This is a genomic window from Streptomyces sp. NPDC127097 (genome assembly GCF_042724075.1).
Taxonomy (GTDB): domain Bacteria; phylum Actinomycetota; class Actinomycetes; order Streptomycetales; family Streptomycetaceae; genus Streptomyces.
Genome location: NZ_JBHXFI010000022.1, coordinates 1 through 54,531, shown reverse-complemented (window position 1 = coordinate 54,531; position 54,531 = coordinate 1). Strand labels below are relative to the sequence as shown.

Annotated in this window: 55 protein-coding genes, 1 tRNA gene and 2 pseudogenes; 28 read left to right on the top strand and 30 right to left on the bottom strand. The window is 70.6% G+C overall.

The features are described 5' to 3' along the window. Window positions 1-223: 223 nt before the first annotated feature. Window positions 224-1,009: a hypothetical protein gene (locus ACFWJW_RS18750; protein WP_387242108.1), complete on the bottom strand. Its 786-nt coding sequence runs from the start codon at window positions 1,007-1,009 to the stop codon at window positions 224-226. A 557-nt stretch (window positions 1,010-1,566) separates the two neighbouring features. Here ACFWJW_RS18750 and ACFWJW_RS18745 point away from each other — a divergent pair. After that, window positions 1,567-1,995: a nuclear transport factor 2 family protein gene (locus tag ACFWJW_RS18745; RefSeq protein ID WP_387242105.1), complete on the top strand. Its 429-nt coding sequence runs from the start codon at window positions 1,567-1,569 to the stop codon at window positions 1,993-1,995. A gap of 117 nt (window positions 1,996-2,112) precedes the next feature. Here ACFWJW_RS18745 and ACFWJW_RS18740 read toward each other — a convergent pair whose 3' ends face one another. The 3 genes from ACFWJW_RS18740 to ACFWJW_RS18730 all read right to left on the bottom strand — a co-directional run bounded on the left by ACFWJW_RS18740 (window position 2,113) and on the right by ACFWJW_RS18730 (window position 3,692). Continuing rightward, the gene (locus ACFWJW_RS18740) at window positions 2,113-2,562 is read right to left on the bottom strand and encodes a DMT family transporter (protein ID WP_387242102.1); all 450 of its coding nucleotides are present in this window, start codon (window positions 2,560-2,562) and stop codon (window positions 2,113-2,115) included. A gap of 2 nt (window positions 2,563-2,564) precedes the next feature. Next, entirely contained in the window at window positions 2,565-2,885 is a 321-nt protein-coding gene (locus ACFWJW_RS18735) for a DMT family transporter (protein WP_387242099.1), read from the bottom strand. A 186-nt stretch (window positions 2,886-3,071) separates the two neighbouring features. Next, entirely contained in the window at window positions 3,072-3,692 is a 621-nt protein-coding gene (locus tag ACFWJW_RS18730; RefSeq protein ID WP_387242096.1) for a PadR family transcriptional regulator, read from the bottom strand. A 105-nt stretch (window positions 3,693-3,797) separates the two neighbouring features. Here ACFWJW_RS18730 and ACFWJW_RS18725 point away from each other — a divergent pair, with 105 nt between their 5' ends. Further along, on the top strand, window positions 3,798-5,048 hold the full coding sequence (locus ACFWJW_RS18725) for an FAD-dependent monooxygenase (RefSeq protein ID WP_387242093.1): 1,251 nt from the start codon (window positions 3,798-3,800) through the stop codon (window positions 5,046-5,048). A gap of 298 nt (window positions 5,049-5,346) precedes the next feature. Next, the gene (locus tag ACFWJW_RS18720; protein WP_387242090.1) at window positions 5,347-5,871 is read left to right on the top strand and encodes a hypothetical protein; all 525 of its coding nucleotides are present in this window, start codon (window positions 5,347-5,349) and stop codon (window positions 5,869-5,871) included. A gap of 59 nt (window positions 5,872-5,930) precedes the next feature. Here ACFWJW_RS18720 and ACFWJW_RS18715 read toward each other — a convergent pair whose 3' ends face one another. The 3 genes from ACFWJW_RS18715 to ACFWJW_RS18705 all read right to left on the bottom strand — a co-directional run bounded on the left by ACFWJW_RS18715 (window position 5,931) and on the right by ACFWJW_RS18705 (window position 7,999). Beyond that, window positions 5,931-6,647 (bottom strand): hypothetical protein, encoded by a 717-nt coding sequence (locus tag ACFWJW_RS18715; RefSeq protein ID WP_387242087.1) that lies wholly within the window; start codon window positions 6,645-6,647, stop codon window positions 5,931-5,933. Next, window positions 6,644-6,991 (bottom strand): PadR family transcriptional regulator, encoded by a 348-nt coding sequence (locus ACFWJW_RS18710; RefSeq protein ID WP_387242084.1) that lies wholly within the window; start codon window positions 6,989-6,991, stop codon window positions 6,644-6,646. Before ACFWJW_RS18710 ends, ACFWJW_RS18715 begins: the two co-directional genes overlap by 4 nt. A 597-nt stretch (window positions 6,992-7,588) precedes the next feature. Further along, window positions 7,589-7,999 (bottom strand): cupredoxin domain-containing protein, encoded by a 411-nt coding sequence (locus ACFWJW_RS18705; RefSeq protein WP_387242081.1) that lies wholly within the window; start codon window positions 7,997-7,999, stop codon window positions 7,589-7,591. A gap of 252 nt (window positions 8,000-8,251) precedes the next feature. Between ACFWJW_RS18705 and ACFWJW_RS18700 the strand changes: the two genes are divergently transcribed. The 3 genes from ACFWJW_RS18700 to ACFWJW_RS18690 all read left to right on the top strand — a co-directional run bounded on the left by ACFWJW_RS18700 (window position 8,252) and on the right by ACFWJW_RS18690 (window position 10,172). Next, window positions 8,252-8,860, top strand: a complete 609-nt coding sequence (locus ACFWJW_RS18700) for an iron transporter (protein ID WP_387242079.1) — start codon at window positions 8,252-8,254, stop codon at window positions 8,858-8,860. Between the two features lie 3 nt (window positions 8,861-8,863). Further along, window positions 8,864-9,484 carry a hypothetical protein gene (locus ACFWJW_RS18695; protein ID WP_387242077.1) on the top strand — a complete coding sequence of 207 codons (621 nt, stop codon included), beginning with the start codon at window positions 8,864-8,866 and terminating at the stop codon, window positions 9,482-9,484. 112 nt (window positions 9,485-9,596) lie between these two features. Continuing rightward, window positions 9,597-10,172 (top strand): TetR/AcrR family transcriptional regulator, encoded by a 576-nt coding sequence (locus tag ACFWJW_RS18690; protein WP_387242074.1) that lies wholly within the window; start codon window positions 9,597-9,599, stop codon window positions 10,170-10,172. Between the two features lie 29 nt (window positions 10,173-10,201). On the opposite strand, the gene ACFWJW_RS18685 is transcribed toward ACFWJW_RS18690, so the two are convergent. Next, a complete protein-coding gene (locus ACFWJW_RS18685) occupies window positions 10,202-10,585 on the bottom strand; it encodes a winged helix-turn-helix transcriptional regulator (protein WP_387242071.1) in 384 nt (127 codons plus the stop codon). Between the two features lie 87 nt (window positions 10,586-10,672). Here ACFWJW_RS18685 and ACFWJW_RS18680 point away from each other — a divergent pair, with 87 nt between their 5' ends. Beyond that, the gene (locus tag ACFWJW_RS18680; RefSeq protein WP_387242068.1) at window positions 10,673-11,260 is read left to right on the top strand and encodes a luciferase family protein; all 588 of its coding nucleotides are present in this window, start codon (window positions 10,673-10,675) and stop codon (window positions 11,258-11,260) included. Between the two features lie 111 nt (window positions 11,261-11,371). Next, window positions 11,372-11,878, top strand: coding sequence for a DUF6640 family protein (locus ACFWJW_RS18675; protein WP_387242065.1), 507 nt, complete (start codon window positions 11,372-11,374; stop codon window positions 11,876-11,878). Window positions 11,879-11,884: 6 nt separating this feature from the next. On the opposite strand, the gene ACFWJW_RS18670 is transcribed toward ACFWJW_RS18675, so the two are convergent. The 12 genes and pseudogenes from ACFWJW_RS18670 to ACFWJW_RS18615 form a co-directional block, all read right to left on the bottom strand. Next, window positions 11,885-14,497, bottom strand: coding sequence for an ABC transporter permease (locus ACFWJW_RS18670; RefSeq protein ID WP_387242062.1), 2,613 nt, complete (start codon window positions 14,495-14,497; stop codon window positions 11,885-11,887). 94 nt (window positions 14,498-14,591) lie between these two features. Continuing rightward, a complete protein-coding gene (locus ACFWJW_RS18665) occupies window positions 14,592-15,398 on the bottom strand; it encodes an ABC transporter ATP-binding protein (protein ID WP_387242059.1) in 807 nt (268 codons plus the stop codon). 656 nt (window positions 15,399-16,054) lie between these two features. Next, the gene (locus ACFWJW_RS18660) at window positions 16,055-16,366 is read right to left on the bottom strand and encodes an SCO5918 family protein (RefSeq protein ID WP_387242056.1); all 312 of its coding nucleotides are present in this window, start codon (window positions 16,364-16,366) and stop codon (window positions 16,055-16,057) included. A gap of 149 nt (window positions 16,367-16,515) precedes the next feature. Then, entirely contained in the window at window positions 16,516-16,827 is a 312-nt protein-coding gene (locus ACFWJW_RS18655; protein WP_387242053.1) for a hypothetical protein, read from the bottom strand. A gap of 46 nt (window positions 16,828-16,873) precedes the next feature. Next, window positions 16,874-18,376, bottom strand: coding sequence for a DEAD/DEAH box helicase (locus ACFWJW_RS18650; RefSeq protein WP_387242050.1), 1,503 nt, complete (start codon window positions 18,374-18,376; stop codon window positions 16,874-16,876). Window positions 18,377-18,630: 254 nt separating this feature from the next. Next, the gene (locus ACFWJW_RS18645; protein WP_387242047.1) at window positions 18,631-18,834 is read right to left on the bottom strand and encodes a cold-shock protein; all 204 of its coding nucleotides are present in this window, start codon (window positions 18,832-18,834) and stop codon (window positions 18,631-18,633) included. A gap of 592 nt (window positions 18,835-19,426) precedes the next feature. Further along, entirely contained in the window at window positions 19,427-19,771 is a 345-nt protein-coding gene (locus ACFWJW_RS18640) for a MerR family transcriptional regulator (protein WP_387242044.1), read from the bottom strand. A 666-nt stretch (window positions 19,772-20,437) separates the two neighbouring features. Beyond that, a pseudogene (locus tag ACFWJW_RS18635) lies at window positions 20,438-20,864 on the bottom strand (YjbQ family protein). A gap of 68 nt (window positions 20,865-20,932) precedes the next feature. Further along, the gene (locus tag ACFWJW_RS18630; protein ID WP_387242041.1) at window positions 20,933-21,205 is read right to left on the bottom strand and encodes a hypothetical protein; all 273 of its coding nucleotides are present in this window, start codon (window positions 21,203-21,205) and stop codon (window positions 20,933-20,935) included. A gap of 97 nt (window positions 21,206-21,302) precedes the next feature. Beyond that, a complete protein-coding gene (locus ACFWJW_RS18625) occupies window positions 21,303-21,563 on the bottom strand; it encodes a hypothetical protein (protein ID WP_387242038.1) in 261 nt (86 codons plus the stop codon). 96 nt (window positions 21,564-21,659) lie between these two features. Continuing rightward, on the bottom strand, window positions 21,660-21,860 hold the full coding sequence (locus ACFWJW_RS18620) for a hypothetical protein (RefSeq protein ID WP_387242035.1): 201 nt from the start codon (window positions 21,858-21,860) through the stop codon (window positions 21,660-21,662). Window positions 21,861-21,888: 28 nt separating this feature from the next. Then, complete coding sequence (locus ACFWJW_RS18615) at window positions 21,889-22,449, bottom strand: DUF5994 family protein (RefSeq protein WP_387242032.1); 561 nt, start codon at window positions 22,447-22,449, stop codon at window positions 21,889-21,891. A 281-nt stretch (window positions 22,450-22,730) separates the two neighbouring features. Between ACFWJW_RS18615 and ACFWJW_RS18610 the strand changes: the two genes are divergently transcribed. Together ACFWJW_RS18610 and ACFWJW_RS18605 are read left to right on the top strand one after the other, a co-directional pair. After that, on the top strand, window positions 22,731-23,255 hold the full coding sequence (locus ACFWJW_RS18610) for a DUF5994 family protein (protein ID WP_387242029.1): 525 nt from the start codon (window positions 22,731-22,733) through the stop codon (window positions 23,253-23,255). 295 nt (window positions 23,256-23,550) lie between these two features. Continuing rightward, window positions 23,551-23,860 (top strand): annotated as a pseudogene (locus tag ACFWJW_RS18605) (MepB family protein); the annotation flags it as partial. A 267-nt stretch (window positions 23,861-24,127) separates the two neighbouring features. Here the strand turns inward: ACFWJW_RS18605 and ACFWJW_RS18600 are convergent. Beyond that, window positions 24,128-24,201 (bottom strand) — tRNA-Gly (locus tag ACFWJW_RS18600). A gap of 427 nt (window positions 24,202-24,628) precedes the next feature. Between ACFWJW_RS18600 and ACFWJW_RS18595 the strand changes: the two genes are divergently transcribed. The 3 genes from ACFWJW_RS18595 to ACFWJW_RS18585 all read left to right on the top strand — a co-directional run bounded on the left by ACFWJW_RS18595 (window position 24,629) and on the right by ACFWJW_RS18585 (window position 26,036). Then, window positions 24,629-24,760 carry a hypothetical protein gene (locus ACFWJW_RS18595; protein WP_387242026.1) on the top strand — a complete coding sequence of 44 codons (132 nt, stop codon included), beginning with the start codon at window positions 24,629-24,631 and terminating at the stop codon, window positions 24,758-24,760. A 118-nt stretch (window positions 24,761-24,878) separates the two neighbouring features. After that, the gene (dcd, locus tag ACFWJW_RS18590) at window positions 24,879-25,454 is read left to right on the top strand and encodes a dCTP deaminase (RefSeq protein WP_387242023.1); all 576 of its coding nucleotides are present in this window, start codon (window positions 24,879-24,881) and stop codon (window positions 25,452-25,454) included. Window positions 25,455-25,538: 84 nt separating this feature from the next. Continuing rightward, the gene (locus ACFWJW_RS18585; protein WP_042151413.1) at window positions 25,539-26,036 is read left to right on the top strand and encodes a phosphoribosyltransferase; all 498 of its coding nucleotides are present in this window, start codon (window positions 25,539-25,541) and stop codon (window positions 26,034-26,036) included. 181 nt (window positions 26,037-26,217) lie between these two features. Here ACFWJW_RS18585 and ACFWJW_RS18580 read toward each other — a convergent pair whose 3' ends face one another. Beyond that, window positions 26,218-26,781 carry a hypothetical protein gene (locus ACFWJW_RS18580; protein ID WP_387242020.1) on the bottom strand — a complete coding sequence of 188 codons (564 nt, stop codon included), beginning with the start codon at window positions 26,779-26,781 and terminating at the stop codon, window positions 26,218-26,220. Window positions 26,782-27,208: 427 nt separating this feature from the next. Between ACFWJW_RS18580 and ACFWJW_RS18575 the strand changes: the two genes are divergently transcribed. Then, window positions 27,209-28,693 carry a ricin-type beta-trefoil lectin domain protein gene (locus tag ACFWJW_RS18575; RefSeq protein WP_387242280.1) on the top strand — a complete coding sequence of 495 codons (1,485 nt, stop codon included), beginning with the start codon at window positions 27,209-27,211 and terminating at the stop codon, window positions 28,691-28,693. 81 nt (window positions 28,694-28,774) lie between these two features. On the opposite strand, the gene ACFWJW_RS18570 is transcribed toward ACFWJW_RS18575, so the two are convergent. From ACFWJW_RS18570 to ACFWJW_RS18555, 4 genes are all read right to left on the bottom strand, one after another. After that, the gene (locus ACFWJW_RS18570) at window positions 28,775-29,719 is read right to left on the bottom strand and encodes a Yip1 family protein (RefSeq protein ID WP_387242017.1); all 945 of its coding nucleotides are present in this window, start codon (window positions 29,717-29,719) and stop codon (window positions 28,775-28,777) included. A gap of 99 nt (window positions 29,720-29,818) precedes the next feature. Continuing rightward, window positions 29,819-30,382: a GNAT family N-acetyltransferase gene (locus ACFWJW_RS18565; RefSeq protein WP_387242014.1), complete on the bottom strand. Its 564-nt coding sequence runs from the start codon at window positions 30,380-30,382 to the stop codon at window positions 29,819-29,821. A gap of 72 nt (window positions 30,383-30,454) precedes the next feature. Then, window positions 30,455-31,774 (bottom strand): FG-GAP repeat domain-containing protein, encoded by a 1,320-nt coding sequence (locus tag ACFWJW_RS18560; protein WP_387242011.1) that lies wholly within the window; start codon window positions 31,772-31,774, stop codon window positions 30,455-30,457. A gap of 171 nt (window positions 31,775-31,945) precedes the next feature. Then, window positions 31,946-34,213, bottom strand: coding sequence for a (Fe-S)-binding protein (locus tag ACFWJW_RS18555; protein ID WP_387242008.1), 2,268 nt, complete (start codon window positions 34,211-34,213; stop codon window positions 31,946-31,948). Between the two features lie 290 nt (window positions 34,214-34,503). On the opposite strand from ACFWJW_RS18555, the gene dnaK reads away from it, so the two are divergent. From dnaK to ACFWJW_RS18535, 4 genes are read left to right on the top strand one after another with little or no spacing between them, the layout of a single operon-like run. Continuing rightward, a complete protein-coding gene (dnaK, locus tag ACFWJW_RS18550; RefSeq protein WP_042151424.1) occupies window positions 34,504-36,360 on the top strand; it encodes a molecular chaperone DnaK in 1,857 nt (618 codons plus the stop codon). Beyond that, window positions 36,357-37,016: a nucleotide exchange factor GrpE gene (gene grpE, locus ACFWJW_RS18545; protein WP_387242003.1), complete on the top strand. Its 660-nt coding sequence runs from the start codon at window positions 36,357-36,359 to the stop codon at window positions 37,014-37,016. Before dnaK ends, grpE begins: the two co-directional genes overlap by 4 nt. A gap of 45 nt (window positions 37,017-37,061) precedes the next feature. Further along, complete coding sequence (gene dnaJ, locus ACFWJW_RS18540; protein WP_387242000.1) at window positions 37,062-38,231, top strand: molecular chaperone DnaJ; 1,170 nt, start codon at window positions 37,062-37,064, stop codon at window positions 38,229-38,231. Between the two features lies 1 nt (window position 38,232). Next, window positions 38,233-38,688, top strand: coding sequence for a heat shock protein transcriptional repressor HspR (locus ACFWJW_RS18535; RefSeq protein ID WP_387241997.1), 456 nt, complete (start codon window positions 38,233-38,235; stop codon window positions 38,686-38,688). Between the two features lie 106 nt (window positions 38,689-38,794). On the opposite strand, the gene ACFWJW_RS18530 is transcribed toward ACFWJW_RS18535, so the two are convergent. The 3 genes from ACFWJW_RS18530 to ACFWJW_RS18520 form a co-directional block, all read right to left on the bottom strand. Continuing rightward, window positions 38,795-39,199 carry a hypothetical protein gene (locus tag ACFWJW_RS18530; protein WP_387241994.1) on the bottom strand — a complete coding sequence of 135 codons (405 nt, stop codon included), beginning with the start codon at window positions 39,197-39,199 and terminating at the stop codon, window positions 38,795-38,797. A gap of 403 nt (window positions 39,200-39,602) precedes the next feature. Then, on the bottom strand, window positions 39,603-40,007 hold the full coding sequence (locus ACFWJW_RS18525; RefSeq protein WP_042151438.1) for a pyridoxamine 5'-phosphate oxidase family protein: 405 nt from the start codon (window positions 40,005-40,007) through the stop codon (window positions 39,603-39,605). Window positions 40,008-40,036: 29 nt separating this feature from the next. Further along, on the bottom strand, window positions 40,037-40,612 hold the full coding sequence (locus ACFWJW_RS18520) for a Uma2 family endonuclease (RefSeq protein WP_387241991.1): 576 nt from the start codon (window positions 40,610-40,612) through the stop codon (window positions 40,037-40,039). 235 nt (window positions 40,613-40,847) lie between these two features. Between ACFWJW_RS18520 and clpB the strand changes: the two genes are divergently transcribed. Continuing rightward, entirely contained in the window at window positions 40,848-43,478 is a 2,631-nt protein-coding gene (gene clpB / locus ACFWJW_RS18515) for an ATP-dependent chaperone ClpB (RefSeq protein WP_387241988.1), read from the top strand. 218 nt (window positions 43,479-43,696) lie between these two features. Beyond that, window positions 43,697-44,233 (top strand): YbjN domain-containing protein, encoded by a 537-nt coding sequence (locus tag ACFWJW_RS18510; protein WP_387241985.1) that lies wholly within the window; start codon window positions 43,697-43,699, stop codon window positions 44,231-44,233. 133 nt (window positions 44,234-44,366) lie between these two features. On the opposite strand, the gene ACFWJW_RS18505 is transcribed toward ACFWJW_RS18510, so the two are convergent. After that, a complete protein-coding gene (locus tag ACFWJW_RS18505; protein WP_387241982.1) occupies window positions 44,367-45,560 on the bottom strand; it encodes a pyridoxal phosphate-dependent aminotransferase in 1,194 nt (397 codons plus the stop codon). Between the two features lie 233 nt (window positions 45,561-45,793). Between ACFWJW_RS18505 and ACFWJW_RS18500 the strand changes: the two genes are divergently transcribed. The 8 genes from ACFWJW_RS18500 (at window position 45,794) to ACFWJW_RS18465 (ending at window position 54,445) form a co-directional block, all read left to right on the top strand. Then, entirely contained in the window at window positions 45,794-46,060 is a 267-nt protein-coding gene (locus ACFWJW_RS18500) for a hypothetical protein (RefSeq protein WP_387241979.1), read from the top strand. 327 nt (window positions 46,061-46,387) lie between these two features. Beyond that, a complete protein-coding gene (locus ACFWJW_RS18495) occupies window positions 46,388-46,909 on the top strand; it encodes a DUF2617 family protein (RefSeq protein ID WP_262039622.1) in 522 nt (173 codons plus the stop codon). Between the two features lie 246 nt (window positions 46,910-47,155). Next, on the top strand, window positions 47,156-48,877 hold the full coding sequence (locus ACFWJW_RS18490; RefSeq protein ID WP_387241975.1) for a polyamine aminopropyltransferase: 1,722 nt from the start codon (window positions 47,156-47,158) through the stop codon (window positions 48,875-48,877). Between the two features lie 153 nt (window positions 48,878-49,030). Further along, on the top strand, window positions 49,031-50,017 hold the full coding sequence (locus ACFWJW_RS18485) for an SRPBCC domain-containing protein (protein ID WP_387241972.1): 987 nt from the start codon (window positions 49,031-49,033) through the stop codon (window positions 50,015-50,017). 110 nt (window positions 50,018-50,127) lie between these two features. After that, window positions 50,128-50,991 carry an aldose 1-epimerase gene (locus tag ACFWJW_RS18480; protein WP_387241969.1) on the top strand — a complete coding sequence of 288 codons (864 nt, stop codon included), beginning with the start codon at window positions 50,128-50,130 and terminating at the stop codon, window positions 50,989-50,991. Window positions 50,992-51,001: 10 nt separating this feature from the next. Continuing rightward, window positions 51,002-51,544: an orotate phosphoribosyltransferase gene (pyrE, locus tag ACFWJW_RS18475; protein ID WP_387241966.1), complete on the top strand. Its 543-nt coding sequence runs from the start codon at window positions 51,002-51,004 to the stop codon at window positions 51,542-51,544. A gap of 218 nt (window positions 51,545-51,762) precedes the next feature. Beyond that, a complete protein-coding gene (gene fbaA, locus ACFWJW_RS18470) occupies window positions 51,763-52,785 on the top strand; it encodes a class II fructose-bisphosphate aldolase (RefSeq protein WP_387241963.1) in 1,023 nt (340 codons plus the stop codon). Between the two features lie 124 nt (window positions 52,786-52,909). Further along, a complete protein-coding gene (locus tag ACFWJW_RS18465; RefSeq protein WP_387241960.1) occupies window positions 52,910-54,445 on the top strand; it encodes an MFS transporter in 1,536 nt (511 codons plus the stop codon). The last annotated feature ends 86 nt before the right edge of the window (window positions 54,446-54,531 follow it).

Genomic DNA, 54,531 nt, shown 5'->3' with positions numbered 1-54,531 from the left:
CCTCCGCCTTGCGTTGCAGCCCGGCATCCGTACGGCAGTGACTCGGCATCCGTACGGCAATGAAGAGCCGAGGCGGAGTGAGCGCGGCGAACGCCCGCGGCGCCTCCGCCGAGGTGGCGTCGAGCCGTCGGGCCGGCGCCCCGTAGGGGTTCTCACGGGACAGCGGGGGGCGGCCCGTCCGGCTACCTGCGCCGATGCACCGGGCGATCCCTGAGCCGTCGGCTCAGCCGACGCACACCAATCCCAGCAGGCACACATCCGTCGGCGTGGACTGCTCCGCGCCCGGTGAGGACGGGCTGGTCGGCGCCGTGTCCGACGGCGAGGTGCCCCCGCCGGAGCTGCCGGACCCGCCGGACCCTCCGGAGCCACCCGAGGCGGCCGGGGCGCTCGTCGCGGGGGCCGCGGCGTCGGTGTGGGCGGGGTGTGCCGCCCGGTCCTGCGGGGCCTCGGTGGGCGCGGCCGGGCGCGGGGGCGTGGCGGTGTGCGACGGGGTGACGGACTGCGGCTGCCGGGCCGTCGTGGCGGGCGGCGGTGTGGTGGCGTCGCGGCGGGCATGCCGGCCGGACGGGAGGGAGGGGCGGGCGCCGGGGTGCCGGGACGCCTGGCTGTCCGACCGGTCGGTCGACGAGGCGGCGGGCTCCGTCCGGGGCGTGGACACGCTCTCCGGCTCCGGCATCGAGGACGCGTGGGTGCCGTTGGTGGCCGGCTTGTTCTGGAGCATGCTGACGGTCAGACCGCCGCCGACCAGCGCGAAGGCAGTGGCGGCCGCGGCCCGGCGCCGGTGCTTCTTCCACCGCGCCAGCTGCCGGCGCCGGGCCGCCCGGCCCTGACCGGTGGGCGCGGGGATCTCGGCGTCGCCGGGCGCATCCGCATCCGCACCGGCAGCGGCTTCCGCCGTATCCGCCGGTGCGGCTCCGGAGGCGCCACCGGCGAACGGCGCGGCAGCGGCGGACCGACCCGGCCGGGGCCCCGCGGCAGGGGCTTCCTCCGGCGGCCAGGACTCCCACATCGCGGCGGCGGCCGTCGCGCTCTGCCGACGGTGGGTGGGCGGGGCTATGTCCGGAGCGTAATCGCCACATCCCGGACATACGAGGGCCCCGTTGAGACTCCGGCGGCACGACGAGCAGTAGTCCATCAGCGATCTTTCTGTGCTGGCTGCGCCGCCAGGGACGCCGGCGACCTGATCGAGCTGATCCAGTTCGCACGCGGGATCGAGCGGGCAGTAACGCTAACGACACCCGTCGAGGGTGACGCGTAGACCGTGTGACGCTTCGGTGCAGATTCCCGGGCGACCCCTCCCGCACTCCGGACATGTCACGACGCGCCCCCGGGGCGAGGAGCGGAACCCCAGCCGGACGGACGGGGCCGAGAGGCACTAATCAAGTTTGACTAAAACCGTGACGGGGCATACCCTCCACAACTCGCGCACTAGTCAAACTTGACGACTGGTTTGCGGCCGGAGCGGGGCTCTCGACCCGCGCACCACACCCCGGCTGCCCAACCGAAGACCGCGCGATCCGAAGACCGTGATTCGAAGACGTGACCCGAAGACCGTGAGGAGCCCGTATGACCTTCCTGCCGGATGCCGGCTATGTCCCGACCGCCGAGGACCGCGCGAGCCTGGACGCCTGGTTCGCGGAGTACGACGCACGGAGCGCGAAGCGCGACGTCCCGCGCATGGCAGACCTGGCGGCGTTCCCCCTCAACCTGGTGAGTGACGACGCGGCCGGCAACGCCCGGTCGGCACAGTGGGACCGCGAGCAGTACCTCGCGACGATGACGCAGGTCATGGGCGACGGAAGCGAGGACATCAGTTTCGAGTCCACGCGGACGCCCGTCTTCCTCTCGCCCGCCCTGGCCGTGGTGTTCTCGGACTCGGCCATGACGACGGGCGGCGAGACCCGGCAGCTGCGCTACGCCGACATCCTGGTCAGGCGGGACGGCGAGTGGGCCTTCCAGACCATGGTCCAAGGAGGCTGGGGCGACCACCTGTAACGCCGGGGCCGCCACGGCACCACCTTCCGCGGCCGGGGAGGTGGTGCCCGAGTCCCTCAACTGCCGGCGCCCCTGGCTCCGTAGTGGGCGACGCCTGTGAGCGAGAGGTGCCCCGGGCTACGACGCCGACTTGGGTGCGACCGCCGACTCCGGCCCTTCGTCGCCGGCGGACCCGGTGGCGTCGGAGGTGTCGTCCTCCTTCGGCTTCTCGGAGGTCAGATGGAGCCCGACCACGCCGCCGATGATCGCGAGGAAACAGAGCACCTTGCCGAACGTGATCCGTTCGCCGTAGAGCAGCGCGGCGAACAGGACGGAGCCGACGGTGCCGATGCCCGTCCAGACGGTGTAGCCGATGCCGACATCGATGGTCTTCAAGGCGAGGCTGAGCAGATAGACCCCGCCGCCGCCCGCCACGACGGTGATGACGGACGGCACCGGTTTGGTGAAGCCGCCGTTCGCGGCCGAGCCGAGCGCGAAGATCACCTCGAAGACGGCGGCGACCAACAGCCAGGCCCAGGCGACCGCGAGACTCTGCTGCTGCTCTGCGCCGGTGTTCTCCCTGGTCATCGTCACGCCCCCGCGAGCGACTTGAGCCCGACGACCCCGCCGATGATGGCGACGAAGCAGACCACCTTGGCCGGCGTGATCTTCTCCTTGAAGAGCAGTGCGCCGAAAACCACCGTGCCGACTGCCCCGAGCCCGGTCCAGATCGGATAGCCGACCCCGACGTCCAGAGTCTTGAGGGCAAGGCTGATGAAGCAGATGCCGCCCACGACGCCGGCCACGGTGATCAGGGACACCTTCAGCTTGGTGAAGCCGTGCGAGGCGCTCGCGCCGAGCGCGAAGATGATCTCGAAGACGACCGCGAGGGCCAAGTAGATCCAGGCCATGGTGGAAGAACGTCCTCTCCATCCGATAGGCGTCGAAGGGGACGTCGTCATGCGCGCCGTGGTCCTTGAGGAATTCCATCCGGGTGGCGCCATGCGGCCGGCGGTCGCGCACCTCCGCCCGGGCCGGGAGCCGGGGCGCCCGCTTTCAGCGACCCCGACGAAGCCGGCCGCCCGTCCGCGCCCCCGTCAACTCGCGGCCGAACCCGGTGCGGACGCCTCCTGGAACGCCGCGAGCATCTCCGGGGACCAGGTCAGGCTGCCGTCCCGCAGATCGCGGAGCACGCCCTGAAGCCAGCGCTCCTCGGCGTCGAGGAGGGCTAGCCGGTACTCGTTCTCGATCAGCGTGATGCGGGGCAGCCCGGTGGGCGCCTCGGCGGACTGGCGCTCCATCTCGGCGCGTCCGTCGGCGAGTCGCGCGGCCCGCCGTTCCAGGATCGGTGCCACCTCGTCCGGGCTGAGCAGCAGCATGTTCGACAGCGCCGCCGGGAAAACGGGGAACTCCGCCCTGGGCACCGCCAGCATCTGCTCCAGCCACTCCCGGGTGACCGCCCGGCCCTCCTCGGTGACCTCGTAGACGGTCCGCTCGGGGTACTGCTGGTCGCGCTCGGTCTGCCGGACGGTGATCAGCCCGCCGGCCTGGAGCCGCTCGATGGTGCGGTACAGCCCGGCCCGCTGGCCGACGTTGACGACCTGCTCCTTGCCCCACTGCTTGAGCAGTTGCTGGATGCCGTAGGGGTGCAGCGGCCGGGAGTGCAGCAGCGTCAGCACGGCCAGTCCCAGCGGCGAGCTCTTCACGGAGGCGGTCATGCAGGCATCGTAGGCAATGGGTAACTAGTTGCATTGAGACTAGTTTCCTTGTCACTATGGATGCCGCGTTCACACGACGCATCCACATGACCCACGGGAGGGGTTATGAGCGACAACCGCGGCCACGGCTCCGGCGTACGGACGGCACTGGTCATCGGGGGAGGTGTGGCGGGCCCGGTCACGGCGCTCGCCCTGCGCAAGGCGGGCATCGCGGCGACGGTCCACGAGGCGTACCCCAGCGCGGCGGACGGCGTCGGGGCCTGGCTGGGGCTGGCGCCGAACGGTCAGGCGGCGCTGGCGACGGTCGGTGCCGACGCGGCGGTGCGGGCCCTCGGGCAGCCGGTGCCCGGCATGGTGATGGCGGACGGCGCCGGCCGTCAGCTCGCCGGCTTCGGCGGCTTCCCGGAGCTGCCCGCCACGCTGACGCTGCCGCGCGAGCGGCTGTTCCGTGCGCTGACCGACCACGCGGTCACCGCGGGGGTCCGGTTCGCGTACGGCAAGCGGCTGGTCGCCGCCGAGGAGACCCCCGAGGGCGTCACCGCCCATTTCGCCGACGGGACCTCCGCGACCGCCGACATCCTGATCGGTGCCGACGGCATCCGCTCCACCGTCCGCACCGTGATCGACCCGCAGGCACCCGGTCCCGAGTACGGCGGCGTGCTGAGCTTCGGCGGCTACGCGACGGTGGGCGGCGCGGCCGGGGCCGAACCGGGCACCATGTACTTCGCGTTCGGCCGCGCCTTCATGGGCTACTGGCAGGGCCCGGACGGGCGGATGATCTGGTTCGCGGGTCTGCCCACGGACACCCCGCCGAGCCCGGCCGACCTGGCGCGAGTGTCCCACGCCGAGTGGCTGAGCCGGCTGCGTGATCTGTACACCGGCCATGTCCCGGGCGAGCGGCTGTTGCGGCACACCGGCCCCGACGACCTGATGGTGGTCGGCCGGATGGAGCGCATGCCGTCCGTACCGCACTGGTACCGCGGCCGGATGGTGCTGGTCGGGGACTCGGCACACGCCCCGTCCTCCAGCTCCGGACAAGGCGCCTCACTCGCCATCGAGAGCGCGGTCGAACTGGCCCGCTGCCTGCGCGATCTGCCCTCGCCGGCCGAGGCGTTCGCCGCTTACGAAAGTCTGCGCCGCCCGCGGGTGGAGGCGATCGGCCGCAACGCCGCGGCCGTGAACAAGGTCAAGTCCGGCAAGAGCGACGCGCCCGCGCCGGCGTTCCCCAGCCCCGAGGAGTTTCTCCGCCCGCTCCACTTCCACCGCATTGCGTGGGAGGCGAAGGTGACGGCCGTTTCCTCGTCACCGTCGTCTCGCCCATCGGATGCCTCATCCGCGACGACTTCGTGCCATTAGCTGTGTGGCCGGGCAATTCCTCGTGAATTTCCTGCCGCGGGAGGCCACCGCCCGGGGCCGCTGCCGGGTGTGACACTTTCGGGCCGCCTGCCGCAGTGGGTGGTGCCGATCGTTTTCGGTCGCGCGGTGCCTTGATGATTCGGTCCCCCCGTTTCAAGGCGCCGCGCGTGGCACGGGCGGCCCCAGCCGGTCGCCTGTGCCATCGGCCTGCCGGCTGCGACGTGGCGGACCGAGGACAACGATGTGAATGAGCGGTGAAGGGAGTTTTGGAATCGCCCGACGGGAAATGTGCGGCACCGTGAGTTACCTCAATGACGGCACACCGCAAAATCGTCCCTACGGCTCCGGTGCGAACTCTCCCTACTACGGCGGATCACACTCGCCGAATGGCGGCGATACGGCTCCGCTACCGAATGTCGGAGCGCACCCTCCGGCTCCCGGCAATTCCTCCTCGCCGTACCCTCCCGGGCCGGCCGATCCGTACCACGCCGCTCCTCCGCCAACCCCCCACACCAGCAGGGGAAGTGGGCGAGGAAACCAAAAAGGTGCCGGCGCGGATCGACTCGCCCTGATCATTCACAGCCTCGCGGATATTGCCGCGGGATTTCTCGGGCTGTGGATCCTGCTGTATCTGCTCGAAGCGAATCACGCGAATGTCTTCGTCGACTTCGTGCACGGCATGGCCGACTGGCTCGCCGGCTGGTCGCAGGACATCTTCATGATGGAGACGGAAGGGCTGCGGGTCTTCTTCAACTACGGTCTCCCCGCGCTGATTTACCTCGCCGTCGGCCATGGCGCAGCCGCCTGGCTGCGACGCCTCTGACGGTGCTTCCGCCCGGCTCAGGGGACGCAGCCCGCCCCGTGTCCCCTGAGCGCCGGGGTTCAACTCCCGGCAGTCACGGGCGGGCAGGTGCGGCTGCGGACCCAGGCGGCGCCGGCTGCGACGGCGCCGATCATTCCGGCCAGTGCCATGGGGGCGGTGAAGAGGAGCTGGTAGTTCCCGATCACGAGGTCGGCGAAGTAGCCGAGCGCGACGGCCACTACGGCCGCTGCCCCGAGGATGACGGGCAGAGCCTTGGTCAGGGCCTGCACGGTCGCGTCGACCGCGGAGGCGTGATGGTACTGGAGCGTCCCGCGCACGGCGCGCCGGATCAAGAAGAAGGCGGCCAGCACGCACACGGGCAGGCCCACCCACATCAAGGGAACGCCGGGATCGGAGAACCGGCGCACCTCCCGCACCACCTGTCCGTCGAGCGTGGTGACGACGGATTCGCCGCTGGGGTCCAGCAGGTGGGACCAGTACACATACCAAAGGACGAGGGCGGCGAGGGCAGGCAGGGCGGCGCCCTGGGCCGCCGCGACGGCGGTCTCCTTCAGATGCCGGCGCACCGGCAGCAGACCGCGTTCGGCCGCCCATGAGGTGGCCAGCGCCTTGACGTCCCCACCGATGTAGTCGGCGACCGACCGGCCGTCCGAGGAGGCGGCGGTCAGGTCGGCGGCCAGCTCCTCGGCCATCTCCTCGGCCGTCGCCTGCTCGACGCCGAGGCGGTGCCAGGTCTCCGTGGCCGTGTGTATCGCGTCGTCGACCGTCAGTGTCATGATTCCTCCGGCGCCGGTGGGCCGATGATGGTGTGGATGCTGGCCGCGAATTCGCCCCAGTCGCGGCTCGATGAGCGGAGCATCCGCAGCCCCGCTTCGCTGGGCATGTAGTAGGTGCGGGCGGGGCCCCCGCCCCCGCTGCGGCGCTCGACCGTGACCAGCTCGCGTTTGCGCAGGCGCGCCAGCGCCGGGTAGATCGAGCCGTCCGCGACGTCGAGCCCGGCCTTGGCGAGCCGGACGGTCATCTCGTAGCCGTAGACCGGGCCCTCCGCCATCAGTGCCAGCAGGCACATATCCAGTACCCCTCGCAGCCACTGGGCGCGGGGGGCGGACGTCTCTTCCATGGCCAGTACCTTACACAGCAAGAGTCGTGCACTACAAGCTAGTGCACTACAAGCTAGTGCGGTGCAAGCTAGTGCGGTGCAAGGCGGCGCCGGCGTGGGTCGGGTGGTGACGCCGGTGAGGCCGCGCCTCACGCCTTGGCCGGGCCCAGCTGGACGCAGCACTCCCCGGGGGCGTGGGGCGAGCGTCGCTTCCACGCTGCTGACCTCCAGGCCCTCCAGGTAGCCGGTGACGAAGGCGTGGTTCATACCGCACACGAGGTCGGGGGCCTTGGCCGCCAGGGGGTGGAACGGGCAGTTGTGCAGCTGGAGTTGCACCTCTGGCCGCTCCCCTGCACGTTGCCGCACATGACCCCGCGCACCGGACGTATCGATCGGCCGGGTAACGCGACGGCGTCCTGCGACGCAGAACCGCATACGGGCGCGTGAGCGCCCTGCGACGCGATCACGGCCAGGGTGACTCCTGTGGGGGGTGGCCACCCTGGCCGTGACCGTTTTCCCCGCCGCTTTCCCCGCCTCCGAATTCCGGTGGTTCCCGGGCCTACCCGCCTCCGGACTCCGGCCGTTCCCGGTCCTACGTGTATTCCGTGGCAGGCGCGGTCAGCCGTGCCGCTTCTTCGCCGTCACGGTGAAGTCGCCCCGGATGCCGTCACCGACCATGCCGGGCTTGCAGGCCGTGGCGTAGGTGCCGGCCTTGTCGGTCTTCACGGTCATGGTGCGGGACGTGCCGGGGCCGATGCCCTCGACCTCGCCGGCCACCTTGCCCTCCGGGGTGAAGAGGTAGAACTCGGTGATCCGGCTGCCCTCGTTGACGACCTTGAACGAGACCGGCCCCGCCGGTGCGGACGTACGGGAGAGCTTGCAGGCGTCATCGGTGGCCCGGACCGTGATGGCTCCCGATTTCGCATCGCTGCCGTCGCCGCTGCTCTTCTCGGCGCAGGCGGCCAGCAGGGCGAGCGGGCTCACGGTGAGCAGGGTCATGGTGGCGGTCCGGGTCAGGCGAGAGGGCATGACGGCTCCTGGTGCGAGACGGGGGAACGAAGCGGGCGCAGTGTAGGTGGGCAGTGCGCCTGCCTGTCCAGATATTGACCATTGCACTGAACCTCAGCGCTGCTGACGGCATTTCAACTTCCCCTGGAACAGGAGCAACGCCTCCACGATGCCCGTTATGCGGCATGTGCCCGCATTGATGAACGGGCTTGACGCGCACACAGCAGCCACTTAGGTTCGCCTCACCTTACTTCCGATCGAAGGTTTTCAGCCATGCCCGGGTTCCGTATCCCGCTGCGTTCGCTCTCTCTGGCCGTCCCGCTCGCCCTCGCCCTCACCGCCTGTGGTGGCGCCGATTCCGGCAAAAGCCCCGCCAAGGGGCAGGCCAAGGAGACCGCCCCGGCCGGTGTGGCGCACCAGCACGCCGTGCTGAAGGCGGAGATCGCGGCCAACGGCGGTGAGGCCCGCGCCGGCGACTACCGCATCGGCTACATCGTCGAGGCGGCCGAGCCCTGGTTCCACTCCGAGCACGGTGGGCACGGGAAGCTGGTCAGCCGTGCCCCGGCCAAGGACGAGACCCACCACATCGAGATCATCCCGAGGGAGGCGAAGACCGGCCGCATCGTCCCTGACGTGCCGATCCGCCTCGAGGTCATCGACAGCAAGGGCAAGGTCGTCCAGGCGCAGGACCTGAACTTCTACTACGCGGAGTTCTTCCACTACGCCAACAACTTCTCCATCCCCAAGGCCGGCAAGTACACCCTGCGTGCCACGCTTCAGCCGCCGACGTTCCTGCGGCACGGCGCCAGCGGTGAGAAGCCCGCGCTCAGCGAGAAGACCACCGCCACGTTCCGCGACGTGGAACTCGAGGCGGCGAGCTGACCCATGGCCCCGATCTCCGACGGGCCGACGGCTGCCGCGGCTCCCCGGCCCGTCGGGGTGACGCGGTGGGCCGCGCCCGACGGCGGCGCCGCGGTCCGCGAGAAGCCGCCGACACCGCTGTGGGCGCTCGCCGCCCTGGCGATCCTCTGCACCGCCGCCCTGGCGGCCGCCTGCTGGGTGGCCGGCCACCTCCACGCCGATCCGCCCCTCCGGACGGCCGCCCGCTTCCTGCATCTCGTGGCGCTCGTCGTCGGGCTGGGTTCGGTGCTCGCCGTCGACTGGTTCGCCCTGCTGTGGATGCTCGGCCGGCGTCCCCTGCCCGACGTCCTGCGCACCGCCTGCACCCTCCAGACCCCCATCTGGCTCGGGCTGGCCGGCCTGGTGATCACCGGCCTGTTTCTCCGTCCGGACCTGTCCGCACCACTGACCCTCCTCAAACTCGGACTCGTCCTGACCATCACCCTCAACGGCCTCTACGCCCACTGGCTCGGACAGCACCTCACCCGCTGCGGAAACGCTCCGGTACCCCGCGCCCTGCGCATCCAGTCGGGCACGGCCGCCACCGTGAGCCAACTCGGCTGGTGGGGCGCCAGCCTGATCGGCTTCCTCAACAGCCAGTCCTGACCGGACCCCACAGCGGCCCGGCCGGCCGGCCATGAGAGGGCGATATGTGCTGGTCAGAGCGGTCCCGGCCCTTCCCCCGAGCCGGGAGGGCGGCGCTGGCACAATGACTGCCATGGCCAAGCCCGCCGGAACCCGGCAGAGCATCATCGACGCCGTCCTGCGCATCATCGCCGAGGACGGCATCGCCGGGGTCACCAACCGGCGGATCGCCAAGGAGGCCAAGGTCTCCCTCGGATCGGTCACCTACCACTTCGCGACCCAGCACGAGATGCTGCGGGAGAGCCTGCTGCACTTCGTCGCGGAGGAGACCCGGCGCCTCACCGAGCTCGCCGCCGAGTGCCAGACCGACGGAGCCGACGGAACGGACGCCGATCGGGCGGCCGCCGTGGTCGGCCAGGTCGCCGGGGGCGCGCCGTTCGGCAGCAGGCACATCGCCCCGTTCGAGCTCTACATCCAGGCCGGCCGCGACGAGCGGCTGCGCACCGCGGCCGACCAGTCCTTCGCGGCGTACGACCAGTTGGCCGCCCGGATCCTCACCGGCCTCGGCGTACCCGACGCCGAGCGGCTGGCGAGCAGCGCCGTCGCGCTGATCTTCGGACTGCAACTCCGCAGCCTGGCCACCGGCCGGCCCGCCGAGGAACTCGTCGACGCCCTCATGCTGCTGGCGCGCGGGGCGCAGCACGCCTGACCCCGGTACCGGCCCCGGGAGCGCCGGCCTCAGCCTCGGGTCCAGGCTTCCTCCTCCTCGCGCGCGGCGTCGTAGGCGCGCCGGGCGGCGGAGACGGCGGGGAGGTGCGCTCCGGACCAGTCCGTGATGGCGCCGAAGAGCGGTGTCAGGGTGCGGCCCAGGTCGCTGATCTCGTACTCGACGCGCGGGGGGATTTCGGCGTGGTAGGTGCGGAGGACCAGGCCGTCGCGTTCGAGCTGGCGCAGACGCTGGGTGAGGACCTTGGGGGTGATGGTCGGGAGGTGCCGCTGCAACTCGTTGAAGCGCAGCCGGCCGTGGTGTTCCAGGACCCACAGGATGGGCGTGGTCCAGCGGCTGAACACCAGGTCGATCACCGGGTTGATCGGGCACGCCTGCTCGACGGGATCGGCCACGGCTCCTCCTCTCCTCCCCGGCTCGTGATCACGGCCAGGGTACTTTCCTATGGGAAACCACTATATCGAGGAAACTAGCCTGGTGGTGTGCACAGCGGCCCCGGTCCCGCCGGAGTCGCCGCGGCCGGCCGCCGCCCTGTGGAGGCGAGCGGTCCCACGACCACCACCTACGACGAAGGCACCACCATGACGTTCCCGGTACTCCCCACCCGTGACGGCGACCGGCCCCGAACGGGCCCCGAAGTCCCGCACCTCCAGTTGACCCAGACCAGCCCCGCCCAGGTCCGAGACGAGCTGTTGCAGTGGATGGATGCCGCACTGCCCGGCACGACCTGGGGCCGCAGCAAGGTTTCCGCTCCCAGCTCCCGCGCCCTGTTCCTCGACGGCGCGGCCCCCGCCCCAGGTGCGGTGCTGCTGCCGCCGCACGGCGACGAGGAGTTCGCGCACGTACACGCCGACGGCAGTCTCCATCTGGCGCTGGACCCGGCCGGCCATGCCGTTTTCCTGTCCTCCGGCTGGGGCGAGAAGCATCCGCTCTACGACCACGGCATCAACGTCGTGATGCTCTACGCCCCGCGTGACCGGACCGAACTGGACGTGGCCAAGAAGGTCATCGGCGCCTCCTACGCGTACGCAACGGGCCGCGCGCCGGTGTCCGGTGCCGCGGCGGCCTGACGCCTGCCCGGCTCCGCGCCTGCCTCTCTCCCCAGCAAGCCCCGGTCGCAAGCCGGGCTCTCCCGGGCGGCCGTGCTCGGCCGGCCGGAACGAAGCGAAAGGCCATTTCTGATGCGTAACTCCTTCTCGCCCGCGTCGGCTTCCACCGGAGCGTCTGCCCGGTCCACCGGCCGGCCTCGCGCGCTGGCCGGCAAGGCGATGCTCTCGCTGGTCGCCGTCTTCACCGGTGCCTCGCCCTATGTCGCCGACTGGAACGACACGCACGTGCTCAATCCGCTCTGGCCCGCGCACGCCAAGTTCCACAACGGGCAGACGATGGCCATGGGCACCTTGCTCGCCCTGGCCACGCTGTACTTCGTGTGGCGCCGCCGGGGCGATGCCGGATCCAACCTGCGGGCCGCGGCCGTCTTCGCCGGCCTGTACTGGGTCAGCCAGGCGATGGCCATCCTCTACCCGGGAGCCGCCTACTTCGACCCGCAGTTCGACACCCCGGACATGTACCTCGCCGGTCTGCCGGTGCAGGCGGGCATAGAGATCGTCGCGCTGGCTCTGATCGCCGGTGCGGCCCTGCTCTTGCGTCCCGCGCCGGCTGCTGAGGCGCCGGCGAGCAGCGACTGACCGGTCTCACTGCGCCTGGATGGCCCGGAGCATGTTCAGCCGGGCGGCCCTGCGGGCCGGCCAGATGGCCGCGAGCACGCCGATCAGCAGCGCCAGGGCGAGAAAGAGCCCGAACTCGCCCCACGGCAGGGCCGTTTCGTACATCGGCATCGACGTCGTCATCAGGCTGCCCGCCGCCCAGGCGAGGAAGGTGCCCGTGCCGATGCCGAGGATCGCGCCGAAGAGGGAGATGACCACGGATTCGAGCCGGACCATCTGCCTGACGCCCGCGCGGTCGAGCCCGATGGCGCGCAGCATGCCGATCTCCCGGGTGCGCTCGAAGACGGACATGGCCAGGGTGTTGACGACGCCGAGGACCGCGATGACCACGGCCATGGCGAGCAGCCCGTACATCATGTTGAGGATGATGGTCAGGGATCCGCTGCCGTCCTGGATGATCTGCTCCTGGTTCCGCACCTTCAGCAGCGGGCTGTTGCCCAGGGCCTCGCGGATCTTTTGCTCCAGCCCTGCGCCCTTGCCGGGCTCGGCCTTGACCAGGACGTTGTCGAGCTTGCCGGTGCCGGAGGGCGGCAGGGTGTCGGACACGGTGCCCAGCGCGTCGTACACGGCACGGGACTTCGCGTAGACGCCGACCACCTTCAGCTTCTTCTTGTCCGGCTTGCTCGCTCCGCTCTCGCCGGAGTCCAGGTCGGCGTCGATCGTGTCACCGGCGTGCAGTCCGGCCTGCCGGGCGAACTCGTCGGAGACCGCGATCCGGCCGGGGCCGATGTCGCGCAGCGAGCCGGCCTGGAAGTCCAGCTCCACCGCCTTGCCGAACGCCTTCGGGTCCGTGCCCGTCATCGAGCCGAACGAGCCCTGGGTATCGAGGTTCGTGACGGCGACGGGGGCGGCCGCGGCGACGCCCGGCAGCTTGGCGATCTTGTCGGCCGTGCTCGTGTCGAGACCTCGGGCGGAGCTGTTGGAGACCTTGTAGTCGGCGGCCAGCCCCTGGGTCGCCTCCTCGTCGAGGGCCCGCCGGGCGGAGTGCCCCCCGACGGTGAGACCGGTGATCAGAGCGAGGCCGATCATCAGGGCCGACGCGGTGGCCGCGGTACGCCGCGGGTTGCGCAGGGCGTTCTCCTTGGCGAGCCTGCCGCGGACGCCGAAGAAGCGGGTGGTGACCTTGCCGGCCAGGGTGATCAGCGGCCGGGAGAGCAGCGGGGCCAGCACGATCATGCCGCCAAGGGTCAGGGCGGCGCCGAGCATCGCGACCATCAGGTTCGACTCGGCGCTGGTCGTCAGCGTGGAGACATAGAACATGACCAGCGCACCGAGCGCGGTCAGGAGCGCCCCGAGAGCGTTGCGGATCTTCAGGGAGCGGGCGGGCGGCGCCAGCCCGGCGCTGCTGAGCACCGCCACGGGCGCGATCCTGGCGGCCTTGCGGGAGGGCAGCCAGGCGGCCAGGACGGTCACGACCACGCCGACCGCCAGCGATGCCAGCGGCGCCGTGGGCGAGATGACCAGGGGGCCGTCGGGCAGCTCGGCGCCGCCGGTGCCGAGCAGCGGGCGCAGCACGGTGGCGATGCCGAGGCCGAGGACGAATCCGGCGGCGGAGGCGCCGAGTCCGACGAGCGCGGCCTCGATGAGGACGGAGCGTACGACCTGGCGGCGCGACGCACCCACCGCCCGCAGCAGGGCGATCTCCCGGCTGCGCTGGGCGACGAGCATGGTGAAGGTGTTGACGATGAGGAACACGCCGACGAACAGCGCGACACCCGCGAAGGCCAGCAGCGTCTTGGTCATGCGCGTGGTGCTGTCGGCGATGTCCCGGGACTGCTGGGCGGCCAGGTCGGGTCCGCTGAGGGCCTGGGCACCCCCGTCGGGCAGCAGGCCCTGTACCCGGGCGGTCAGCTCGCGGTCGTCGGTGCCGGGCCGCGCCCCGACCGTGATCTCGTGGAAGCGGCCGGGGGCGAGGAACAGCTTCTGCGCGGTGGCGGTGTCGAACAGCGTCAGGGTGCCGCCGGCGGTGATGCGCGGGTCGTCGGTGGAGACGGTGCCGACCAGCTTCTTGGTCAGGGCCGGTCCTTCGGTGGCGAAGCGGACGGAGTCGCCGATCCGGTAACCGGCCTTCCGCGCCGTCTGCGCATCCAGCGCCAGCTCGCCGGCACCGGAGGGGCCCCGGCCTTCCTTCAGCGGGTAGCGGCTGTCCTTGCCGTCCTTTCCGGGCAGGTAGTTGGTGGCCAGGTTCTCCCAGCTGCTGTCGGCGTTGACCGGGCGGCCGTCCTTGCCGGCCAGCGTGGCCCGGCCGTTGACGGTGGGACGCACCGAGCCGACGCCCGGCAGCGCGCGGATCTTGTCTGCCAGCGCGCTGTCGAGGGCGGCGGCGTGCCTGCCGTCCTCGCCGTCGGCCGTACCCGCGCCGGGCGGCGCCTCCGGACCGGAGCCGGGGGACGCATCCGCCCGGACGGAGACGGCGACGTCCTTGAGGCTCCGCGCGGAGGCGTTGCGGAAGGCGCTCGCGGTGGTGTCGCCGAAGACGAGGGTGCCGGAGACGAAGGCGACGCCGAGGAGGACGGCGAGCGCGGTCATGATCAATCGGGCTTTGTGCGCAAGGACGTTGCGCAGGGCGGTACGCAGCATGATGGCGGTCCTGGAGGTATGCGGCGGGAGCTACGCGGTGGAAGTGCGGAGCGGCGAGGTACGGGGGTGAGGTGCGCGGCGCGAGAGGCGGGCGTCAGCTCGTCCGGCCCTTGGCGTCGAAGTGCCGCATCCGGTTGAGGACGTCTTCGGCGGTGGGGGCGGCGATTTCGTCGGTGATGCGTCCGTCGGCGAGGAAGATCACGCGGTCCGCGTAGGAGGCGGCCACCGGATCGTGGGTGACCATCACGATGGTCTGCCCCAGCTCGCGTACGGAGTCCCGGAGGAAGCCCAGGACTTCGGCGCCGGAGCGGGAGTCGAGGTTGCCGGTCGGCTCGTCCGCGAAGACGATCTCCGGCCGGCTCGCCAGCGCGCGGGCCACGGCGACCCGCTGCTGCTGTCCGCCGGAGAGCTGTGACGGCCGGTGGTGGAGCCGTCCGGCCAGGCCGACGGTCCGTACGACCAGGTCCAGCCACTGCTGATCGGGCTTGCGGCCGGCGATGTCCATCGGCAGCGTGATGTTCTCCAGGGCGGTCAGCGTGGGCAGCAGATTGAATGCCTGGAAGACGAAGCCGATCTTGTCCCGGCGGAGCCTGGTGAGCTGCCGGTCATGGAGGCGGGAGAGCTCGGTGTCACCGATCCGGGCGGATCCCCCGGAGATGGTGTCGAGCCCCGCCATGCAGTGCATCAGCGTCGACTTGCCCGAGCCGGACGGCCCCATGATCGCGGTGAACCGGCCACGCCCGAACTCCACGCGGACCGAGTCGAGGGCGACGACACGGGTCTCGCCCTCGCCGTAGACCTTGCTCAGTCCGGTGGCGCATGCCGCGGCCTCAACAGGGCCTGAGGCGAGGCGAGTTGGGGGAGTGGCGGCGGCTGCGTACGGCAAGGACGGCTGCGGCATGGGGGCTCCTGGAAGGGGGTTCGACGTACCTCCATCGTGGTTGCGCGGAGGGCCGGATCCGTCGCCCTCAGGTCCTGGATCAGCGGCCTGCCGAAGGGCAGACCCGCCGGGCGGACGTATGCCGCGCGGAAGACGACGCCTCTACCCAAAGAAAGACCCCACGATCCGGGCACCCGGTGCTCAGCCCGTCAGGCCCGCCTCACCCGCCGCCCGCCACACGAACCCGCTGCCCGACACCTGAACCGGCCCCGACCTTGCTGCCGCCGACGTACTCCGCACCCCTCCCGAAGGAGTGACTTACCCTCCAGAGCCCTGCCGGTGAACCCGGCGTCCCGCAACGCGCGGATCTTGTTGACCTTGTCGATGGAGGCGACGGTGCGGCCTTCCACCTGTACCAGCTTCATGGGCACCTTGGCCCCCTTCATCGCGACGGAGCCGAACTTCCCGAACGGGACCACCCCGATCCCGTCGCCCACCAGGTCCATCACGCTCACGTTCGCCCCACCGAGCTTCGCCGCCCCACGGGTGGCGAGGGCGCCGAGGGAGGCACCTGCGCTGGCGAGGGCCAGGGCACCGGAGAGATCGGTCTCGCGTGAGGTGGAAGGCGCTTCGGGAGCAAGCCGGCTCCCGAACGGCTCCCCGCGTCTGCCTGTGAGTCAGACGGAGGCAGGGGTGCCGAGCATCGCGGAAGCCTGCTGGAACGGGCTGAGGGCACGCGTGGGCGCCGCGACGGGGAGAGCGCCGCGGCAGGTGAAGCCGAGTCGGCTCATGGCTCGGAGGACTTCGCCGGCGCTGAAGTCGCGGCGGTCCTGGCGCGTGATGACCTGCCCGACCTGCTTGATCGGATAGGTGCGGCGGCCGATGATCACGGACTCGCCGGTGACCTGTTCGGGCTTGACGCCCTTCATGGACTCCAGGACGCCGCTCTTGGTGAGGTCGAACGGGAAGCGGGCGATGATACAGCGCATGAAGCCTCACAGGGAGAAGAGGGGTGACGGTGTTGCCACGATGAGGTGGTTCAGCACGCACCAGCAGGGGCGAGGATGCCCCGAGCGCCGCCCCGGTTGTCGATGACCGGCGGGGCGCCGGGCTGGTGGCCGCGCGGTGCGTGCGGGGCTCAGGCGGCCGTGTTCACCGCTGTGGTGAAGGGGTTGTAGCTGTCGGGGATGTCGCGCAGTTGGAACCGGTCCGTGTACGTGGGGTTGTCACGGATGGCGGTGAGCTGGGCCTTCGTGACCAGTCCGGTGTACAGACTGTCGTTGTCGCAGACGAGAAGGTGCTCGGTGCAGGCGCCGGCCATGACTGCCAGGGCCACCTCGACGGTCATGTCGTCGCAGACCTGCGGACCTGCCGTGTCCGCGGCGGCGGCCACCGGTCGTGGGAGAGGGGCGGAGCTCACCGAGTGGAGTTGCATCTGAACCAGCGTCAAGACATGCCTCCTGCAGAGCTGGAGAAGCTTCGTGGTCATGAAGGTTCTAGGCTGCCGCGCCGAAGGAGGGCGGCCGCACGGCGGTGCGCCGGACCGCGGAGGCGGCGCTGCGTCGGCCGCGGGAGGACGTGCGGCGGCTGCGCTGACGTTGCTCGGCCACCGGTGCGGTGATCGTCACGGGGATACCGGAGGGGGCCTGGGCGCCGGTGATCCGGCGGAGTGTCTCTTCGCCGGAGCGGACCGGAGTGGTCCGGGGGACGATGCCGGCGGTGGCCATGAGGCGGGTCATGTCGCGGCGCTGGTTGGGGGTGACCAGGGTGACGACGCTGCCGGACTCGCCGGCCCGTGCGGTGCGGCCGCCGCGGTGGAGGTAGTCCTTGTGGTCGGTGGGCGGGTCGACGTTGACGACGAGGTCGAGGTTGTCGACGTGGATGCCCCGTGCCGCGACGTTCGTCGCGACGAGCACCGTGACGTGCCCGGTCCTGAACTGGGCCAGGGTCCGGGTGCGCTGAGGCTGCGACTTCCCGCCGTGCAGCGCGGCGGCCCGTACGCCGCTCCTGAGCAGGTCCTGCGTCAGCCGGTCGACGGCGTGCTTGGTGTCCAGGAACATGATCACCCGGCCGTCGCGGGCGGCGATCTCGGTCGTTGTCCGGTGCTTGTCGGCTCCCTGGACGTGCAGGACGTGGTGCTCCATCGTGCTGACCGCGCCTGCCGACGGGTCGACGGAGTGGACGACCGGGTCGGTGAGGTAGCGACGGACCAGAAGGTCGACGTTGCGGTCGAGGGTGGCGGAGAACAGCATCCGTTGGCCCTCGGGGCGTACCTGGTCCAGGAGCGCGGTGACCTGGGGCATGAAGCCCATGTCGGCCATCTGGTCGGCCTCGTCCAGGACGGTGACCGCTACCTGGTCCAGTCGGCAGTCGCCCCGGTCGATGAGGTCCTTGAGGCGGCCCGGCGTCGCGACGACGACTTCGGCGCCGGCGCGCAGTGCGCTGCACTGCCGGCGGATCGGCATTCCGCCGACGACGGTGGCCAAACGCAGCCTCACCGAGCGGGCGTACGGGGTAAGAGCGTCGGTCACCTGCTGGGCCAGCTCACGGGTCGGTACGAGGATGAGAGCCAGCGGCCGGCCGGGTTCGGCACGCTGTCCCGCGGTGCGCGCCAGCAGGGCCAGACCGAAGGCGAGGGTCTTGCCCGAGCCCGTGCGCCCACGACCGAGTACATCGCGGCCCGCGAGGGTGTTGGGCAGGGTCGCGCCCTGGATCGGGAACGGGACGCGCATGCCCTGCGCGGTGAGCGAGGCGAGCAGCTGCTCGGGGAGGCCGAGGTCGGTGAACGCCTCGACGGCGGGCAGCGCGGGAGTGATCGTCTTCGGCAGGGCGAACTCGCCCGAGGCCACCGCGGACCTTCGACGGCTCGGGCCGCCGGAACGGTTGGAGGCGGGCGAGCCGAAGCGGTTGCCGCGTTGTGCACCGGCGCCGGTGTCAAAAGCGGGGCCACCGGTTCGGCTGCGGCGGGGGGAGCGGCTGTTTGTACGTGCGGGGTTCATACAGAACCTTCCTTGAGGCGGCACGCATCAAGGAACTCTCGCAGCAGGGAAACAGTGCGGAGAGTCGCAAGTACGGGCCGAATGAGATGCGAAAGCGGGTGTGGCCTGCAATGTGGCAGATTTAAATGCAGGCGATTAAACCGGTCAGAATTCTTGGACGGTGATCCGTGAGTGAGAAATCCGCCGGGGAATGTTCGCAGCTGGGGCCCGCACCCCGAGGGATGCGGGCCCCAGCTACGAAGTGTGTGTCGGCGTCAGGCGGGAATGATGTTCTCGGCCGTCGGGCCCTTCTGGCCCTGCGCGATGTCGAAGGTGACCTTCTGACCTTCGGTCAGCTCACGGAAGCCTTGGGCGGCGATGTTCGAGAAATGGGCGAACACGTCGGCGCCGCCACCGTCCTGCTCGATGAAGCCGAAACCCTTGGCCGCGTTGAACCACTTCACAGTGCCGGATGCCATGTCATATCTCCTTGTGGGGCAGTACGCCGGTACCCGCAATCGACGGATATCGGGTCGCCGCGATGATGCCCCGCCCGGAGTATGACCGGAAATACAAAACGCTCTCCGCAGCTGAAAACTGCTGACGCGAGCGTTGAAGTTTCGGGAACCACAACTGCAACTATGAACGACAGTAGCATGTGGTGGCGGCCTGTGTGCGGTAAATATTTCCGATCTGTTTGCCGCGGTAAACACACTGTCCGCGCAGCGCGTTAAACTCTCATGTCGCGGTCATAGATATTGGGACACCGCGAAATGCGGTGTCCCAGAAGAGTGGTCGCTTATGTCTGGCTCGTCGGGCGCCATTATTGAGGGTGAGATCGCCCTGCGATGTCGCTCCCACCAGCCTGTACGCCGACCCCGACACGGAACGGCGGCCGCGCAGCGCTGCTACTGCGGCTCTGACACGGTCGCCCCAGGTCCCACCACCATCGCTTGAAGGCCGCCGCCCGTAGTCCACGCGAAGCAGCCGGACGGCAGGGCTGTCCGGGGAGCGCCGGGTCGTGCGCGCTCCGCGTACAGGCGGGAGGCGCAGGGGTGGTGCGCCCACGCCTCAGTCCGAGCTCGCGGTCGTCGGGTTCTCCGCTTCGGCGGCCTTGCGGTATTCGGCGTTGATGCGCTGAGCCTCTTCGAGCTGATCCTCGAGGATCACGATGCGGCAGGCGGCCTCGATGGGGGTGCCCTGATCGACGAGTTCCCGGGCGCGGGCGGCGATCCGCAACTGGTAGCGCGAGTAGCGGCGGTGCCCACCGGCGGAGCGCAGCGGGGTGATGAGGCGGGCTTCTCCGATGGCGCGGAGGAAGCCCTGCGTGGTTCCGAGCATCTCGGCGGCCCGCCCCATCGTGTAGGCGGGGTAGTCGTCGTCATCGAGACGGCTGAACGAGTCGTCTGCTGTCATTTGCACCTCTCTGTGGAACGCGTCGAGGGGCCCGAGTGCCAATTGGCACCCGGGCCCCGAAGGAACTTGCTACACCATCTGCCGGCCCTGATGTCGCACCGGCCTTCTGTTTCCGCCGACCCGACCTGGAAGGTGTCGGGGTTGCGGGGATCGCGGTTGCTTGACCGGAGACCACCTCACTATCGATGTCCTGCGGTACCCGGGCGCAACATTCCGCCCAGGCGATCCTGATGGCGCCTGGCTCCTCCGTTCCTCCCTCTGGATTCGATCACTTGTCTACCGCTGGTACTGCTCTGTGGCCTGTCACAGCGCCACCCTCCGGCAACCAGCCCCGTCGCCCGTCCTGCGTCTGCTCTGGCTTGGAACCCCACTGCCGGACATCCCGGTGCGCGCGCCCGCAGCCGACGCCTTCACCGAGGTGCTGCTTCCTCGACTGCACTGCTCATGGCAGCCCCTGATCACTGCGGGCCACCCGGTCCGGTCGTCAGTCCCGTCGCCGTCCTGCGAAAGCCTGGCTTCGAAACTCCACCACCGCACCGCCCTGCGAACTACAACTGCGAATACTGCTGCCCGCCAGTTCATCTCTGCCGGGCCCTGTTGTCTCTCTGGCTACGAGAGAAACCATAACCAGGTCAAAGCCCAATGTCTACTCTGGCCGAAGTAGATTTACGTGAGTCGTCCAGTGAGACAGTCATCCTCGGTCACTGAGTGGGCATGAGGCCCACCCCGGTCGGCCTCACCGGCTCCGACCGGCGCCGATGCGTCGGCCACGATCGGCGGGCCAGATCGTGTACCTGCGGTGAGTGCGCCTGCGACCTTCGGCATCGTGGTCGTTGTCGTCCCGGAGCTCGTCACCAACACCCCGCGCAACGGCGGCACCTGCAGCTCGCCACCGTTGACGTCGTCGCTGCCCGCGCCGGTCTCGATGATGGCCAGGCCGGACATCGCGTGGGGGGGTGAAGATGTTCAGCAGTCCGTTTCGCCCGTGAGCGGCCTCCCGGAGGAACGCGGAGCATGCGTTCGTGAGGTCGTGCAGGGTCTCCGTGGAGCCGGTGGTGATGTTGATCGTGCGGGTGGTGAAGGTGCCGGCCATGATTCACCGGTACCCGTCGCGGAGCCTGAGCCCCAACGGCCGGATGGGTGAACAACATTCGCTTCGCGTCAGCCCCGCTTCTCCTCTTCGGCTTCCATGAGCCGGATTCCCTGGTGCGTCAGCGTGACCATTACGGGTGTGTTTCCTTGTTCCCAGTCGACGGTGACGAGCCCTTCGCCCACCAGATATGCGCAGGCGGCGGCCAGATCCTGCTCGGGAATCTGAAGATCGTCGCGCAGCTTTGCCCCGGTGACGCCAAGGAAGCGATTGCCTTCCGTGGTCTCGTACAGGGCCTTCATGATCGCCTCGCGGTAGTGCTTCCGCTCTTGCAGTGTTGCCATGATCGCTGTCCACTCGTGTCGGCGCCGACTCGGAGCCTGTGGGACAGGCGACGCAGTACACCCCGCCCCGCCCCGCCGCCCGTTGCCGGCTCTGGCTTCAGATTTCGTCCGTCTGTGTGCGGGCGTCCCTGGAGGATCGACTCGTCACCAGCCAGGGCTGCGCCGGCTCTGGTGCGTGGGTGGTGTCGACGGTGAGGTGGAGGCGGGTTCCGCCTGAGTCGTCGACGGGGTAGCTGCGCTGTTCGGTGGCGGCGAAGTGATGACGGAGAACGTCTGCGACCTGACGGGCGGCTTCGGGTGACGCGGCGACGATGCGAACGTCGGCGCGTCCGGCCGAGGGGAGTTCTGGTGGCTTCATGGTGGCCTCGTTCCTTTGGGGACGGCAGGATGACGTGTCGATGGGTGTGATGCCGTCGCGTCACACCCACCGCCCCCGGTCAGGAAAAGGTCGGTGTCATCTGCGGCCCCCGGTGTGGTGCTCGTGGTGGGTGGTTACGGGCGGTTCAGTGGGCTCGGTCGGCTGTCGGTTCGGGCAGCTCCGCCGTCCGGATCCTCGCAGGGCGGCGCTACAGGGGCAGGCCGCGATCCGCTCGTCGTGCCGCGCGTTGAGCAGATGGATCAGGATCACGCCCGCGACGATCATGAGGATGATCACGGCTACGGTGATGATCGTCTCCGTGTCCTCACATCCCTCGGGCGGAGGTCAGGAGCTCGGCCGGTTTCTCTGCCGCCGAGGCGGCTCCGCCGTCGGTCTCCCACTCTTCTTCCTCCTGCAGCTCCTCCTGCGCGTGACGGGTGGTGTCCTCGCGCGTCATCAGCGCGCTGGCGGTGTGGAGGCCGCCGGGGGTGGCCGCGGCGGACATCAGCCGGGCGGCGGCGGCAGCGCCGGTCTCCGGCGGGATCACCAGCAGGTCCCAGCGGCCCGCGGTGTAGGAGAGGAGGATCAGCTTGTTCGGGTCCTGCTCTTCGGCGAACCAGCCCACGTGCACCGTGTGCCCCTTCACCGGCACCTTTCGCGGCACCACGGGCCAGTGGGTCGGGTTCACCGTGACACGGGTGATCCGGCCCCAGCGCGCATCCAGCACGTCGGTCAGAGCGGGAATTTCGCGGGAGAGATCGCGAGAGCGGGGCCACCAAGCGCCATCCAGGAGACCCAGAGGCGATCCTGCCGGAGTGAAGGAGAGGCGGGCCGGTGAAGAAGGTACGCGCTCGCCGGTGATCGTACGGTCGGTGGTCGCGGTCATGGCGCGCACCTGTCCCCGGGGCTTGTCGTCGACGTCCCGGTGTTGTTGCTCGCCGAGAACGACACCGGCGTGGCAGCCGGTGTGCGAAGTACTCCCGGTCTCTTCACTCTACTCCGGCCGGCAGTCCGTAAAGGCGCGCGTGACCAGGAACTTTCCTGGCGAACGCGGGTCCGGCTCCGCCGCCGGGCGGCGCGCCCGCGCCCCGGCACGCGGAGTACGGTGAAGTGACGAGGTCACCTCGCCGGGGCGGACGCACCGCCCCGGAAGACGGGTGAACACACATGGCCGACTCCGACACTCCCCGCGTCCCGCAGCCTCTGCCGGACGCGGTCCACCAGGCGGTCAGGCCCGGGACGGCTCTCTTGAGGCTGGTGACCACGCACACCCGCGAGCAAGTTCTCGACGGCGCGTGGTGGCCGCGTTCACGCGACATCGGCGCCGAGCTCCCCGGTCTGATCACGGCGCTGACGGAGCACCTTGGCCCCGTCCTGCGCGTCGGCCTGGACGCCGGTGCCTGGGAAGAACTGCCGACGCGTCTGGTCATCGACGACCGGGTCGTGCACATCGAATCCTTCCCGATCGGTGACGACACCGTCCTCATCACCCGAGGCGACCAGGACCACTTCTCCCTGCTGGTGGTTCCGCCGCACGCGACCCCTGAAGCAGCCCGCGCCGCGATGGCCAGGGCCGTCGAGGCCGGCAACGTCACCCAGGCCGAGCAGATCCTCATCGACACCGGCACCCGTCGCGCCCACCCGGTTCTGGCGGAAGAGACCCGGACGGGCCGCGAACGCGGCGAGCGGTGAGGAAGCCGTCGAGGCTTCGACGCTCCTTCGACGACAAGGGATGCAGGGGGTGGCGGTGCGAGCGTCTTCCGCTGGTCAGACTGCGACTGGAGCGCAGGAACCGAACCTGCGCCACGGCCGGCGGGGTGTGAGTCGGCAATCCAGGACCTGTCCGATGAGTCGGTCATCGTGGGCCGCGCCGAACAGCCTTCGGTTCTGTCGGGAGGATGGACCTCGGGTTCGCGGGTGGCAGTTGCGCGGATGGTGGCATGAGGGGCCGAAGCAGTGAGCACGGGCGCGATGGCAGGATGACGGCGTGGCGACGAATCAGCCGTGGACAGGGCTTCACGGTGACCTGCTGGCGGCGAAGGCGTTGGTGGACGACCCGAGCGGTTCCGCCTGCTCACTGCCGGTGCCCGAACCGGAGAGTGCCGAGTACGCGGCTTGCGCGTTCACGCTCGATGGGCGCTCGGTTCGGTTCCGCGTGGCCAAAACCACCCCGACGAAGGCGGGCCAGTTCGTCACCGTGTGGCAGCGGTCTGCGAAGGGGCCGATCCGGCCCCTTCGACGCCGACGACGGGGCGGACCTCTTCGTCATCAGCAGCCGCGACGACGACGGCTTCGGAGGAACTACTTCTTCAGGCTCGGCCAGACCGGGCATGCCGACCTGACGCGCGCCCGCGCCCTCGATCACCCATAGGTGCCTGCCCGCTGCGCCACGGCGTCCGGCTACTGGGCGAAAGGGGCGAGAGGAGGAGTCGCCGGGCAAGCCTGCGGATGCCGATGCCAACTCAGCGCGTTGGCCGGTCCCTTATGGCGCGTGAAATGGCACACGACCCAATAATGATCTAGACAACAAACAAGGCCCAGGTCACCGACCTGGGCCTCAACTATGGAGCGGGTGACGGGAATCGAACCCGCGCTCTGAGCTTGGGAAGCTCATGTTCTACCATTAAACTACACCCGCGTAATCCCGCCTCGGATCGAGAACGGAACATCGTCGCACACTCTACCCCATCGCCGCCCTGCGGTGCATTTGGCATGCCCGGCTGCTGTGGGAGGGGTGTTCGGTGGGGTCGCTGGGCGGGGGGTGAACCCGTGGTGTCGGGGGTGGGATGCGGGTGCGGGGTGCGGGAGTTGGGGCGTACGGTTGGGCGTCGGAGTGCCGCGTGTGAGGGCGCCCAGTTCATCCCCTAATGTGGCTTTTGTTGTCCACGCAGTTGGGAGAGGGACTTGATGGAGCGCACCGTCGTACGTTGTGCCGAGGGCCACGTGTTCAGCACCGCTTCGTTCCCGATGCAGACCACCGACCGGCTCGGTCCCGGACGGCTGTTGCGCTGCCCGCGCTGTGCTCGGCTGCGGCACTCGGTGCCCGTCGAGCACGCGAAGCGGTAGTGAGTAGCGAGCAGGGAAGAGCGATAGCGGTCGAAGCGATCACAGCGGTCGAAGCGATCACAGCGATTGAAGCGATTGAAGCGATCAAGGGGAGTGTCGTGGCCGTCATGAAGGCCGCGGTGCTTCGTTGAGAGCGGCGGTCCGCCTCGGGTGAGAGGCAGTGGCCGGAAGCAGACGAGGAGTGGGCGAGGCCCGGCTTCCCTGGTGGGGGGCCGGGCCCTCGTCGTGTGGGCGCGTATCCTCGTCTGCGTGCTTCTCTCAGACAAGGACATCCGGGCCGAGATCGATGCTGGTCGGGTGCGCATCGACCCCTACGAAGAGTCGATGGTGCAGCCGTCCAGTATCGACGTGCGGCTCGACCGCTATTTCCGGGTGTTCGAGAATCACCGTTACCCGCACATCGACCCCGCCATCGAGCAGACCGACCTGACGCGTGAGGTCGTGCCCGAGGGCGATGAGGCGTTCATCCTGCACCCGGGCGAGTTCGTGCTCGCCTCGACGTACGAGGTCATCACGCTGCCCGATGACCTCGCGTCCCGGCTCGAAGGAAAGAGCTCGCTGGGGCGGCTGGGGCTGCTGACGCATTCGACCGCCGGTTTCATCGACCCGGGGTTCAGCGGGCATGTGACGCTGGAGCTGAGCAATGTCGCCACGCTGCCGATCAAGCTGTGGCCGGGCATGAAGATCGGGCAGCTGTGCATGTTCCGGCTGACCTCGCCGACCGAGCACCCGTACGGCAGTGAGAAGTACGGCTCCCGCTACCAGGGGCAGCGCGGTCCGACGCCGTCCCGGTCGTTCAAGAACTTCCACCGCACGCAGGTATGACACAGCCGCGGCGGTGTGGGCGGCGCGCTCTACAGGGCGGGCGCGTGGCAGAGGGTGTGGACACAGAAGGTCTGAGAGAGATACGTGAGTGACGTGCGGGAGAACCTGACGTACGAGCGGTTCGGCGGGGCGATCCGTGAGCTGGCGCAGACGATCGCGGATGACGGGTACGAGCCCGATGTCGTGCTGTCGATCGCCCGTGGCGGGGTCTTCGTCGCCGGGGGGCTGGCGTACGCGCTGGACTGCAAGAACATCCACCTGGTGAATGTGGAGTTCTACACCGGGGTGGGGACCACCCTGGAGATGCCGGTCATGCTGGCGCCGGTGCCGAACGCGATCGACTTCTCGGAGAAGAAGGTGCTGATCGCGGACGATGTCGCGGACACCGGGAAGACGCTGAAGCTGGTGCATGACTTCTGCCAGGGGACGGTGGCGGAGGTCCGGAGCGCGGTGATCTATGAGAAGTCGCAGTCGCTGGTGAAGTGCGAGTACGTGTGGAAGCGCACGGATGAGTGGATCAACTTCCCGTGGAGTGTCGAGCCCCCGGTGGTGCGGCGCGCCGGGCAGGTGCTCGACGCCTGAGGTTGAGGTGGCTCGGCCGGCCGATCGCCGTTCTCCGTAAGGGAGTTGGCGGTCGGCCGGTTTCTTTTGTCGTGTGTCGTGTCGCTTTCGGCCGGTCGGGTTTGGTCGGGCGCGTTCCGGGTGTTCCTGTTCCGCCGCTGCTTCGTGGGGGGGGCGGCGTGACCTAGTTCCGTGCCGGGGGTCAGAGCAGCCAGGCCAGGTAGGCGGAGAGGGCTGTGCCGGCGAGGGACGTGAGCGCCAGGCGCTTGGCGAACCGGGCGAGGCGGGTGCCGCGTACCGCCGTGAAGAGGTCCTGATTCGACGTGCCCTTTCGCGGCAGGACGCCGCTCGCCGCGACGGGGAGCGCTGCCGAGCCGAGCAGCAGACCCAGGAAGGCGAAGGCGAGGTGGCTCCAGGCCGAGCCCATGCCGGTGACGACGTAGCCGGCGCCGCCCTTGCGGACCTGGAGCGTGTCGCCGGGTTCGGCCTCCAGGGTGTTCACCCGGGCCCGCGGGGCGCTCGACGGGTCCGCGCCGCCGTCGGCCCCGGCCGGGTGGAAGGTGCCGTAGCAGTGGCGCAGGCCCCCGCCGCCGCCACCGCCGTTGTGGCAGTCGCTGACGGTCAGCGTGCCGCCGGTGCCCAGGAGTCCGCCGGCGACGGCGGCCTGGGTCAGGGATACGCCGAAGATGCCGAGGGCTATCAGCAGGCCGATGATGCCGGCGGCGCGGCCCCCCGCGGTGGGCTGCGGGGCACTCATGGTTGGCATGGACAGACCCTATGGCAGTGCTCAGTGCTCGGTGCTCGGTGCTCGGTGCTCATTGCTCGGTGCTCGGTGCTCATTGCTCAGTGATCGGTGCGCGGCTGCCGCTGGTGCGGTGGGCGGGGTGGGTGCTCGGTGCCCGAGGTGGCCCGGCCGGCCGATCGCCATTCTCCGTAAGTGAGGGGCGGTGTAAGGGAGTTGGCGGTCGGCCGGCTTTTTGGTGCGTCGCTTTCGGCCAATCGCGTTGTGGGTGTTCCACCCCTGCCTACCTCCGAGTAGAACCCGCGTAACAGGCGACCGGAGGGGAGGCCCCATGGTGCGTAGGAGACGTGGGCGGTGGGCGTTACGTGGGCGGAGTACGGGATATGGGCCGCGTGCGGGGCGTGGGCGGCGGCTGAGGGGCGTCATCGTGACGTCGACGGCGGCCTTGAGCATGGTCTGCACCGTGGCGGTGGGTGGGGCGAGTGCTGCCCCCGGGGTCACGGGCGGCACAGCGGCCGCCGGTGCCGCGGCCGCCAAGCCGCTGTCGGCCGAGCTGGAGAAGATCCGGGCGCGGGAGGCGGACCGGCTCTACGGGGATCCGGCCGAGCGGCCGCTCGGGGAGCGCAAGACCTCGTTGATCTCGCTGGGGGACAGTGAGATCTCGGGCGAGGGCGTCGGGACGTACGAGCCGGGGACGGACGGGCCGGACAACTGGTGCCACCGGTCGCCGGACGCGGCGATCCACCGGACCGGGATCGGCGCGGACGTCACGTACAACGCCGCCTGCTCGGGTGCGGGCACCGGCAATATCGTGCTCGGCGGCAGCAAGCAGTACGCCGATGAGCTGGTGCAGAGCGACAGCCTCGCCATCGCGGCCCGGAACACCCGGCTGAAGATGGTGCTCCTGGTGGCCGGCGCCAACGACGATCTCCAATTCGGGCCGGTGATGACGGACTGCGTCACCCGCTGGTTCCTGTTCCAGGGGACCTGCGAGCCGAAGTACCAGCCGGGCTGGCAGGCGCGGGTCGACGGGCTGGTGCCGAAGGTCGAGCGGACGGTCGGCGATCTGCGGACCGTGATGCGGGACGCGGGGTACGCCGATGGCGACTACCGGCTCGTGGTGATGTCGTATCCGAGCCCGATCGGGCCGGACGTGGAGGACAACCCGCGGTATCCGGGGAAGCTGCCGGGCGGCTGCACGGGCTACACCTCCGACGCGGGCTGGGGGCGCAATGCCGCCGTCCCGGCGTTCGAGAAGGGGGTGCGGAAGGCCGCGCGGGACGGCGGCGCGACCTATCTGGACGCCTCGCGGCTGTTCCATGGGCACGAGGTCTGCATGGAGGAGACCTGGGCCCGCGGGCTGTATGTGAACCTCACCAACCCCTTCCCGCCGAACTCGAATTCGGTGCGGCAGTCCTTCCACCCGAACGCCCGCGGGCACGGCGCGTTCGCGTCCTGTCTGACCCAGCTGTACGCGTCCGGGCTGCGCGAGGCGGCCTGTGCCGATCCGGCGAGCACCGGGCAGCCGAAGCTGTACGCGGGGGCCTGGGACGACGCGTACCGGCCGCTGAAGAACGCCGGGACCGGGAGCTGTGTGGATGCGACCGGGGGCGCCAGCCGTAACGGCACGGTGGTCGGCGGCTGGGACTGCCACGGTCAGCGCAACCAGGGCTGGTGGTACGACCCGGAGCAGCGGTCGCTGCATGTGGAGCTGACCCAGGACCGGTGTCTGGACGTGCCGGGCGGGCGGTACGCGGCCGGGGCCGGGCTGGTGCTGTGGAACTGCTCCGGCGCCGAGAACCAGCGGTTCGTACGGGCCGACGGCGGCACCGTCCGGCCGGCCGCCGCGACCTCGCTGTGCCTGACGCTGGCCGGGGCGAAGGAGCCGCTGCGGTTGCAGGGGTGCGACGGGTCGGCCGGGCAGCGGTTCGCCTAGGGCCGGGGCCCCCGTACGGCAAGGGGCCCGCTCCGGAGCCGAGTGCTCCGGGGCGGGCCCCTTGCCGTGGCCGGTGTGGCCCTACAGCGTGCCGAGCTTCACCAGGGCGAGCAGCGCGACCAGCTGGATCGCGGCGGCACCGAGCGCCTTGGGCCACGGAAGATCGTGCGACTTGCTGACCATGGAGGTGAGCAGATAGCCGGTGGCGAGCCAGGTCAGCCAGCCCAGGACCTGGACCAGGGTGCTGTCGCCGCCGAGGAACATCGCGAACAGCAGCCGGGGCGCGTCCGAGATCGTCATGATCAGCATGGTCAGGCCGATGGTCGGCTGCCAGGCGCCGTCGCCGCCCAGCTGGCGGGCCATGGTGTGGGTGACCGTACCCAGGATCAGGCTGCCGATGATGAACATCACAGCGGTGATCAGCAGCCAGAGGATGCTGTTGGAGAGAGTGGAGTTGAGCACATCCTCGCGGGCCTTGTCGAAGCCGAAGACCGCGAGCAGGCCGTAGATGAAGGTGACGATCAGCGCCGGGGCCCAGACCTGGTGGTCCCGCATCTGCCAGAACGTGGCGTCGGGGCGCAGCACGATGCCGGGCAGCAGCTGCTTCCAGTGCAGCCGGGGGCCGGCCGGGGGCGCGCTGGTCTGGCCGGCGCGGTAGGTGCCGCCCGCCCCGTACTCGTCGGAGCCGCCGCCGTACTGGCCGTCGGGCGCCCCGTAGGCGTCCGGGGCGTCGCCGACGCTGAACTGCTGGGTGTGACCAGGGTTGTTGTCGTTCGAATACGGTGCGTAGGACTGCCGGGGTGGGTAGTCGCCGTCACCGAAGTACTCGGGCTCGCCGTACTGCCCGTGCGGCTGCGGCTGCCCCTGCGGTCCGCCGCCGAACTGCTGCGGTGCCTGCTGCTGCCATTGCCCAGGCGGCGACGGGGGCCGCTGCCCGTACGGCCCTTGCTGCCCGTACGGAGCCTGCTGCCCCTGCTGTCCCTGCTGTCCGTTCTGCGCGGGGCGGGCATCCCGTCCGCGACCCATCCTGAATCCAGCCACGTACTCGAAAGTACCTGGTCTGCGTGGATCGGGTGGCGGAGCCGGGGGATCGGGGCCCGGTTTGCATCTGACCTGTGACATCCCCTAGGGGGTTCCCCGAGGGGGTATGCGGCCGGGGGCCGGGGTCCAGCGGAGGGTGAGGTCCGGCAGGTTCTCCATGTTGGCGCTGCCGTCGTTGGCGGCCACGACCCGGAAACCGTGGTGGGCGTAGAACGCCCTTGCCCCGGTGTTGAGTTGAAAGACATGCAGGTACAGGCCGTCGGGGGAGTGCCGGCGCGCCTCGGCGAGGAGCAGCGAGCCGATGCCGGCGCGCCGGACATCGGGACGGAGATAGAGCTGTTCGAGCAGCTCGCCCTGGAGGGACGCATAGCCGACGAGCTCCGTGCCACGGACGGCGACCAGGGTGTGACTCTGCGGCAGCACGATCTCCCGGATCCAGCGGGTGACCTCTTCGTGGGTACGGCGCTGGGGCGGCAGGTAGGGCATGGTGGCCTGCCGTGACGCCTGGTGGACGGCGGCGATCGCGGGGGCGTCGGTGGGGAGGGCGAGCCGGACCCTGACCGGCGGGGCGGGCGGCGTCTCGCGCGGGGCGGGGCGGACCGGCGCGCCCGGATCGTCGGCCGTGGCCCGGCCCGTGTCTGTGTTCATGGCGTCATGCTCGGATGCGTCCTCCGCCGGGACAAGTGTATTAGCCACCGGCCACAAACAGCTGGCGGACCGTCAGGGAGCCCTGAAATCCGCCGTGGTGAAGGAGAGTGCGGGCCGCGCGGCGAGACCTGACGGACCGCCGGGCAGGACCGTCACGGTGTCGTGGGTGCGGTCGCGCCGGGTGAGGAGGACGAGGTCGGCGCGGTGGTCGCCGTCGAAGTCGGTGAGGGCGAGAACCGTTGCGTGCGGGCGCCCGGAACCGGGCAGGCGGGGCACGGGCAGCCGGCGGGCGGTCGTGGAGAGCCCGTTCGCGGTGCCGCGCAGCAGGGCGGGGCGGCGGCCGGCCACGACGAGATCCGGGTTTCCGTCGTGGTCCACGTCACCGGCGGCGAGGGTGGGGATCCCGTCCGTGCCGGTACGGATCCGGCCGGGGCGGCCGCCGACGGAGAGCAGCCCGTCGGTGTCGGCGGTGACGGAGGTCACCGCACGGGCGCTCCCGTTGAAGCGGCCGAAGACCGTGACGTAACCGGGCGGGTAGGCGGCCTGGCCCGCGCGGACCGGGCCCCGGGGGCCGCCGGGGGCGAGCCGGCCGCGGGCCCGGCGGCCGGGGTCGGCGGCCCGTACGAGGAGGTCGTCGGCGCCGTTGCCGTCGAGGTCGGCCGACGACAGGGGCGCGGTGGGCGCGAGGGCGGTCCCCGGGATGTCGACGGGTGCGCCGGCCGCCTCGGGGGCGCCGGTGCGGGTGAACGGGCCCCGCAGATAGCTGATCCGGGGGCCGGTGGCGGTGACGGCCAGGTCGGGTGCGCCGTCGCCGTCGAAGTCGCCGCAGACCGGCTGGTCGGGCCATTCGTTGCCGAATCTCGCCCGGTCCGGGATACGGAGTTTCACGGCGCGGGCGGGGCCGAGGCCGTGCGGTGAGCCGAAGAGGAGCTGGACGGGGACGGGCGGGCGGCCGACGCCGTCGTAGGGCGGGTCGGTGGTGACGACCAGATCGCTGAAGCCGTCCCGGTCGAGGTCGCAGACGGTCTCGGCGTCGAACGAGGCGGGCACGGTCCCCTTGGTGGGGGCGGCGTGGCGGGCCGGGGTGAGCAACTCCCGGGTGGCCGGGTCGAGTCCGCGCGCGGAGCCGTAGACGATGCCGATGCCCGGGTCGTCGTCATGGCCGCCGGACGGCGCGAGCAGGCTGTCGAGGACGAGATCGGGGTGGCCGTCGCCGTTGAAGTCCTGGGCGGTCCGGCTGCCGTGGCCGGCGGGCACGGGGCGCGCCCGCGGCAGTGTGGAGGCGCGGTGGGGCGCGGCGGGACGCGCGTCGTCCGAGGGGGAGAGCAGTCCGCAGGAGCTGAGCAGGAGGGCGAGCCCGAGCCCCGCCGTCGCGGCGATCCGTCTTCCCATGCCGTATCCACCCCACCCGTAAGCCTGTTGTCGTGTCGTCCTCCGCGGCTCCCGATGCTTCCCGGTGGGCCGCCGCCCCGCAACGGCCCCCCGCACCGGCCGTCCGGAAAGACCGGCGGCCGGCCCCCTCCGAGAGGGGCCGGCCGCCGGCCGATGTTCCTGTCCGTGCCGCTACTTCACCGGCTCGGGCTCCGAGCTGTCCTCCGGCTCCGGGTCGCCCGCCGGGTCCACCGGCGTCTTCACGGAGTCCAGCAGCAGCTGGGCCACGTCGACGACCTGGATGGATTCCTTCGCCTTGCCGTCGTTCTTCTTGCCGTTGACCGAGTCGGTCAGCATCACGAGGCAGAAGGGGCAGGCCGTCGAGACGATGTCGGGGTTGAGCGACAGGGCCTCGTCGACGCGCTCGTTGTTGATGCGCTTGCCGATCCGCTCTTCCATCCACATCCGGGCACCGCCGGCGCCACAGCAGAAGCCGCGCTCCTTGTGGCGGTGCATCTCCTCGTTCCGCAGGCCCGGCACCTTGGCGATGATCTCGCGCGGGGGCGTGTAGACCTTGTTGTGGCGGCCCAGGTAGCAGGGGTCGTGGTAGGTGATCAGACCCTCGACCGGGGTGACGGGGGTGAGCTTGCCCTCGTCCACCAGGTGCTGGAGCAGCTGGGTGTGGTGGATGACCTCGTACTCGCCGCCCAGCTGCGGGTACTCGTTCGCGATGGTGTTGAAGCAGTGCGGGCAGGTCGCGACGATCTTCTTCGACGCCTTCGGCTTCTTGGTCGACTCATCCTCGTCGTCCTCACCGAAGGCCGCGTTCAGCGTCGCGACGTTCTCCGCGCCGAGCTGCTGGAAGAGGAACTCGTTGCCCAGCCGGCGCGGCGAGTCACCGGTGCACTTCTCGTCGCCGCCCATGATCGCGAACTTCACGCCCGCGATGTGCAGCAGCTCCGCGAACGCCTTGGTGGTCTTCTTGGCGCGGTCCTCCAGGGCACCGGCGCAGCCGACCCAGTAGAGGTACTCGACCTCGGTGAGGTCCTCGACGTCCTGGCCGACGACCGGAACCTCGAAGTCGACCTCCTTGGTCCAGGCCAGCCGCTGCTTCTTGGCCAGGCCCCAGGGGTTGCCCTTCTTCTCCAGGTTCTTGAGCATCGTGCCCGCCTCGGACGGGAACGAGGACTCGATCATGACCTGGTAGCGGCGCATGTCGACGATGTGGTCGATGTGCTCGATGTCGACCGGGCACTGCTCGACACAGGCGCCGCAGGTGGTGCAGGACCACAGGACGTCCGGGTCGATGACACCGTTCTCTTCGAGGGTGCCGATCAGCGGGCGCTCGGCCTCCGCGAGGGCGGCCGCGGGAACGTCCTTGAGCTGCTCGGCGGTCGCCTGCTCGTTGCCCTCCATGTCCTTGCCGCCGCCGGCCAGCAGATACGGCGCCTTGGCGTGCGCGTGGTCGCGCAGCGACATGATCAGGAGCTTCGGGGAGAGCGGCTTGCCGGTGTTCCAGGCGGGGCACTGCGACTGGCAGCGGCCGCACTCGGTGCAGGTGGAGAAGTCGAGCAGGCCCTTCCAGGAGAAGTGCTCGACCTGGGAGACACCGAACTGGTCGTCCTCGCCCGGGTCCTCGAAGTCGATCGGCTTGCCCTCGCTGGTCATCGGCTGAAGCGCGCCCAGCGCCACCCCGCCGTCCGCCTCACGCTTGAACCAGATGTTGGGGAAGGCGAGGAAGCGGTGCCAGGCCACACCCATGTCGGTCTTGAGCGAGACCGTGATCATCCAGATGAAGGACGTCGCGATCTTGAGGGCGGCGAAGAAGTAGGTGAGGTTCTGGACGGTGCCCAGGCTCATCCCCTTGAAGGCCACGACCAGGGGGTACGAGATGAAGTACGCCGGCTCGTAGTGGTCGACGCCGTGCTGGGCGCCCTCCAGGGCGTGCAGCGTCACGATGCAGAAGCCGACGATGAGGATGACGGTCTCGACGAAGTACGCCTGGCCGGTGTTGGAGCCCGCGAAGCGGGACTTGCGGCCCGCGCCGCCGGGGCGGTTCAGCTGCCGGATGACGATCAGGGCGATGATGCCCACGGTCGTCAGCGTGCCCATCGCCTCGACGTACATCTCCCACGGCAGCCAGTCGCCGATGAACGGGATCAGCCAGTCGGCCTGGAAGAGCTGGCCGATGGCGTTGACGATCGTCAGCAGCAGGGTGAGGAAGCCCACCGCCACGAACCAGTGCGCCACGCCGACGACGCCCCAGCGGTTCATGCGAGTGTGGCCGAGGAACTCCTTGGCCACCGTGACGGTCCGCTGGGCGGGCGCGTCGGTGCGGGTGCCCGCGGGCACCGGCTGGCCGAGTCGCATGTGGCGGTAGATCTGGAGCAGGGCGCGGCCGAACAGCGCCACGGCGACCGCGATGAGCACCAGCGACACGATGATCGCGGCGAGTTGCATGGGAGGCTCCTCGTACCTGCGAGAGCGGGAAACGGTGGGGGACTACTAAGCAGTAACTTTTTTGGTCTGCCGCTGAGGTTACCCATTCTCCTCCGCCCCATGAAGCCGCCCGGCCGGTGATCTGCGTCGCGAAGGCAACCCTCTGTGTGACCCCGGCGTCCTGCGGTACAGCCGTGGTGACGATAAGAGCGATATAAAACTTGAGCGCGCCCGACTCAGGTCTGTTGACAGGATTTCTTTGGTCCTGCACTCTTGAGCCTGTTCCACTCAAGTCAGCTGGAGGAATTGAAATGGCACGTGCGGTCGGCATCGACCTGGGCACGACGAACTCCGTCGTCAGTGTTCTCGAAGGCGGTGAGCCCACCGTCATCACCAACGCCGAGGGCGCCAGGACCACGCCGTCCGTTGTCGCCTTCGCCAAGAACGGCGAGGTGCTGGTCGGCGAGGTCGCCAAGCGTCAGGCGGTCACCAACGTCGACAGGACCATCCGGTCGGTCAAGCGCCACATGGGCACCGACTGGAAGATCGACATCGACGGCAAGGGCTTCAACCCGCAGCAGATGAGCGCCTTCATCCTGCAGAAGCTCAAGCGCGACGCCGAGGCGTACCTCGGCGAGAAGGTCGTCGACGCGGTCATCACCGTTCCGGCCTACTTCAACGACTCCGAGCGCCAGGCCACCAAGGAGGCCGGTGAGATCGCGGGCCTCAACGTCCTGCGCATCGTCAACGAGCCCACCGCGGCCGCCCTGGCCTACGGCCTGGAGAAGGACGACCAGACCATTCTGGTCTTCGACCTCGGTGGCGGCACCTTCGACGTCTCGCTCCTGGAGATCGGCGACGGCGTCGTCGAGGTGAAGGCCACCAACGGTGACAACCACCTCGGTGGTGACGACTGGGACCAGCGCGTCGTCGACTACCTGGTCAAGCAGTTCCAGAACGGCCACGGCGTCGACCTGGCCAAGGACAAGATGGCGCTCCAGCGCCTGCGCGAGGCCGCCGAGAAGGCGAAGATCGAGCTGTCGTCCTCCACCGAGACGACGATCAACCTTCCCTACATCACCGCCTCCGCCGAGGGCCCGCTGCACCTGGACGAGAAGCTCACGCGCTCGCAGTTCCAGCAGCTCACCTCGGACCTCCTGGACCGCTGCAAGACGCCGTTCCACAACGTGATCAAGGACGCGGGTATCAACCTGTCCGAGATCGACCACGTGGTCCTGGTCGGCGGCTCCACCCGTATGCCCGCCGTCGCCGAGCTCGTCAAGGAGCTGACCGGCGGCAAGGACGCCAACAAGGGCGTCAACCCGGACGAGGTCGTCGCCATCGGCGCCACCCTCCAGGCCGGTGTGCTCAAGGGTGAGGTCAAGGACGTCCTCCTGCTGGACGTCACCCCGCTGTCCCTCGGTATCGAGACCAAGGGCGGCATCATGACCAAGCTGATCGAGCGCAACACCACGATCCCGACCAAGCGCTCCGAGATCTTCACGACGGCCGAGGACAACCAGCCGTCCGTGCAGATCCAGGTCTACCAGGGCGAGCGCGAGATCGCGGCGTACAACAAGAAGCTCGGGATGTTCGAGCTGACCGGTCTGCCGCCGGCCCCGCGCGGGGTCCCGCAGATCGAGGTCTCCTTCGACATCGACGCCAACGGCATCATGCACGTGACCGCGAAGGACCTGGGCACGGGCAAGGAGCAGAAGATGACCGTCACCGGCGGCTCCTCGCTGCCGAAGGACGAGGTCGACCGGATGCGCCAGGAGGCCGAGCAGTACGCGGACGAGGACACCAAGCGCCGCGAGGCCGCCGAGACCCGCAACCAGGCCGAGCAGCTCGTCTACCAGACCGAGAAGTTCCTCAAGGACAACGAGGAGAAGGTCCCGGGCGAGGTCAAGACCGAGGTCGAGGAAGCCCTCACCGAGCTGAAGGAAAAGCTCAAGGGCGAGGACACCGCGGAGATCCGCACCGCCACCGAGAAGGTCGCGGCCGTCTCCCAGAAGCTGGGCCAGGCCATGTACGCCGACGCCCAGGGTGCCGCCGGCGCCGAGGGCGCTGCCGGTGCCGAGGGCGCCGAGCAGGCCAAGGCCGATGACGACGTCGTGGACGCCGAGATCGTCGACGACGAGAAGCCGAAGAAGGATGGTGCCGCGTGACGGAGGAGACCCCGGGCTTCGACGAGAAGCCCGACGTCCCCTCTGACGCCGCTTCCGAAGACGCGGCGCAGGCCGAGTCCGCCGACAAGGCGGGCTCGGCCCCGGCCGGGGACGTACCGGACGTAGCGCTCCAGGCGCAGCTGGACCAGGTACGTACGGCGCTCAACGAGCGCACGACGGACCTCCAGCGGCTCCAGGCGGAGTACCAGAACTACCGCCGTCGGGTGGAGCGGGACCGGGTCACGGTCAAGGAGATCGCCGCGGCGAACCTCCTGTCCGAGCTCCTTCCCACCCTCGACGACATCGGCCGGGCCCGCGAGCACGGCGAACTGGTCGGCGGCTTCAAGTCGGTGGCCGAATCGCTGGAGACCGTGGTCGCCAAGCTGGGTTTGCAGCAGTTCGGCAAGGAGGGCGAGCCCTTCGACCCGACGATCCACGAGGCGCTGATGCACTCGTACGCACCGGACGTCACCGAGACGACGTGCGTGGCGATCCTTCAGCCCGGGTATCGCATCGGTGAACGAACGATCCGCCCCGCGCGGGTCGCCGTCGCCGAGCCGCAGCCGGGCGCGCAGGGCACCAAGTCCGGATCCGATGACGAGGCCAAGGGCGCCAAGGCTTCGGACGAGGAGAGCGGTGGCCCGGAAGAGGGCTGACGTGAGGACAGAAAAGAAAACCGCGCGGAAGGAGGGACGTCGGGGATGAGCACCAAGGACTTCGTCGAGAAGGACTACTACAAGGTCCTCGGCGTCCCGAAGGACGCCACCGAAGCGGAGATCAAGAAGGCGTACCGCAAGCTCGCCCGCGAGTTCCACCCGGACGCCAACAAGGGTGACGCCAAGGCCGAGGAGCGCTTCAAGGAGATCTCCGAGGCGAACGACATCCTGGGCGACGCCAAGCGCCGTAAGGAGTACGACGAGGCGCGCACGCTGTTCGGCAACGGCGGCTACCGGCCGGGGCCGGGCGGCGGCGGCAGCTTCAACTTCGACCTGGGCGACCTCTTCGGGGGCTCGCAGGGCCAGGGCGGCGGCGGAGGTTTCGGCGGCGGGCTCGGGGACGTCTTCGGCGGCCTGTTCAACCGCGGCGGCGCCGGTACCCGTACCCACGCGCGCCGGGGCCAGGACATCGAGTCCGAGGTGACGCTCAGCTTCACCGAGGCGGTCGACGGGGCCACGGTCCCGCTGCGGATGTCCAGCCAGGCGCCGTGCAAGGCGTGTTCCGGCACCGGCGACAAGAACGGCACCCCGCGGGTCTGCCCGACCTGCGTCGGCACCGGCCAGGTCAGCCGGGGCGCGGGCGGCGGCTTCTCGCTCACCGACCCGTGCGCCGACTGCAAGGGCCGGGGCCTGATCGCCCAGGACGCCTGCGAGGTCTGCAAGGGCAGCGGGCGGGCGACCAGTGCCCGGACGATGCAGGTCCGCATCCCCGCGGGCGTCTCGGACGGGCAGCGCATCAGGCTGCGCGGCAAGGGCGCCCCGGGCGAGCAGGGCGGCCCGGCGGGCGATCTGTACGTGGTCGTGCATGTCGACGCCCACCCGGTCTTCGGCCGCAAGGGCGACAACCTCACCATCACCGTGCCGGTCACCTTCCCGGAGGCCGCGCTCGGCGGGGAGGTCAAGGTGCCGACACTGGGCGGTCCGCCGGTGACGCTGAAGCTGCCGGCCGGCACGCCCAATGGGCGCACCATGCGGGCCCGTGGCAAGGGCGCGGCCCGTAAGGACGGCACACGGGGGGATCTGCTGGTCACCATAGAGGTGCTGGTCCCCGGTGACCTCAGCGACAAGGCGAAGGAGTCGCTGGAGTCCTATCGCGAGGCGACCGCGGGGCCGGACCCGCGGGCGGAGCTGTTCCAGGCCGCGAAGGGAGCTTGAGATGGACAGCCGGGGCGGGCAGCGTCGTAACCCCTATGAACTGACCGATGAGTCGCCGGTGTACGTCATCTCCGTCGCGGCTCAGCTCTCCGGCCTGCATCCGCAGACCCTTCGGCAATACGACCGGCTGGGGCTGGTCTCGCCCGACCGCACGGCCGGGCGGGGCCGCCGCTATTCGGCCCGTGACATCGAACTGCTCCGTACGGTCCAGCAGTTGTCCCAGGACGAGGGCATCAACCTCGCCGGCATCAAGCGCATCATCGAGCTGGAGAACCAGGTCACGGCCCTCCAGCAGCGGGTCGTCGAGCTCCAGGGCGCCCTGGAGGGCGCGGCCAGCGCGATGCAGCAGCGGGAGGCGGCGGTGCACGCCTCCTATCGGCGCGATCTGGTGCCGTATCAGGATGTGCAGCAGACCAGCGCACTGGTGGTCTGGCGTCCCAACAAGCGGCCGGAGTGACGGCCGCGGCCGGGGCGCCGACGCCCGGCACATAACGCGAGAAGGGCCGGGGAGACCCGGCCCTTCTCGCGTTTCCGTACGATCGCGGCGCCCGGCCGCGGTCCGCTCAGCAGCCGTTGTATCCGGCCGTCGGCATCGACAGCCGCCGGTGCACCTGCGACTTCATCGCCAGGGTGTAGACCGGCTCGTCGAGGTCGGCGGTCTCCAGGCGGACGCCGGCCGCGGCGCACCGTGCGGTGAACTCGTCCGCACCGGCGATGGCGTTCTCCAGCGCCCGGCGGTTGGGCGCCACGAACACATCGACCAGGCCCTCTTCGACGTCACGCCACAGCGCGCCGTGGTCGGCGCGCAGCTGGTGCAGGCTGAGCTGGCAGGTCAGGTGGTAGTCACGGGCCGCCGCCCACTGCTTGCACATGTCGTGCTGGCTGCGGTCATCGACCAGGAACGGATCCTCGTCCAGCTCGGACAGCGGCATCAGGCAGGCGATCGCCGTGACTCGGACCGAGTTCATCGTGCCCTCCGGGGCGTGGCGACTGTGGGGGCGACGATACCCCCGCGAGCGGCCCGTGGAGGAGGGGCTGTACCGGGCGGCGAGGCATAGCCGCAGGCGTGGCAGATCTTCCAGCCGTCCTGATTCACGGCGAGCTGGCCGCCGCAGCGCGGGCAGAGCTCGGCGTGCGGATGCGGCCGGGCGGGGGACGGACGGCGCGGAGCGGTCGTCACCTTGCACACTGCCGACGCCATACGGCCTCCAGCTGCTGTCTTTTGCAGGGGACAGGTCCGATGTCGTCCGTGATTGCGCGGAGCTGTTCGGTTCCCGTCGCTCTTGAGTACCAGGTGGGTGGCCCGGAGCGGATCCGGAGGGACCGTTTCCGGCCAGCGCGCCGGAGGGGGAGCGGCGGTCGGGCCGGCGCTCAGGCCCGGCCCATCGCCTTGGTCACCGCGATCTCGATCATGACGCGATCGGGGTTGGGCGTCGGCGTCCGGCCGTACCGCTCGGCGTACCGGCGCACCGCGTCGGCCACCGACTCGGCGTCCGTACGCACCCGGGCCCGGCCCTCCAGCGTCGCCCAGCGCCCCTTGTCGACCTGGCACACGGCGACGGTGGCACCGTCCGCCCCGGCGGCGAGGATGTTCTTGACCTTGGCACTGTCCTTGCGGGTGATGATCCGCGCGATCCGCTGCCCGGCGTCGTAGGTGACGCCTACGGGAACGACATGGGGCGTCCCGTCCGTACGCAGCGTGGTGAGGGTCGGCATCAGATACTCGCCCCAGAAGGCGAGGTATTCCGGGCTGAGGGCGCTGAGGTCATGGGCCATGGGGGCCAGAGTAGTTCGGCGCCCGGGACTCAGAGGAAGTCGGCGGTTTCGAGGTCGAAGGAGAAGGGGGCGGGGAGGGGGACGGGCTTGCCGATGGGGACGGTGTTGTGCCCTGCGTAGTCGTTCCCGGTGGGCTCGCTGAACAGCGTGATCGTGCCCTCGCCGCGGTCCACGAGCAGATAGAACGGGATGCCGGCGTGGGCGTAGCAGTGCCGCTTGCGGACGCGGTCGTGCTCAGGCTTGCTCGATGTCACTTCCATGACCAGGGTGACGCCGTCGCTGGGCATCCAGGGCTCGGCATCCAGGAACACATCCAGTTCGGTGGGCGCGAACGTGGCATCGGGGATGACGTGGTTCTTGCGGTCGGCGGGGTTCAGCAGGAGCCCCTTGCCGCCGGAGACGTCCATGTCGGTCGCGGACTTCACCAGGATCTGTTTGGTGAGCCGGCTGAAGAAACGCTCGTGGTTCCCGTCCGTCGGTGGCGTCACGATGATCTCCCCCTCGATCAGCTCGGCCCGGAAGCCCTCAGGGGTTTCCAGGGCGAGGAAGTAATCCAGGAGGGTCTCGTCGTCCGTCGCCATCGGCTCGTGTGCCATAGCCGTCATGCTGCACCTCGTCGTGGTCGAAGGCCAGTGTCGCCGGGCGACGCGGTGGGTGGCAGCGCGATCGGCTCCGATTCCCTCGCACGAGTGAGCGAGGAACGGGCGAGGGGGCTCGCTTCCGCAGCCTTGAGTGGAATAGACTCAACTTATCGCACGTTGGTATGTGCAGGATGTGCCGCAGTGGGTCCAGACTGGGCGCTGAGGCCGGGCAGGACGAGTCGAGGAGGATCGCGAGGACGTGGACGCCGAGCTGACCAACAAGAGCCGGGAGGCACTGAGCGCCGCCAATGAGCGGGCGGTCACCTCCGGGCACGCGGACATGACGTCCGCGCATCTCCTGCTCGCGCTGCTGGCCGGGCAGGACAACGAGAACATCATGGACCTGCTGGCCGACGTCGAGGCGGACGCCGCCGCGCTGCGCAACGGGGCCGAGCGCCAGCTGGCCGCGCTGCCCAGCGTGCAGGGCTCGACGGTCGCACCGCCGCAGCCGGACCGCGATCTGCTCTCCGCCATCGCCGACGCCACCCAGCGCGCCAAGGAGCTCGGTGACGCGTACGTCTCCACCGAGCACCTCCTCATCGGCATCGCCGCCAAGGGCGGGCGCACCGGCGAGCTGCTGGAGCAGCAGGGCGCCTCCGCCAAGAAGCTGCTGGCCGCGTTCGAGGCGAACCGCGGCGGGCAGCGGGTGACCAACGCCGACCCGGAGGGCACGTACAAGGCGCTGGAGAAGTTCGGTACGGACTTCACCGCGGCCGCCCGCGAGGGCAAGCTCGACCCGGTCATCGGCCGGGACCACGAGATCCGCCGCGTGGTGCAGGTGCTGTCCCGCCGTACGAAGAACAACCCGGTGCTGATCGGTGAGCCGGGCGTCGGCAAGACCGCCGTCGTCGAGGGGCTGGCGCAGCGGATCGTCAAGGGCGATGTGCCCGAGTCGCTGCGCAACAAGCGGCTGGTCGCGCTCGACCTGGGGGCGATGGTCGCGGGCGCCAAGTACCGCGGTGAGTTCGAGGAGCGGCTGAAGACCGTCCTGGCGGAGATCAAGTCCAGCGAGGGCCAGATCATCACCTTCATCGACGAGCTGCACACCGTCGTCGGCGCGGGCGCCGGCGGCGACTCGTCCATGGACGCGGGCAACATGCTCAAGCCGATGCTGGCCCGCGGCGAGCTGCGGATGGTCGGCGCGACGACGCTGGACGAGTACCGCGAGCGGATCGAGAAGGACCCGGCGCTGGAGCGGCGCTTCCAGCAGGTGCTGGTAGCCGAGCCGACCGTCGAGGACACGGTGGCGATCCTGCGCGGGCTCAAGGGGCGCTACGAGGCCCACCACAAGGTGCAGATCGCGGACTCCGCGCTGGTCGCCGCGGCCTCGCTCTCCGACCGCTACATCACCTCCCGCTTCCTGCCGGACAAGGCCATCGACCTGGTCGACGAGGCCGCCTCCCGCCTCCGTATGGAGATCGACTCCTCGCCTGTCGAGATCGACGAGCTCCAGCGCGCCGTGGACCGGCTGAAGATGGAGGAGCTGGCGCTCAAGAACGAGACCGACGCCGGCTCCGTCCAGCGGCTGGAGAAGCTGCGCAAGGACCTCGCCGACAAGGAGGAGGAGCTGCGCGGCCTGACCGCCCGCTGGGAGAAGGAGAAGCAGAGCCTCAACCGCGTCGGTGCGCTCAAGGAGAAGCTCGACGAGCTGCGTGGCCAGGCGGAGCGCGCCCAGCGCGACGGCGACTTCGACACCGCCTCCAAGCTGCTCTACGGCGAGATCCCGGGCGTCGAGCACGAGCTGGAGGAGGCCGCCGCCGCCGAGGCCGAGCAGGAGGCGTCCAAGGAGTCCATGGTCAAGGAAGAGGTCGGGCCGGACGACATCGCGGATGTGGTCGGCGCCTGGACCGGCATCCCGGCCGGCCGGCTCCTGGAGGGCGAGACCCAGAAGCTGCTGCGGATGGAGGAGGAGCTCGGCAAGCGGCTGATCGGCCAGACCGAGGCCGTCCGCTCCGTCTCCGACGCGGTACGCCGCACCCGCGCCGGTATCGCCGACCCGGACCGCCCCACCGGCTCGTTCCTCTTCCTCGGCCCGACCGGCGTCGGCAAGACCGAGCTGGCCAAGGCGCTCGCGGACTTCCTCTTCGACGACGAGCGGGCGATGGTCCGGATCGACATGTCGGAGTACGGCGAGAAGCACAGCGTCGCGCGGCTGGTCGGCGCGCCGCCCGGCTATGTCGGCTACGAGGAGGGCGGCCAGCTGACCGAGGCGGTCCGCCGCCGCCCGTACTCCGTCATCCTGCTGGACGAGGTGGAGAAGGCCCACCACGAGGTCTTCGACATCCTGCTCCAGGTCCTCGACGACGGCCGGCTCACGGACGGCCAGGGCCGCACCGTCGACTTCCGCAACACCATCCTGATCCTGACCTCCAACCTCGGCTCCAACTTCCTGATGGACCCGCTGCTCAAGGAGGAGCAGAAGCGGGAGAAGGTGCTGGAGACCGTCCGGACCGCGTTCCGGCCCGAGTTCCTCAACCGGCTCGACGACGTGGTGGTCTTCCACCCGCTCGGCACCGACCAGCTCCAGCGGATCGCCCGTATCCAGCTCGGCCATCTCCAGCGCCGTCTCGGCGACCGCCGGCTGACGCTGGACGTCACCGACCGCGCCCTGACCTGGCTCGCCTGGCTCGGCCAGGAACCGGTGCCCGACGCCCCCGCCCCGGACCTGTCCTACGGCGCCCGGCCCCTGCGCCGCCTGGTCCAGACGGCCATCGGCGACCAGCTCGCCCGCGCCATCCTGGCGGGCGAGGTGCTGGAGGGCGACACCGTGCGGGTGGACGTGGACGGCGATCAGCTCTCGGTGGAGGCGGCCGGCCGGCCCACGGGCTGACCGTCGCCGTGGCCCCACGGCCGGCCCACGGGCTGACCGTCGCCGTGGCCCCACGGGCGGCCCGCGGGCTGACCGCCGCGCCGCCGTGGTCCCGCGGCCGGCCCGCCCGGCCGATCGTTGCCCCGGGCGACGCCTTGCCCGCATCCGCTCCGTCCGGGTTGCCACGACGGGGCGGGTGTGGGGGAGGATGGCAGGGACCATACGAAGGGAATTCCACGGTGAGCATCGACCCGTCCTCGATTCCGAATTTCGGGGGCCAGCCCGAACCCGAGCCGTCGGGGCCTGATGGTCCCGTCGTGCCAGACCAGGACCTGGTCAAGCAGCTCCTCGACCAGATGGAGCTGAAGTACGTAGTCGACGAGGAGGGTGACCTCGCCGCCCCGTGGGAGCAGTTCCGCACGTACTTCATGTTCCGGGGCGAGGAGGAGCAGCAGATCTTCTCCGTCCGTACGTTCTATGACCGTGCCCACGGCATCGACGAGAAGTCGAAGCTGCTGGAGGCGATCGACGACTGGAACCGCCGGACGCTGTGGCCCAAGGCCTACACCCACACCCATGACGACGGCACGGTCCGTCTGATCGGTGAGGCATCGATGCTGATCGGCACCGGTGTCTCGCTCGAACACTTCGTGTCGAGCACGGTCAGCTGGGTCCGCGCCTCGATCGAATTCGACAAGTGGATCGTCGAGCAGCTCGGCCTGGAGGCCGAGATCGAAGGCGACTCCGACGACAAGCCGGGTGACGACGAGGGCTGAGCCCCGTCCGTCCCACACCCACCCTGCTGCGCGGGCCCCGGAGCGTGATGCTCCGGGGCCCGCGTCCGTCCGTGCCCGGGGTAGGGCGACGGGCGACCCGTCGCTTCAGGGCTGAGGGCGGCTCCCCCGGCCGTTACAGGCGCTTCAAGCGGTCCGCCGCCTCCTGGAGCACGTCGGTGCCCTTGCAGAAGGCGAAGCGGACGTAGGGGGCGCCCTGGTCCTTGTGGTCGTAGAAGACAGCGTTGGGGATGGCGACGACGCCGGCGCGTTCGGGGAGGGCGCGGCAGAAGGCGAAGCCGTCGCCCTCTTCGGACAGCACAGCGCCGAGGGGGCGGATGTCGGTGGTGATGAAGTACGTGCCCGAGGGGCGGAAGACCTGGAAGCCGGCGTCGGTGAGGCCGGTGGCGAGGATGTCGCGCTTGGCGCGCAGGTCGTCGCGCAGCTCCGTGAAGTAGCTGTCGGGGAGGGCGAGGGCCTCGGCGACGGCGTACTGGAAGGGGCCGGCGGAGACATAGGTGAGGAACTGCTTGGCGGAGCGGACCGCGCTCACCAGTTCCGCCGTCGCGGTGACCCAGCCGACCTTCCAGCCGGTGAACGAGAAGGTCTTGCCGGCCGAGCCGATGGTGACGGTGCGCTCGCGCATCCCGGGGAACGACGCGAGCGGGAGGTGTTCGCCCTCGAACACGAGGTGCTCGTAGACCTCGTCGGTGACCACGAGGAGATCGCGCTCGCAGGCGAGGCGGGCGATCTCGGCGAGCTCGTCGCGGGAGAGCACGGTGCCGGTGGGGTTGTGCGGGGTGTTCAGGAGGATCAGGCGGGTGTTGCCGGTGATGGCGTCGCGCAGTTCGTCCAGGTCGAGGCGGTAGCTGCCGGACTCCGGGTCCGCGCGCAGGGTCACCGGGACGCGGCGGCCGCCCGCCAGCGCGATACCGGCGGCGTACGAGTCGTAGTACGGCTCCAGCGCGATGACCTCGTCGCCCGGCTCCAGCAGTGCCAGCAGCGCGGCGGCGAGGGCCTCGGTGGCGCCCGCCGTGATCAGGACCTCGGTGTCGGGGTCGTAGGAGAGGCCGAGGCGGCCGTAGAAGCGCTGCTGATGGGCGGCGACGGCGGTGCGCAGTTCGGGGATGCCGGGGCCCGGCGGGTACTGGTTGCCGCGGCCGTCGCGCAGCGCGCGCACCGCCGCTTCCCTGACCTCTTCCGGACCGTCGGCGTCGGGGAAGCCCTGGCCGAGGTTGATGGAGCCGGTCCGTACGGCGAGCGCCGACATCTCGGCGAAGATCGTGGTGCCGAATTCGGCGAGGCGGCGGTTGAGCAGCGGTCGGTCCATGGACGTCATCCTCCGCCGAACCTCTGGTCTTCCTCAACTGTGCTTTGAGACGCCGGGGCCGGGGCATCAGCCCCGCACAACGGAATGAGACGGCCGTCGACGAGGACGGCCCACGGCGCCGGGCGGCGCCGGAGCGGCGCACCGGGCGCCGGACGGAGCGTATGCGCCCCCATTGCCTCAAGGGCGTGGGAGGTGCCCTCACGCTTCGGGGGATGGAAAGGAGTGTGAGGCATATGGGGATTGTGGTTTTCCTGGTGATCTGCGCGGGAGTGATCGGCCTGGTGGCCCTGGCCTCGCGGAGCGGTGCGCGCGGGGGCGGCGGGGGCGGACGGGGCTCCGGCGGCGGCAGCTGGTGGGCCGGCGGCGACGGGGGTTCGGGCGGCGGTCACCACCACGGTGGGCACCACGGCGGATGCGGCGGCGGATCCTCCTGTGGCGGGTCGTCCTGCGGTGGCGGCGGTGGTGGCGGCTGCGGTGGTGGCGGTGGCGGCGGCTCCTGAGCCGACGGCGCTACCCGCCAACTCCATATGTGCGGATGGCTAGTTGCTTGTCGCATATGCGCCCAGCGGGTGCTGGTCGAAAGGCCAACACCCGCTGGGCGCTTGGTCGTTGAACAACTGAACTGCAAGGCCCCCGAGCGGATGGAAACCCGGAGAAGATGGGTAAAAGCGCTGTGGGCGACGGGGCTTTCATGATTCCCTCTCCCCAGAGAATCCCCCACGTTCTCCGACCCCACGTGGGCGCGAGCCGGCAGGCAGTCGTACATCCCTGAATCCGTTTCGGGCGGGCCGGCCCACCATTCCACTGCGTGCTTGCGGAGCCGACCCATGCTCACCACTTTGACGACGGCGTACACCGATACCCGTGCCTCCGACCTGGCCTGGGCGCTGGGCAGGGAACCCCTGCCGGCCCTCGCCGTACTCGATCTCCAACTCCAGGATGCTCAGGTGCAGTTGAGACTGCTCGGCGCCTCTCACCAGGTGCTTCTTGAGGAGGAGCACGGCACCTGTTCCGAAACGGTCGCCTGTATGCCGGGCAGCAGCACACCGCTGCCGCTCGGGGTGGCGAAGCGGCTGGGGGACTGGGAGTACGAGTTCGCCGCCCATGTGGAGACCCTCTCGCGCGGCTCGTTCGCCGGGCGGGCGCAGGAGCTGCTCGCGCTGGTGGCCGAGCATCCGCACGGGCTCGCCGGTACGTTCCCCGGCTCGCCGCACGCCTTCACCGCGATGCTGGCGCAGCGTCAGCAGGGGCAGGTGCGCTGGCGGACCTGGCACGCGTATCCGCAGGAGGGCCGCCTGGTGGCCACCCGTACCCGCGTGGGCGTACGGGCCAGGGTCGCGGCGGTCTAGCGGGGCCGGTCGCTGGTGACCGGTCCGGTCGGCGGAAGGGTGTGGGGGTGTGGGCGGTGCGAGGGGCGCGGGAGCCGTTGCGCCGGGGGCGTGGGGGTTCGGGAGGGCGCGGGCGGTGGGGCGCGCGCGGCGCGGTGTGTCCTTGCGCCCCATGCTTCGGCAACGCCCCAACGGAGGCGTGTAGCCCGCGAGGTCTACTCGTGTGGGTGACGGAATGCCACAGAATCGTCACGTAGCGTTCATTTTATGATCGACCCGTCAGAGTCCGCTCGCGTCGGCGCTCCCGGCCCGCCGGACGTCATGACACCGGCGCGACTGCCGGTGCCGGCCGGGCTCGGCCGGCTGCTCGTCCTCGCCGTCGTCTTCGTCTGCGCCGCCTGCGGTCTGGTCTACGAACTCGAACTGGTCGCTCTGGCCACGTACTTGGTGGGCGACTCCGTCACCCAGGCGTCGGTCGTGCTGTCCGTCATGGTCTTCGCGATGGGGGTCGGCGCGCTGCTCGCCAAGCGGCTGCGCTGCCGGGCGGCGGTCGGCTTCGGCGCGGTGGAGGCCGGCCTCGCGCTGGTCGGCGGCAGCTCCGCGATGGCGCTCTACGCCTGCTTCGCCTGGTTCGGGCAGTCCCGCTCCGCGCTCGTCGGCTTCTCCCTGGCCATCGGCATCCTGATCGGCGCCGAGGTACCGCTGCTGATGACGCTGATCCAGCGGGTGCGCCGGCAGGACGCGGGCGGCGCGGTGGCCGATCTCTTCGCCGCGGACTATGTCGGCGCGCTCGTCGGCGGGCTGGCCTTTCCCTTTCTGCTGCTGCCGGGCTTCGGCCAGCTGACCGGTGCGCTGCTCACCGGCGCCGTCAACGCGGTGGCCGGCGCCGTGCTGGTGCTGTGGCTGTTCCGCCGCGATCTCAGCGCCCGTGCCCGCTGGGCGCTCTTCGGTGCCAATGCCCTGGTCCTCGCGCTGCTCGCCGCGGGCGTGGCGCTGGCCACCCCGTTCGAACGGGCCGCCCGGCTGGCGGTGTACGGCTCCTCGGCCCGGGTCGCGGTGCAGACCGGCGTCCAGGAAGTGGTGATGACCGGCGGGACGGGCACCGGAGCCGGTGCGGGGCACGGGAGGAAAGGTTCCGGCGGACCGCTGGCGCTGTATCTCGACGGCCGGCTCCGCGTGAGCGCGGAGAACGAGTTCCGCTACCACGAAGCGCTGGTGCACCCGGCGATGGCGGGCGGCCCGCACGGCCGGGTGCTGGTGCTCGGCGGCGGCGACGGCCTCGCGGTGCGCGAGATCCTCCGCTACCGCGCGGTCCGCTCGGTCACCGTCGTCGAACTCGACCCCGGCGTCCTGCGGTTGGCACGCACCGACCCCGGCCTCACCCGCCTCAACCGGCACTCGCTCGCCGATCCCCGGGTGCGGACGGTGACCGCCGACGCCTTCGACTGGCTGCGGCAGCAGGGCGCCCGCGGCCCCGGCCGCCGGGCGGAGCCGTACGACGTCATCGTCTCCGATCTCCCCGACCCCGGGATCACCGTGTGCACCAAGCTCTACTCGCAGGAGTTCTACGGCCTGGCGGCGCAGTTGCTGGCCGGCGACGGGCGGCTGGTGGTGCACGCCGGGCCGCCGGTCGAGCGCGCGCGGCTGTACTGGACGGTGGAGTCGACGGTCCGGTCGGTGGGCCTGGCGACGGTTCCGTACCGGCAGTCCGGCCGGCCCGCGGCCTTCTCCGGCGGCCCGGACCGCTCGGCGGGCGCCGTCCCGCCCGTGGACGCCGAGGCCCCGGCCGCCGCGGCGCCGTCCGGGACCCGGTACTGGGGCTTCGTGCTGGCCGCGCGGCACCCTCCGGCGTTCGGTCTGGCGCCCGACGCTCCCCCGCTGGCCGGGCTCAGCGCCGGGGAACTGCGGGCCGGCCGGCGGGCGGAGACCCGCGAGCGGTGGACCGGACTGCCGGCGTCGACGCTGATGCATCCGCGGTATCAGGACTGAGCGGGCCCGGTGCGGTGCCGGGCCGGCGGGTGCCCGCCGCGGACCTCAGGCGGTGCGGGCCGTGCGGGTGCGGCGGGGCGGGTTCCGGCCCGGTGGCAGAAAGTTCCGCGTGGGCGGGCACGGGTTCGCGGCCGCTGGGTAGGCTCCCATGTCATGGAGCATGAGGTGTACGTTCCGTTTCCCGTCGGGACCGTGCGGCAGGCGCTCACCGAGCCGGAGCGGGTGGCGCGCTGTGTCCCAGGAGTCCAGCTCGACGCCGATGCGGCCCCCGGGTGTCCGGAGGGCCGGCTGCGACTGCGTATCGGAAGCTCCACCATCACTTATCGCGGCACGCTGACGGTCGGCGCCGCCGCGGACGACGGCACCGCTGACGACGGTGCGGCCCCGGTGACCGTCGAGGCGAAGGGCACCGAGGCGCGCGGCGACGGAGCGGTCGCGCTGACCGTGGCCGTACGGCTCGCCCCGGCCACCGAGCCCGGCCCCGGTACGACGCTGCGCTGCTCCGGCACGGTCCACCGCGACGGCCGGCTCGCCGAGGCCACCGACCGGTCCGCCGCCACCGTCGGCCGCCGGCTGCTGGACCGCTTCGCGGAGAACCTGACGGCGGACCTGCGGCGGCGGCCGGTGACCGACGAGGCCGGAGCGGCCGAGGGCGGTGGGCCGGACGAAGCCACCGCACCGGACGAAGCCACCGCACCGGACGATGCCACCGCACCGGCCGCCGACGCCGGGGACGCGGCCGGGTCCCGGGTGTTCGACACCGAGGTGCCGCCGCCGTCCCTGGATCCGGGCAGCGACGAGGACCCCGACGAGACGGCGGATCTCGATGCCGCGAACGAGGCCGGCGAGGACCTCGACGCGGGCGAGGCGGCGGACGCGTTCCCCGCCGCGCACCCCGAGCACGCCTACGGGGACGAGGCGGACCGGCTCGCCCCCGCCGAGGCCGCGCACGCCCGCCGCACGATGATCGGCCGCAGCGCGGAAGAGGTCGACCACGCCCCGCCGCGCGGCCGGTACGCGCCGGTGCCCGCCCCCGAGTCGAACGGCACCTCGGCGACCCTGCGCTGGGCGGCCCCCGCGGCCGCGGTGGTGCTGGCGTCCGCGGTGGTCGTCGGCCGGGTGCTGCGCCGCCGCCGCTGACCCGGGGCCGCGGCCCACGACGGCCGTGGCTCACGACGGCGGCGGCTCACGACGGCCGCGGCCCGTACGGCGTCCCACGCCGCACGCGGTCCGTCGCTAGGCTCGGTCCCGTGAGCACCGACAACACCACGCAGGGCGCGGCGCGGACGCAGGCGCCGGAGGGCGTGCGACTGGCCGCCGGAGACACCGAACTGACCGTCCGTCCGGACCTCGGCTGCCGGATCGCGAGCCTGCGCACCGGCGGTACGGAGCTGCTGCGGCAGGGCCCCCGATACGGCTGTTTTCCGATGGTGCCGTGGTGCGGCCGGCTCGCCCATGGGGAGTTCCGCAACGGCAGCGAGCTCCACCGGATGCCGCTCAACGCCGCGCCGCACGCCATCCACGGCACCGGCCGCGACCTGCGCTGGCGCACCGTGCGGGCGAGCGCCACGGAGGGCGTCTTCACCTACGACCTCCAGGACCCGGCGGCGCCCTGGCCGTACCCGGGGCAGGTCACCCAGCTCGTCGAACTCGCCGAGGACGGCGGTTCGCTCACCCTCACCATGGGCGTCGAGGCGACCGCCGACTCCTTCCCCGCGCAGGCCGGCTGGCACCCCTGGTTCCTGCGGAACCTCGGAGAGGGCGGCACGGACGTCCTCCTCGACTTCGGGCCCGAGTGGCAGGAGGAGCGGGGCGCGGACCATCTCCCGACCGGCCGCCGGATCCCGCCGAAGCCGGGCCCCTGGGACGACTGCTTCGGGATGCCGCAGGGCGTGGCGGCCACCCTCACCTGGCCGGGCCGCCTGGAGCTGAAGATCACCAGCCGCGCCGAATGGGCCGTGGTCTACGACGAGCAGGAGGCCGCGGTGTGTGTCGAGCCGCAGACCGGCCCGCCGAACGGCCTCAACACCCTGCCGCGCCTGGTCACGCCGATCGACCCGCTGGAGATCTCCATGACCTGGAGCTGGCGGAACCTGTCCCGGGGCACCGCCTAAGCTCGTGCGCATGAGTGACGACGTGCGCGGCGAGCTGCTGCGCCAGATCAAGGACAAGGCCGTGGTGCACGGCAAGGTGACGCTTTCTTCCGGCAAGGAGGCCGACTACTACATCGACCTGCGCCGGATCACCCTCGACGGCGAGGCCGCGCCGCTGGTCGGTCAGCTGATGCTCGACATCACCGCCGACCTGGACTACGAGGCGGTCGGCGGGCTGACGCTCGGCGCCGACCCGGTCGCGACCTCGATGCTGCACGCCTCCGCGGCGCGCGGCGGCCGGCTGGACTCCTTCGTCGTCCGCAAGGCGCAGAAGGCGCACGGGATGCAGCGCCGTATCGAGGGTCCGGACATCAAGGGCCGCCGGGTCCTGATCGTCGAGGACACCTCCACCACCGGTGGCTCGCCGCTGACCGCCGTCGAGGCGGCGCGTGAGGCGGGCGCCGAGGTCGTTGCGGTGGCCACGATCGTCGACCGCGGTGCCGCCGCTGCCATCGCCGAGGCCGGGCTGCCCTATATCACGGGCTACCAGCTGGGCGACCTCGGCCTGGGCTGAGACCGGCGCGACAGCCGCACCGGAGGTGAGTCCTCCACGCTGACCTGCGGCTTTGTCGAGGGGCAGTCGGTTTCACGTGAAACCGACTGCCCACGGAGTGGGACGGCCGGACAGGCGATGTGGAGCGAGGGGCCTTGTCTGGGAAGATGTGCACGGCGAAGTCCTCGCCCCCTGGTCAGGGCCCAGTACGCACACCCGCACACACAAGGAGCGGACAGATGCCCATCGCAACCCCCGAGGTCTACACCGAGATGCTCGACCGGGCGAAGGCAGGGAAGTTCGCCTACCCGGCCATCAACGTCACGTCGACGCAGACGCTGCACGCCGCGCTGCGTGGGTTCGCCGAGGCCGAGAGCGACGGCATCATCCAGATCTCCACCGGTGGTGCGGAGTTCCTGGGCGGCCAGTACAACAAGGACATGGTCACCGGTGCGGTGGCGCTCGCCGAGTTCGCGCACGTCGTCGCCGCCAAGTACGACATCACCGTCGCGCTGCACACCGACCACTGCCCCAAGGACAAGCTGGACGGCTACGTACGCCCGCTGCTGGACATCTCCGCGGAGCGCGTCGCCAAGGGCCAGAACCCGCTGTTCCAGTCCCACATGTGGGACGGCTCGGCCGAGAACCTGGCCGACAACCTGGCCATCGGCCAGGAGCTGCTGGCCAAGGCCGCCGCCGCCAAGATCATCCTTGAGGTCGAGATCACCCCGACCGGTGGCGAGGAGGACGGCGTCACCCACGAGATCAACGACGAGCTCTACACCACGGTCGATGACGCGCTGCGCACCGCCGAGGCGCTGGGCCTGGGTGAGAAGGGCCGCTACCTGCTCGCCGCCTCCTTCGGCAACGTCCACGGCGTCTACAAGCCGGGCAACGTCGTGCTCCGTCCCGAGCTGCTGAAGGACCTCCAGGAGGGCGTGGGCGCCAAGTACGGCAAGGCCGCCCCGTTCGACTTCGTCTTCCACGGCGGCTCCGGCTCCACCGAGCAGGAGATCGCCACCGCGCTGGAGAACGGCGTGGTCAAGATGAACCTGGACACCGACACCCAGTACGCCTTCACCCGCCCGGTCGCGGACCACATGTTCCGCAACTACGACGGTGTGCTGAAGGTCGACGGCGAGGTCGGCAACAAGAAGACCTACGACCCGCGCAGCTGGGGCAAGCTGGCCGAGGCCGGCATGGCCAAGCGGGTCACCGAGGCATGCGCCAACCTGCGCTCCACCGGCACCAAGATCAAGTAACCGGCGGGCCGCACCGCCGGCCGCCGCGCACCGGGGCTCCGCATCCGTCCGGGATGCGGAGCCTTCGTGCGCCCGGCCGGCGGCAGCGCGGGCGAGCGGGTGCGGGGACGGGCATGCTCGCGGTATGAGCGAACCGAGTGCGCCCGGCGCGGTCCGGCTGGCCTCGGCACAGGGCCGGTGGGTGCTGCTGACGGCCGTGCTGGGGTCCGGCATGGCGCTGCTCGACGGCACCGTCGTCAATGTCGCCCTGCCCCGGATCGGCGAGGACCTCAACGCGGATCTGGCGGTCCTACAGTGGACCGTCACCGCCTACCTGCTCACCCTCTCCTCGCTGATCCTGCTGGGCGGTGCGCTCGGCGACCGCTTCGGCCGGCGCCGGGTGTTCGTGATCGGCGTGATCTGGTTCGCCACCGCTTCGCTGCTGTGCGGGCTGGCACCGCAGGCCGGCGTACTGATCGCGGCCCGTGCGCTCCAGGGCGTCGGCGGGGCGCTGCTCACGCCCGGTTCGCTGGCCCTGATCCAGGCCGTGCTCCACCCCGACGACCGGGCTCGCGGCGTCGGCGCCTGGTCGGGGCTCGGCGGGGTGGCCGCCGCGGTGGGGCCGTTCATCGGCGGCTGGCTGGTGGACGGCGCCGGCTGGCGCTGGGTGTTCTTCCTGAATGTGCCGCTGGCCGCGGTGTGCGTCCCGGTGGCGCTGCGGCACGTCCCCGAGACCCGGGAGCGCGCGGCCCGGCTGCACCGCGGCTTCGACGTACGGGGCGCGGTGCTGGGGGCGCTGGCGCTGGCCGGGGTGACCTACGCACTGATCGCCGCACCGAACGGGGGCGCCGGGCTCGGCGTGATCGTTCCCGCGGTGGCCGGGCTGCTGCTCGGCGCACTCTTCATCAGGCTCGAACGGCGCCGGCCCGATCCCATGCTGCCGCCCGCCATCTTCCGCATCCGCCAGTTCTCCGCGATCAACGCGGTGACGGTCTGCGTCTACGCCGCTTTCGGCGGCTTCTTCTTCCTCTCCGTGCTCCAGCTCCAGGTAGTGGTGGGCTACTCGGCGCTCCAGGCCGGTACCGCGCTACTGCCCACCACCGGCCTGATGCTGCTGCTGTCCGCCCGCTCCGGAGAGCTGGGACAGCGCACCGGTCCGCGGATCCCGCTCACCGTCGGACCACTGCTGTGTGCCGCGGGCCTGCTGCTGATGATGCGGGTGGGCCAAGGCGCGTCCTACCTCACCGATGTGCTCCCGGCACTCGTGGTCATGGGCGCCGGCATGGTGACGCTGGTCGCACCGCTCACCGCGACCGTCCTCGCGTCGGTGGACGTCGACCGTGCGGGCCTGGCCAGCGGAATCAACAATGCCGCAGCACGGGCCGCCGGTCTGGTAGCGGTGGCGGCGCTGCCCCTCCTGGCGGGCTTCGGCCCCGAGGCGTACCGCTCGGCGGACGCCTTCGGCGCCGCCTTCCTCCGCGCCATGCCGATCTGCGCCGGCGTCCTGGTGGCCGGCGCCCTGATCGCCTGGCTGACCGTACGGACCGACGCCCTGCGCCCGGAACCAGGCGCCGAGAAGCCCTGCCAGGCGGAGACCACCTACCACTGCGGCTTCAGCGCACCCCCACTGAACCCGGGCGAGGCCCAAAAAACCAACCAACAACAGAACCCCAACAGATAACGCCGGCCCCCACCACCCCTTCCACCACCCACCCACGGGAGGTGACGGGCCGGAGGGGCAGGGTGTCCGGACGTAAAGCGAAGCAG

What these genes read in the sequence shown, in the direction of transcription:
- ACFWJW_RS18750 (WP_387242108.1), bottom strand. Translation starts at nt 1,009, where the DNA reads ATGTGGGAGTCCTGGCCGCCGGAGGAAGCCCCTGCCGCGGGGCCCCGG.
- ACFWJW_RS18745 (WP_387242105.1), top strand. Translation starts at nt 1,567, where the DNA reads ATGACCTTCCTGCCGGATGCCGGCTATGTCCCGACCGCCGAGGACCGC.
- ACFWJW_RS18740 (WP_387242102.1), bottom strand. Translation starts at nt 2,562, where the DNA reads ATGACCAGGGAGAACACCGGCGCAGAGCAGCAGCAGAGTCTCGCGGTC.
- ACFWJW_RS18735 (WP_387242099.1), bottom strand. Translation starts at nt 2,885, where the DNA reads ATGGCCTGGATCTACTTGGCCCTCGCGGTCGTCTTCGAGATCATCTTC.
- ACFWJW_RS18730 (WP_387242096.1), bottom strand. Translation starts at nt 3,692, where the DNA reads ATGACCGCCTCCGTGAAGAGCTCGCCGCTGGGACTGGCCGTGCTGACG.
- ACFWJW_RS18725 (WP_387242093.1), top strand. Translation starts at nt 3,798, where the DNA reads ATGAGCGACAACCGCGGCCACGGCTCCGGCGTACGGACGGCACTGGTC.
- ACFWJW_RS18715 (WP_387242087.1), bottom strand. Translation starts at nt 6,647, where the DNA reads ATGACACTGACGGTCGACGACGCGATACACACGGCCACGGAGACCTGG.
- ACFWJW_RS18710 (WP_387242084.1), bottom strand. Translation starts at nt 6,991, where the DNA reads ATGGAAGAGACGTCCGCCCCCCGCGCCCAGTGGCTGCGAGGGGTACTG.
- ACFWJW_RS18705 (WP_387242081.1), bottom strand. Translation starts at nt 7,999, where the DNA reads ATGCCCTCTCGCCTGACCCGGACCGCCACCATGACCCTGCTCACCGTG.
- ACFWJW_RS18700 (WP_387242079.1), top strand. Translation starts at nt 8,252, where the DNA reads ATGCCCGGGTTCCGTATCCCGCTGCGTTCGCTCTCTCTGGCCGTCCCG.
- ACFWJW_RS18695 (WP_387242077.1), top strand. Translation starts at nt 8,864, where the DNA reads ATGGCCCCGATCTCCGACGGGCCGACGGCTGCCGCGGCTCCCCGGCCC.
- ACFWJW_RS18690 (WP_387242074.1), top strand. Translation starts at nt 9,597, where the DNA reads ATGGCCAAGCCCGCCGGAACCCGGCAGAGCATCATCGACGCCGTCCTG.
- ACFWJW_RS18675 (WP_387242065.1), top strand. Translation starts at nt 11,372, where the DNA reads ATGCGTAACTCCTTCTCGCCCGCGTCGGCTTCCACCGGAGCGTCTGCC.
- ACFWJW_RS18670 (WP_387242062.1), bottom strand. Translation starts at nt 14,497, where the DNA reads ATGCTGCGTACCGCCCTGCGCAACGTCCTTGCGCACAAAGCCCGATTG.
- ACFWJW_RS18665 (WP_387242059.1), bottom strand. Translation starts at nt 15,398, where the DNA reads ATGCCGCAGCCGTCCTTGCCGTACGCAGCCGCCGCCACTCCCCCAACT.
- ACFWJW_RS18660 (WP_387242056.1), bottom strand. Translation starts at nt 16,366, where the DNA reads ATGCGCTGTATCATCGCCCGCTTCCCGTTCGACCTCACCAAGAGCGGC.
- ACFWJW_RS18650 (WP_387242050.1), bottom strand. Translation starts at nt 18,376, where the DNA reads ATGAACCCCGCACGTACAAACAGCCGCTCCCCCCGCCGCAGCCGAACC.
- ACFWJW_RS18645 (WP_387242047.1), bottom strand. Translation starts at nt 18,834, where the DNA reads ATGGCATCCGGCACTGTGAAGTGGTTCAACGCGGCCAAGGGTTTCGGC.
- ACFWJW_RS18640 (WP_387242044.1), bottom strand. Translation starts at nt 19,771, where the DNA reads ATGACAGCAGACGACTCGTTCAGCCGTCTCGATGACGACGACTACCCC.
- ACFWJW_RS18630 (WP_387242041.1), bottom strand. Translation starts at nt 21,205, where the DNA reads ATGGCAACACTGCAAGAGCGGAAGCACTACCGCGAGGCGATCATGAAG.
- ACFWJW_RS18625 (WP_387242038.1), bottom strand. Translation starts at nt 21,563, where the DNA reads ATGAAGCCACCAGAACTCCCCTCGGCCGGACGCGCCGACGTTCGCATC.
- ACFWJW_RS18615 (WP_387242032.1), bottom strand. Translation starts at nt 22,449, where the DNA reads ATGACCGCGACCACCGACCGTACGATCACCGGCGAGCGCGTACCTTCT.
- ACFWJW_RS18610 (WP_387242029.1), top strand. Translation starts at nt 22,731, where the DNA reads ATGGCCGACTCCGACACTCCCCGCGTCCCGCAGCCTCTGCCGGACGCG.
- ACFWJW_RS18580 (WP_387242020.1), bottom strand. Translation starts at nt 26,781, where the DNA reads ATGCCAACCATGAGTGCCCCGCAGCCCACCGCGGGGGGCCGCGCCGCC.
- ACFWJW_RS18575 (WP_387242280.1), top strand. Translation starts at nt 27,209, where the DNA reads ATGGTCTGCACCGTGGCGGTGGGTGGGGCGAGTGCTGCCCCCGGGGTC.
- ACFWJW_RS18570 (WP_387242017.1), bottom strand. Translation starts at nt 29,719, where the DNA reads ATGGGTCGCGGACGGGATGCCCGCCCCGCGCAGAACGGACAGCAGGGA.
- ACFWJW_RS18565 (WP_387242014.1), bottom strand. Translation starts at nt 30,382, where the DNA reads ATGAACACAGACACGGGCCGGGCCACGGCCGACGATCCGGGCGCGCCG.
- ACFWJW_RS18560 (WP_387242011.1), bottom strand. Translation starts at nt 31,774, where the DNA reads ATGGGAAGACGGATCGCCGCGACGGCGGGGCTCGGGCTCGCCCTCCTG.
- ACFWJW_RS18555 (WP_387242008.1), bottom strand. Translation starts at nt 34,213, where the DNA reads ATGCAACTCGCCGCGATCATCGTGTCGCTGGTGCTCATCGCGGTCGCC.
- dnaK (WP_042151424.1), top strand. Translation starts at nt 34,504, where the DNA reads ATGGCACGTGCGGTCGGCATCGACCTGGGCACGACGAACTCCGTCGTC.
- dnaJ (WP_387242000.1), top strand. Translation starts at nt 37,062, where the DNA reads ATGAGCACCAAGGACTTCGTCGAGAAGGACTACTACAAGGTCCTCGGC.
- ACFWJW_RS18535 (WP_387241997.1), top strand. Translation starts at nt 38,233, where the DNA reads ATGGACAGCCGGGGCGGGCAGCGTCGTAACCCCTATGAACTGACCGAT.
- ACFWJW_RS18530 (WP_387241994.1), bottom strand. Translation starts at nt 39,199, where the DNA reads ATGAACTCGGTCCGAGTCACGGCGATCGCCTGCCTGATGCCGCTGTCC.
- ACFWJW_RS18525 (WP_042151438.1), bottom strand. Translation starts at nt 40,007, where the DNA reads ATGGCCCATGACCTCAGCGCCCTCAGCCCGGAATACCTCGCCTTCTGG.
- ACFWJW_RS18520 (WP_387241991.1), bottom strand. Translation starts at nt 40,612, where the DNA reads ATGACGGCTATGGCACACGAGCCGATGGCGACGGACGACGAGACCCTC.
- ACFWJW_RS18505 (WP_387241982.1), bottom strand. Translation starts at nt 45,560, where the DNA reads ATGGACCGACCGCTGCTCAACCGCCGCCTCGCCGAATTCGGCACCACG.
- ACFWJW_RS18500 (WP_387241979.1), top strand. Translation starts at nt 45,794, where the DNA reads ATGGGGATTGTGGTTTTCCTGGTGATCTGCGCGGGAGTGATCGGCCTG.
- ACFWJW_RS18495 (WP_262039622.1), top strand. Translation starts at nt 46,388, where the DNA reads ATGCTCACCACTTTGACGACGGCGTACACCGATACCCGTGCCTCCGAC.
- ACFWJW_RS18490 (WP_387241975.1), top strand. Translation starts at nt 47,156, where the DNA reads ATGATCGACCCGTCAGAGTCCGCTCGCGTCGGCGCTCCCGGCCCGCCG.
- ACFWJW_RS18485 (WP_387241972.1), top strand. Translation starts at nt 49,031, where the DNA reads ATGGAGCATGAGGTGTACGTTCCGTTTCCCGTCGGGACCGTGCGGCAG.
- pyrE (WP_387241966.1), top strand. Translation starts at nt 51,002, where the DNA reads ATGAGTGACGACGTGCGCGGCGAGCTGCTGCGCCAGATCAAGGACAAG.
- fbaA (WP_387241963.1), top strand. Translation starts at nt 51,763, where the DNA reads ATGCCCATCGCAACCCCCGAGGTCTACACCGAGATGCTCGACCGGGCG.
- ACFWJW_RS18465 (WP_387241960.1), top strand. Translation starts at nt 52,910, where the DNA reads ATGAGCGAACCGAGTGCGCCCGGCGCGGTCCGGCTGGCCTCGGCACAG.